Consider the following 57,671-nt stretch of genomic DNA (forward strand, 5'->3'; position numbering starts at 1 on the left):
CAACGCGCGCCCGCAGGTGGCCACCTCCGCGCATGCACCGCACAGCATGTCTGACGTGCAGCACACGGCACGGGCGTCAGCTCAGTCCTGATCGCTGGGAGGCTGCGTCGTGGTCACCGGGAAGATCGCGTCAAGCACTTCGCGTGCCCAAGCCAGGATCGCTTCGTCCACGAGGTCTTTGCCGCCGATCCGGTCCGTCTTGGGTTTGGGAATGAGCACCATGCGCCGATCGGTTCCCGGGATCGCCTTGATCTGCGCACCCTGGTACATGCGCTTGAGCCGCATCTCTCGCGACTCCGGCAGGTCAGCCGGCGCGAACCTGATCATGTTGCCCTGCGTGGCCACATCCGTCAGTCCCGAAGCGCGCGCCAAGATGCGCAGTCGCGCCACGTCCAACAAATTCTTGACCGGGGTGGGCAGTGGTCCGTAACGGTCCTGAAGCTCCTCGCCGGCTTCCACCACGGCCTCTTCCGTGGCGGCATTGGCAATGTTGCGGTATGCCTCCAGGCGCAACCGCTCCCCCGGTACGTAGTCGTGCGGCAGGTGCGCGTTGACGGGCAGTTCGATCTTCATTTCCGACGGCGCCTGGTCCTGATCACCGCGGTACTCGGCCACGGCCTCGCCCACGAGACGCAGGTACATGTCGAAACCGACACCTGCGATGTGACCGGATTGCTCGCCACCCAGCAGGTTGCCCGCACCACGGATCTCGAGGTCCTTCATGGCCAACTGCATACCCGAACCGAGTTCGTTGTGCGCCGCGACGGCCTTGAGCCGCTCCAGGGCAGTTTCGCTCAGGGGCTTCTCCGCCGGATACAGGAAGTACGCGTAGGCGCGTTCGCGGCCACGCCCCACACGGCCGCGCAGCTGATGCAGCTGGGACAGGCCGTAACGGTCCGCGCCGTCCACGATCAGGGTGTTGGCGTTGGCGATGTCCAGACCGGTTTCCACGATGGTCGTGCACACCAGCACGTCGAACTTCTTCTCCCAGAAGTCCACGATGATCTGCTCCAACCGGGACTCGGTCATCTGCCCGTGTGCCACCGCGATCCGCGCCTCAGGTACGAGTTCCGCGAGTGCCTTGGCCTGGGCGTCGATCGACGAGACCCGGTTGTGAATGAAGAACACCTGGCCCTCGCGCATCAGCTCACGCCGGATGGCCGCGGACACCTGCTTCTGGGTGTAGGGGCCCACGTAGGTGAGCACGGGGTGGCGTTCCTCGGGCGGGGTGGCCAGCGTGGACGTCTCGCGGATGCCCGTCATGGACATCTCCAGGGTGCGCGGAATGGGCGTTGCGGACATCGCCAGCACGTCCACGTCGGTGCGCATGGCCTTGAGCTTCTCCTTGTGCTCCACGCCAAAGCGCTGTTCCTCGTCGATGATGACCAGGCCCAGGTTCTTGAACTGCATTTCCTTGCTGAGCAGCCGGTGGGTACCGATCACCACGTCCACCGCGCCGGATCGCAAGCCTTCCAGCGTGGCCTTGGATTCCTTGGCGGTCTGGAACCGGGACAGCGTTGCCAGGCGTACCGGGAATCCGGAGAACCGCTCGGCGAACGTCTCGGTGTGCTGCTGGGCAAGCAGCGTGGTGGGTACCAGAACCGCTACCTGTTTGCCGTCCTGCACGGCTTTGAACGCGGCACGCACGGCCACCTCGGTCTTGCCGTAGCCCACGTCGCCGGAGATCAGGCGGTCCATGGGGATGGGGCGTTCCATGTCCGCCTTGACCTCGTCGATCGTGGTCAGCTGGTCCGGGGTTTCGATGTACGGGAACGCTTGTTCCAGCTCGCGCTGCCACGGGGTGTCCGGCCCGAAGGGATGCCCCTTGGACGCCATGCGAGCCGAGTACAACCGGATCAGCTCGTTGGCGATCTCCTTGACGGCCCTCTTGGCGCTGCGCTTGGTCTTGTTCCAGTCCGAGCCGCCCATCTTGGACAACGACGGCGCTTCCCCGCCCACGTACGTGCTCACCTGATCGAGCTGGTCGGTGGGCACGAACAAGCGGTCCCGGGGACCGTTGCGCTTGGACGGCGCGTATTCGAGCACGAGGTATTCGCGCATGGGCTTGGGCTGACCAGGGGTGATTATCGCACCGGCGATCGGGCGCTGCACGAGTTCAATGAATTGACCGATACCGTGCTGTTCGTGCACCACATAATCACCCTTCTGCAGGGTGAGTGGGTCCACCTGGTTACGCTTGCGCCGCTGCGGCAGTTTGCGCATGTCCCGGGTGGTGTACGCCGTGGAACGACCCAGAACATCGGCCTCGGTCAGCAGCGCGATCCGCGGCCCCTCGAAAACGAACCCTCGACCGGCACGCGCCGTGGTGAGTTCCACCAACCCCGACTCGGGCGCCTCGTCGATGGATTCGAAATGGGCGGCAGGAATCTGGGCACCGTGCAGCAACTCGCTCAGTCGGTCGAGCGGACCGGGTCCGTCGGTGACGAGCACGACCCGCCAACCCTCGGCCATGCGACCCGCCATGAACTGCAACATGGCGTCCACGTCGCCGGAGAATCGCGCGGGTTCCCGTGCCGCGACGTTGAGGGTGTCCGCGTCCGTGTCCGCCAGGCGAACTTCTTCCTCGGTGGAATCTGCGTCGATGTCACCCACGCTCACGGCGTTCACGTTGAGTCCGGTGATCGACCACCAGCCCACGGATCGGTCCAGGGCGAGTTGCCGGGTCTCCGCGATCTCGTGGAACGATCCGGCGGCCAGGCTGCGTTCCTGCCCGTCCTCGGACTCGACTGCGGTGTTGAGATCCAACGGAGCATCACTGCCGCCGGAGGCCGATTCCCACGCGGCCATGAGGAATTCCTGATTGGTTGCCACCAGGTCGTGGGCGCGGGCGCGCACCTTCTCGGGTTCGATCACCACGGTCATGGATCCCTCGGGCACCAAGGACAGCACAGGGACCATGTCGTCCGCGAGCAGCGGAGCAAGTGATTCCATACCCTCCACGTACTGACCACCGGCAATGCGTTCGAGGATCTCCCGGCCACCGGGCAGCTGATCCTTGAGCTTGGCCGCGCGGGACATCACCGTGGGCGTGATCAGCAGTTCGCGGCACGGCGAGGCCACGATCCTGGTGGGGTGATCCACCCCGGTCACCGTGCGCTGATCGGCCACGGCGAACCAGCGCATTTCGTCCAGTTCGTCACCGAAGAATTCCAGGCGCACCGGGTGATCCTCGGTGGGCGGGAAGACGTCGATGATGCCACCGCGCACCGCGAACTCACCGCGCTTGGTGACCATGTCCACGCGCGAATAGGCAGCGTTGGCCAGGTCCTTGATGAGTTGATCGAAGGCGTATTCCTCACCGGCCACCAGGGTCACGGGCTGCATGTCACCGAGCCCGGCCACGACCGGCTGCAGGACGGAACGCACGGGCGCAACGATCACGCGCAGCGGTGCCTCGTCGGATCCCGGGTGCGCCAGCTTACGCAACACACTGAGCCGCTGGCCCACGGTGTCCGAACGCGGGGACAGCCGTTCATGGGGCAGCGTTTCCCACGACGGGAAGTTCATGATCTGCTCTGCCGGCAGATAGGAGGCAAGTGCCGCCTCGAGGTCCTCGGCCTCACGGCCGGTCGCGGTGACCACGAAGGTCACGGGGGCGGGACCGGAAGGTGACCCAGCGGCGTCGTCGTGGAGACCCGCCACGATCTGGGCCAGGATGGGTGCGCGCAGGCCGTCCGGAGCGCTGATGATCGTCTCACTCGACCGTTCGGCCGGCGGGCGGGACGCCTGCGCAAAGATGTTGGCGAACGTGCGGTCCTCGGTGAGCGCGGTGTGCAAACCGGTCAGGGACATGTGCGGGCTACTCCTGGTGTGGACGGTAAAATCCCCTGAGAGTGTCGGGGACGCGCCCAAGCCTACTCGCCGCCGCAGACACGCTCAGCTCGTACGCTGGAGACATGAACGCTCACGCAGAGGCACCGTTGACCGGCCGCACCGTGGCCATCACCGCGCACCGGCGCGCCGATGAACAGGCGGGCGCTTTCGAACGGCAAGGCGCCCGGGTGCTGCACGCGCCGGCACTCAAGCTGGTCCCCGCCGACCAGGACGACGCCGTTCTGGCCGCCACCCGCGACATCCTCGCCTCGCGTCCGGAGACGGTCGTGATCACCACCGGCTACGGGCTCAAACGGTGGCTGGCCGTGGCCGAAACCGCCGATCTGCGTGACGACCTGGTGCACTTACTGCGCGAAACGGCGGTCTACGCGCGCGGTGCCAAGGCCAAGGGGCAGCTGCAATCGAAGCAGATCCCGTGCGAGTACACGGGCCAGTCGGGGCGCACGAGTGAGATCGTGGACGCTTTAATCGCTCGTGATTCACGCGGCACCGTGGCGGTTCAGGTACACGGCATCACCGATGAGGAACAGCTCACGCGGTTGTCCGATGCCGGTTTCCGGGTGCTCACCGTGGCCCCCTATCAGTGGGCCTCAGCAGACGAAGGCTCCAGGCTGGCCGACCTGACCCGCTCGATTGCCTCGGGAGACGTGGACTACGTGACGTTCACCGCCGCACCGGCCGCGGACGCGTTGTTCGACGCCGCCCGCGCCGCGGGCACGTACGAATCGCTGGTGAGTGCATTGAGGGGTGGTCATTGCACCGCGGTGGCCATCGGTCCCGTGTGTGTGCAGCCGTTGGAAGAGGCCGACGTGCTGGCCGTAGTGCCCGAACGGTTCCGACTGGGTGCCATGGTGCGTGCGGTGTGCGATCACGCCCGCGCGGAGGGCTCCGCAGACGGCTTGTAGGGCGTGGTGGCTACTGAGCTGACGCTCGTGCCTGTGCCTGTGCCTGTGCCTGTGCATGAGCCGGTGCCGACACAACCTTGATCCGGTTATCCGTGAACGGCCTGTTCGTAGTGCTCGATCACGAGTTCGATGAGTTCGGGCGGCGTGGGTGCATCCGGCAAGAGTAGAGGTGCAGCGGTGATGTCTGCGCCAGCTTTCAAGGTCTTGTTGTGGAAGAACCCCGGTGCCAGGAGATAGGTGGCCACCAGGACTCGGCCACTTGTGCTCACTCGGCCAGTCGCTGAGCCGCCCACTTGGCAGGACCCCGATCCACTCTCTGATCCACGCTCTTGGCCGTTTTCTAGGCCACTGGCCCGGTTGCTTGCCAAGTTGCCTGCTGATTCGCGGGCCTCCGCGACCGCGTCGCTGACGGTGGGTTCTGCCGCCGAGAGGAAGGCCACCTGAACCGGCACACCGAGCTCATGCGCGAGGTGATCAGCGGTGACTCGACAATCCCGCACGGCGTCAGGTTCGGAGGATCCAGCGGCGGCCATGAGCACGGTGTCGTTCTCGGTGATCGGCGCTGCACCTTGTTCTCGCAAGGCCTCGGTCAGACGTCGGGCCATGATGACGGACAGGCGCGGATCGGGTCCGAGGGCCGCAGCCACTCGATGTTCCGGATTCCCCTTGATGGCCCGAGCCATGTCCACGTACACGTGGTACCCGGCCGAAAGCAGCAGCGGAACGATCACGGCGGGCTCGCTCGCCAGTTCGCGGGTGCGGTCCGTCAGACTCGGTTCCTGGACGTCGACCCAGGTGTCGATCACGCGGACCGATTCGAGTTCCGCGCGGACCTCCTCGACGAGTTGCGCCACGGCGGCCTGACCCTCGGAGTTCCCGGTGCCGTGAGCGCAAGCCAGCAGAACGGGCCGCGCGTGCGCGGTTCTTTGGACAGCACCATTGGCCTGCGCGGCCGGTTCATCACGGGCCATCATGACCGCGCTTCCCGTCCCGGGTCCGGTGTGCCCGCGTCCGGTGTGTCCCCGTTCGACGCAGCTGAAACAGGGGCGTCTGAAGTAGGCATCTCCGACGCCGGCACGCCCGAGCCCGGCCGAGCGCCGTCGGCGAGCGCGTGCACCACGGGGCCGATCACGGTGACGGCGGGAGAGGCGCAGCCCGCGGCGGCGGCATCCACCACGGCAGTGGCGAGGGTCGTATAGGTGCTGCGTTCCTCGGGGCTGAAGCCCTTCTCCAGAACGGCCAAGGGTGTCTCCCCGGCCAGTCCGTGACGGGCCAGCCCGCTGACGGTCTGTGGCAGGGTGGCCATGCCCATGAGCAGCACGATGGTCGCCCCGGAGCGGGACAGCCCTGCGAGGTGCTCCAGCTCGTTCTCGTCCAGGGGGTCGTGTCCGGAGACCACGGTGAAGGACCGGCTCAGTTCACGGAAGGTCACCGGGATGCCGGCGTTCTCGGGAACGGCCACGGCGGAGGTGATCCCGGGGATCACATGGACGTCAACACCCGCCTCACGACAGGCCAGCAGTTCTTCGCCCCCGCGCCCGAACACGAAGGGGTCGCCACCCTTGAACCGGACCACGGTCTCCCCCGCCAGAGCAGCTTCGATCATCTGGGTCTGGATCTCGGACTGGGGTACGGGGTGGTGTCCGGGGCGCTTACCCACCGGAACCACCCGCACCCCGGGAGCCAGTTCGTCGGTGACGGCCGGGGCCAGGCGATCGGCGTAAATCACGTCCGCGTGCGCGAGCGCGTGGAGACCCGCGGCGGTGATCAGTCCCGGATCACCGGGGCCGCCTCCCACCAGGGTGATGCTGCCGCGGGTTCGTTCGGCAACTCGTTCCACGCTCACCGGCAAAGCGGCACCAGCGGTGGCGAGCGCGCCGCGCCAGACATCAGCGCCATCGAGGGCGTCGGCGGAATCCGTGGTCTCGGGAACAGCGATGACCGCGTAGCCCACCCCACTCAGTGATCGCGATGACACGTCCTCCGGGCGGTCGAATTCCACGACCCCGGCGGCGGCGCGCTGGTAGGTGTCGCGCAGCGTCGTCGTCAGTCGTCGAGGCCCCAGGAGGGCGACCGTGACGGAACCGAGGTCGACGTGGGCGTGCATGAACTCTCCCGGGAATCGAGGCTGAACCCCGAGCATCCGGGGCGGGTCGCAGTCGATGCTATCGGTGCGAGCTCCCAATCCCGCAGGCCACGCGTGCGTTAGCCGCGTGCATTACCTCGCGTGACTCGTGTGCCGACTCAGCGGCGCATCTGCTCGTTGTACCCCACGCTGCGGTCCACGGATCGTTGCCGGTTGACCAACCAGCGCGTGCCGCCCGGTAAATGGGCGATGGCCGACTTGACCCGCACGCGACGCTGCGTGGGCATCATCTCGGCAGCGCGCTTGAGATGCTCCTTGGCGTCGTCCCCGCGGCCGTCACGCAGTGCCTGTTCCGCTTCCGACGCCGCCGCGAGCGGAGACCCGTAGTTGAGTCGCCGCAGCAGTTTGGCACGTTCTTCGGTGCTGAATTTTCCGTCGAAACGCCGCAGGGTTTTCTGCAGGGCCAGCTCCTCACCCGCGGCCATGCGATCGCGCTGGGACTGCATGGAGCCCCCGGTCCACGAAATAATGTTCGTGACCTCGTCCACGCGGTCGAAACGCCAGCCGGAGTAGATGGCGCGCAGCCACAGTTCCCAGTCCTCCACGAAGACCTGTTCCGGGTCGAAAGTTCCCACCTCGGTGAAAAAGCAGCGCGGGAACAATCCGTAGAGGCTACCGATGTTGTATTCCAGAATCACCGAGCGCTGTTGATCGGCTTCGGGCATCTTCTCGCGGTACTGCAGACGCCCGGAGTTGATCCCGCCCGTGGTGCATTGGAAGGCGTTGGCATAGACGACGGTTCGGGACGCGCTCTCGTTGGTGTCGAGTTCCTCGTAGCGTTCCAAGAGCGTGCTGAGGTGGTTCGGAAGCAACGTGTCGTCCGCGTCGAGGAACGTGATGAAATCCCCGGTCACCATGGTCAGCGCTTGATTGCGAGCGGCCCCGCAGCCCGCGTTGTCCTGACGAAGAACACGGACCTCGCGGCCGGGCCGGCTGAGTGCCTCGAAGCCTTCGAGCACTTGCGATGTATGGTCCGTGGACCCGTCGTCCACGATGAACAGCTCGATGTTCGGATGGGTCTGCCGCAGCACGCTGCTGATGGCCTGACCCACCAGGTCCTGGCCGTTGTACACCGCAATCACCACGCTGATGAGCGGGTATTCGAGTTCGGTTTCCCTGTTGTCGTTCACGTTGATTCCCCCTGTAGTGACGAGCACGCTCTCCCCTGCGTGTCTCGCCTCCAGTCTAGGAAGTGGCCACCGCGCGGCGCCCCTGATGATTCGTCCACATATAAGGGCACGAATCCGTGAAATCAACGATCCCGCCGCGCCAGATGTTGGGGGGTGTCGTTACAGTTTTGAATGCGAACACTTTGGGGAACGGTCCGTACCGCTTTCGCGCGGGTCGTGAGCGTTTGCATTTATTCAAGGGGGAGATGAGTGAATCTCAATCAGTACATGCGCTGCTTGAAACAGCAGTGGTGGATCGTTGTTCTGACCGCGGTGCTGGGACTCATCGCGGGCGCGGGTTCTGCCCTGATCATGCCGAAGTCCTACGAGTCCCAGGCGCAGGTGTTCGTCAACGTGGCCAACCCTCAGTCGGTCACCGACCTGCAGATGGGTGAACAGTTCGCCATGGCCCGTGCCGGTTCGTACGCGCAGGTGGCCACGACCAATTCGGTCTTGCAACCGGTGGTGGATGAACTCGGTCTGGACGCCACGCCGGAATCGCTGGCCGAATCCGCCGTGACCGTGACCAATCAGCCCAACACCGCGATGATCACGATCACCGCCACGGGAGATGCACCCGAGGACACCGCGCGCCTGGCGCAGGCCACCGCCGAAAGTCTGGTGGAGGTCGGCCAGTCGCTGGAGTCCGGACCGCAGCGCGGCGAACAAGCCGGAGTCAATCTGACCGTGGTGCAACGCGCGGCGACCCCGGAGAATCCCGCCGCGCCCTCCCTGGTGCTCAACACCGCCCTGGGTTTCTTCGTGGGTCTGGTTCTCGGATTGCTGATCGTCCTGGTGCGCGGTGATAAGCCGTCCTCTCGTTTACGACGACTGCAAGCCGGAGGCTCTCATGAGCGCTGAGCACGACAATCCGTCACGACCCACACGAACCACCCCGCGCGATGCCGTGGTGGTGTGCCCCACCGAGTACGGAGGGCAGCTCGAGCACGCCGCTGACCTCGCGCTCGCGCTGCTGGAGGATCCACAGGCCGACCGGGTGTGGCTCGTGTCCCGCCCGGGTGCCCGGGAGTACCTTGGCTGGGGATCGGATCATCCGATTCAGGTCGTGGAGACGGTGCCGCCGCGGCGCCCCCAGTCCCCCGAGTCCAAGCTCGGCAAACTCGTCAAGCCCGTTCTTCAGGTCGCGGATCTGCTGCGGGAGCACGCCGCCGTCCGCTCGGTCGCCAAACAGGCCGACGGCCGTGCCGTGCTGGCCCTGGATTCCACCAAGTACCCGTTGCCGCGCGTCCTGTGCGCGTCCCGGAACCAAGCGGTATCGGTCTTCGTGCACAACGCCCAACCACACTTCGACCTCACGAACCCGTCCGTGCGCGAACGCGTGCTGCTGTGGCTCGAGCGCTCGTGCGCCCGCCGATCCGATCAGGTGATCACCCACGGTCAGGACCAGGGGGAGATCGTGCGCGGTTACACGGCCAAGCCGGTGACCGCGGTGGACCTGCCGGTGTCCTCACGTCTCGAACTGGCCGATGCACCAGCATCCAGTGCGATTCCGAGCACGCCCTACGCGCTGTGCATCGGTGAGTTGCGCGCCAACAAGGGCATCGAGCTGGCCATGGACGCCGCGGTGCGCGCGGACATCCCATTGCTCGTGCGCGGTGCCGCAGAGAGTCCCGAACTGTCCTATTCGCTCGCGCGCCGCGCGGCGGCCGGCCGCTGCGTGGACTTCGCGGACGAGTTCCTGTCCCGCGAAGACTTCAACGCGTTCATCCTCAACGCCGCGGTCATTGTGCTGCCCTACACCCACTTCGACGCGCACAGCGGCGTGCTCGCCAAGGCCGTGGGAGCCGAGGTGTCCGTGGTGTCCTCGGACCTCGCCTCCTTGCGCGCCCAAGCCGGCGACTACCCGCACTTCACCGCCGCGGACGTGCACGACACCGATGCTTTCGGTGCAGCCCTGCGCACGGCGTTCGACGCCGCCGTGTCTGGCTCACGCGACAGCTCGCGTCAGCCGGTGGGCGAGGGTTCGGGGCACGGAACGCACGCGGCGGCGGCGTCGGCCTCGAAGCACCAGGACTGGGCGCCGTCCGTGGCCGCGGTGATGAGCGCGGAGCGAGCGTGAGGCAGCGGCCGCTGTGGGCCATCTGGGCCCCCAAGCACGTGCGGCTGCCCAAGCGCGGTGCCCTGCCCGAAACCGGCACGCGTCTGGACCGCAACCTGTCGCGAGCGCTGCTGGTGTTGTCCGCTCTGCCGTTCGCCGCGCTACCCATGGGGTCGAACACCAACCTGCCCCTGACCAGTGTGGTGGCCGTGGCGTTGATTGCCCGCTGCGCCAAGTACATGCCCATCATGTGGACCGCGCTGCTCGTGGCGACCGCTCCGTTCTTTGCCGCGGCTGTGCGGATGTTCATCAGCCCGGAACCGTGGCAGGTCGCCGGGTCCGTGACGTGGGTCGTGTTCACCCTGCCCTTCGCGGGTGCTGCGGCGGCCATCGTGTTCCTGCGCTACCGGGCGATCGCGTGGTTGAGCTGGACCATTCTGCTCAGCGCCGCGTACGCACTGGTGCAGAAGTACATTTTCTTCGACATCCTCGACACCGTGCCGTTCGAGTCCTTCTACGACTTGCCCGGTTACGCCAATGTCTCCGAGTTCACCGAGACGTTCCTGACGTACGTGCGCCGACCGTTCGGGATGTTCCCGGAGACCTCGTTCATGGTGGGCTCACTGTCGCTCATGGTCATGGCACTTGTGATCCTGGTGCGCCACTACCACCGCACCATCAACCTGCGGGACGGCGTCGCCCTGACGCTGGTGCTGTGGGCCGTGGCCATTTCAGGCTCCGGAAGCGCCGTGGTCGTGCTGGGCGTGGTGCTGATCGCCGCGATTGCCCCGTACGCCGCCCGCAACGCGTGGGCCAGCATCATTCTGGTGCCCGCGGGACTCGCCGGTGCCGTGGCCATCGGTGCGCGCACGCTCCAGGACCGCAGTGAATCCTTCAATTGGTCCTGGTCCGATCGCTATTCGTCGATCGCCGCCTCCGTGCGGTATTTCTTCGCGGACCCCGCCGTGTTCCTGTGGGGCGTGGGCCGCGGCAACACCAATGAGATCTTCCTGACCCACCGCATGCCGCTGGGCGATCTGCAGCACTACAATCCGCTGCCGGACATCTACAGCGTGACGGGGCGGGTCATCCTGGAGAGTGGCATTTTCTTCGGGCTGGGTCTGGTGCTGATCATGTCCGTGCTGATCCTGCGCGCCGGTGGGCGGAATCCGCTGTGGCTCGGTGTGTGCGCGTTCATCGTGTGGGCCGTGATCTCCGGCCTGACCATCAGCTACGACTCCGCCTTCTGGATCTGGGGCATGGCGGGTATCTGCCTGGGGCTGGAGCTGACCCGTTCCTGGCCGGATCCGCCGGCGCCTTCTTCGACCGACCCGCGATCAAGCTCGAACACCCATCCCACCGAAAGGTTGCCTCATGCGCATTCTGCACATCGTCAATGACGCCGACACCGGCGGCGCCCAGACGCTGATCGAGCAGTTGCTGCGTGTGACCCGCCCCGGGGACGAGGCACACCTGCTGGTCCTGCTCTCCCCGGCGTCGCTGTCCTCCCGACTCGAGTCGGTGGCCACGAGCACCACGTACTCGGGAATGTCCCGCAAGTCCGTGGTGCCGGCCAAAGGCGTTCGCGACGTGCTCCGCTTGGTGAAGAAGCACAAGATCGACGTGGTGCACTCGCACCTGCACCAGTCCGATCTGATCAATGAGCTCACTCCACACGGTCGCCCGAGGGTGTCCACGCTGCACTCGAGTCTGGATGTCTCCTCCAACCCCGTGGCCAAGGTGGTCTGGCGGACGGTGGCGGGACTCTCCGGACGATTCGAAGCCGTGGTGGCGTGTTCGGCCTCCGCCAAGGACTTTGCCGCGAAGCTGGGCTACCGGTTCCCGGTGAATCAGATGCGGATCGTGCACAACGGCAGCGCCACGGCCAGTGCTCCCGCCCCGGAACCGTCAGGGGACCCGGTCTTCGTGCACCTGGCTCGCTTTGCAGAGCCCAAGGACCACCCCAACCTGTTCCGCGCGTTCGCGAGGGTGCGCGAACGGGTCCCCGGGGCCACCCTGGTGTGCGCTGGGCACGGGGTGGACAACGACAACCGGGAGCTCACCCGCGAACTCGACCGGCTGGGCATCCGCGACGCCGTGTCTCTGTTGGGACCGGTCGACAACGTGCGCGAGCTGATCCGTACCGCCCACGCCGTGGTGTTCTCCAGCTACCACGAGGCACTGCCCATGGCCGGCATCGAGGCCATCGGTGAAGGGGTCCCCGTGATCACCACCGACACCGGGGACGCCAAGGACCTCACCGTGGATGAGCGTGCCGTGGTTCCGGTGCGGAATTCCGAGGCATTGGCTGAGGCCATGACCTGGTACGTGCAGCAGTCGCCGGAGGGCCGCGAGCACATGCGACAGGCCAGCTGGGACAGGGCAGCCACGGAATTCGACGCGCTGGTCACGGCCGATACCTACCGCCAGCTGTACGTGCAGCTGCTCTGAGGGTGCTCAGGCCGGTGCTTGGGCGGCGTCGCGCTCGTTGAGAACGTCGTCGCGGCGTCGGATCCGCTTGAACGCGCCCAGGAACACGACGCCCAGGACGAACGCACACACGCCGATGCTCAAAACGTCTCCAAGAACCTGGGCGAGCAGCGCGAAAGCCACGGCCGCAGCAGCGGCGACCAACACCATGCCCAGCCATACAAGCACGTGCTTGGCCCACGAACCGCTGGTTTCGGTGCGCTCGCTGAAGTAGATCTGCACGGGCACGAGCAATAACAGCGGAGCCACAGCAGCCAGCATCACGTAGCCCAGGTCTCCGGTACCGGACGCGAACCACACCGCCGGCAGGGTCAGCAACAGGACAGCCAGACTGATGAGCGAGGCGATCAACGGGTTCCCGCGCAGGGTCATGATCAGGTTGGGTACCTGGCCCATGGCCTCGGCCATCACGCCCACGACCACCACAGCCAGAGCCGGAGCCGCGAACGCGAATTCGGAGCCGAGCCACACCGTCAGCAGCTCATTGGGAAGCGCCGCAAGCGGCACGCTGATCAGCAGTCCCACCAGCAGGGACACGGTGAAAGCCACCCGGATGTGCTCCCCGGCCTCCCCCAGCGCAGATTTTTTAATGGGGTACGCGAACGGCATCACGATCCAACTGATGATCAACCGGGCGCTCTGGAACACACGCATGAGCGCGCCGAACGCCGTGGCCGCCTGCAGACCCAGCGTGGGGCCCACGATGAACAGCGGCAACTGATAGACACCCAGAAGTGACAGCGAACCGATGGAGAGCACCGAAGACATCTTCAACAACGGCTTGCCCTGCAGTCGCCACGCACCGCGGATCATCCGGGGCAGCCCAAACCGCTGGTACACGGCCCAGAAACACACGAGCGGCGGAAGCAACAGCGAAACACACTCCACCATCACGATCGCGATCAGCCCACCCTCCAGCGGGATCAGCAGTGCATAACCCGCCGCTCGCCCCAGGATGGCGACCACGGCGGCCTTACGTTCGATGTCTGGGCGGTTCAGGGCCCACAGAATCGAATTGCACGCGCGCCCCAGTACGGAGAAGAACAGCGTGGCACCCGCCGCAATCACCAGCGGTAGCACGGCATTGCGGTCCTGTTCCGGGACGTCCACCGTGGTCAGGTACAGCGGGAAAGCCACGAAGTACAGGGCGGTGAGCACCACCGACAGGACCGAGAACACTGCGAGCGCCACCGCCACGAAACTGCGCCGATCCCGCCGATGTTCAGCGTTGTCCGGGATGTCGGTCAGGGTGCGGACGATGCCCGTTCCCAGGCCGAAATCGGACATCGTCAGCAGCTGAATCGCGCTGGAGGCCAACACCCACAGACCGTACGCTTCCGCCCCCACGATCGTGATTGCGAACGGGTAGAGCAGGAGTAGTCCGAAGACGCTGGTGAACCCCGAGATGTAGTTCCAGGCAATGTTGGCGCCCAGGCGGGACTCGCCGGCTTCGGTGGCCTTGTCGGTGAGGAGTGAGTGCTTAGCCATTCGCGGGCGACCGCCCTTCCCACTGCGAGAGCAGTTCAACGACTCGTGTGACCACCACGTCGCGGGCGGTGCGGGACAGGATGGAATGGTCCACGTTGGGTAGGTACTCCTCGCGGATGTCGCGGCCGCGCCCGGTCAGCCGCGCCACGGCTCGCGGGGTCAGGGTTTCGCGGTAGCGGGGCTCGTCCTGCGGTCCGACCAGCAGCACCACGCGGGCATTGCGACTAGCGCGGTCCAGGATGTAGTCGGCAATGGATGCCTCGGGGTGCCGCGCAATCAGGTTCCAGACCGGTTCGGGCGCGTAGTGGCGCAGCGCGTAGGAGCCTTTTTCCTTGACGGCACCAAGGACGCTCTGTGCCGCCGACGCCGCCCCGGCCACCTTGTCCTTCACCGCGTCCCTGCGCGGCGTGGCCGGGCGGGCGAGTTCCTCCTTGGCCTGCCGGGAGGTGAGCGCGGCGGCGTGCAGTCGGGCGTCGGCGTCGTACGTCTTACGCAGCTCGTCGAAGAACTCTTGCTTCATGCGCCATTCGTTCTGGTTGAGCAGGATCATCCCCTCCACCGGAATGCCCTCAGGCTCGCGGGCGGCGCACAGCGTGTCCCACGCGCCCGAGCACAGCACCGTGGCCACCACGGTCGAGTTGAAGTGGTTGTTCAGCCACTGAGCCTGCTCGCGCATGGCCTGGGCATTGGCGTGCCGGTACGGGTTGGGATCGCGGTCCGCCCAGAGTTCGGCGCGATCCGCGGCGCCGTCGCGATCGGCACGCAGGCTCGCTACCCCGTGTCCGGCGAGTTCCCGCGCGGTCTCGGACCACAGTGCGGAACCGTCGCGCGGTTCGGAGGCACCCGGGGCGTAGAACGTGACGGGCTTATCCGTCCACGAGGCAATCGGGCGGCCAGGCTTGTCGGTGAGCACCGGGCCCGTGAGTACGCCCATGTAGTCCTTGGGCTCGACCCGCACGATCTCCTCGGCACACTCGACCCCGGTGGGAGCGGTGAATTCATTGCGCAGTGGTCCGCGGCCGTCGCCTCCCACGGGGGTGAGTACGGGGCGCGGAAGCATGCGGATCAGCTGATCCAGGATGTCGTAGTGCACGCGGGTGTCCAGGGACTCCACGCCGTACATGACCTTGGCGCGCGGTTGATCCTTCTCACGGAAGATCGCCACGTGCTCCGGCAGGTTCGCGAGTTTGCGGGGGTCGCGCAGACTGGAGAGTTGCGCGGCCTGCTCGTTCCCCAGGCACAGCCCCATGAGGTCCACGCGGTCGCCCACGGGGATATCGGGCAGGGTCGCATTGCGCAGTCGGGACCACTGCTTCACGAAGACGGACCCCGCCACGGGTTCCCACGCGATCACGTGATCGAAGTGCTCGGCGATCCCGGCGAGCAGGGTGGCTCCCATCCGGTGACCGATGGCCCACACGGGAAGCTCCTCCGTCCCGCACACCTGACGCGCGTGGGCCGCGGTATCGAGCAGGTCCTGCCGCCAGGCTTCCACCACGTTCTGATCCGGCTCCAGCGCGTGCGAATCTCCCACTCCGCGGTAGCACGCCCGGGCCACGCAGTAGCCCTCCGAGGCCAAGAGCATGGCCAATTGCCTGTTGGAGCGATAAGCCTGAATGTGTTCGCGACCCACCGGTGGTGCGAGTAGCACGAGCCCTCGTGCCTGCCCGTCCACGGGGGTGTGGATCCACGTTTGAAGTGCGTCGGTTCCGCGACGGGTCCACATCGCCTGTCCCGGAATTCCCGCATAGTTGCCTTGTTGCATAACTCTCCCCTGTAGTTCTCGTGCCCGTAGTGCATCAGTCGTCATGGTGTCGACGGTGCGCCCAGCGCCTTCTTCTCCAGGAGGGGTACGTGCACCCCGTAGATCTCGCACAGTCGGTCTCGTTGAATCTTGCGGCAGTTCTCCCACAACGCCTGCTGGGACCAGCCGCACAGGTGGTCCCGGGTCTCCGGATCCACGATCTCGTTCCAGCGCGCGGCCACGTCCTGGGGGGTGTCCACGACCAGCGGCAGGCCGGAATCGTCGAACACTCGGATGCGGCGCACGATCACCGGGATGTGGTTCGCGGCGGCCTCGAGCACCGTGATGGGGAACCCTTCCCAGCGCGCGGTGTGCAGATAAACGTCCGCGGTCTTGAGCTGCTCCTGTACTTGTTCGTGGGAGATCCAGCCGGTGACCTTGATGCCGTAGTCGCGGAACAACTGCTCCACGTCCTCGTCACCGCCACCGACCCAGATGGGGGCCACCCGGAATCCGGCATCGCGAATGGCCTGGACCGTCTCCGCGAAGAACACCGGGTCCTTCTGGGCCGTGAGGCGACCGGCACCGGCCAGGACCAGCGGTTCGTCCGCACCCTTGGTGGGCTTGCGGACCGAGTCCGGTTCGGCCACGTTGGGCACGTAGACCGTGCGCGGGGACACCGGTCCCCAGTGGGCCACGTTGTTCTCCGCCTTGGAACAGCCCGCCAGCACGTCCGTACGTGCGGCCAGGGCACCTTCGAGGGCCCAGAAGCCCAGGCGGGTCAGTCGCGAATGGTCCAGGCGAGAGAACGACCACGCGTGCGGCGTGTACACCTGCTTGATGTGGGCCAGTGCGGGGTCGAAGTACTTCTGTACCTTGCGCCGCAGTGGGCCGCGCTCGGCCAATTTCTCGGCACGGAGACGACGCCGCCGCTGGCCTTCGCGCAACAGGTCACCGTGTCGCTCGGCGCGGGTCGTGGGGGCCCCGGGTGTGCGCAGCGGGGACAGCGTGTCCACCGGTTTACGCGGTAGGTGCCCCACGGCCAGGCGCGCATACACACCGGCGTAGCTGGAGTGGGAGTGGATGACGTCCGGGTGGATCTCGCTGATGGCCCAGCGGGTGGCTTTCAAATTGGCCAGGTGGCCGCCGGGAAGGAAACGCACGGACGCGAAATCAGTGTCCCACTCGTCCTCGAGGTTCACGGCCTCCGGTCGCAAGTGGCACAACAGATGGTGATCGCATTCCGGGGTGGCCCGGGCGTAATCGCGTACCGCCGCGGCCACTCCCCCGCCGAACGCCTCGACCACGTGCAGCACCACGGGCCCGCGCGGCGGCTCCGGATCGTGGGCTTCTCGATGCGGAGCCAGCAGGGTGCGCGTTCCATGCCGAGCACCGGGGTTCTCGCGGCGCGTCGGCTGCATCAACGTGCCCGTGGCAGGCGAACTGGAACCGGTCATCTATATCCCCCTGATGAAACGCGCACCGCTTATGGGTCAGCGGCGTGCCTGGTCAGCGTGATGAAAACACGCAGGTCACGGGATCCCCACCCGTATTTATGACCCTCGACATTCCCCCGCCGCGGGTCTTTTTCAGTCTAGGTTTGAGCACGTGATCGGCAGTGCCCTGGGGGCAAACTGACTGTCCGATCTTTAGCGGACAGCCCAACTCCAGCTTCTCTCAGGTGTCCGGTTTGGCCTTGGGCCTAGGATTGGTTGCGCTGGCCACAACGCGTTCCGCGTTCATCGATTTCAAGGAGAACCATGTCTGTTAACGCCTCCACCACCGTCAAGGCTCCGCTGGAGACCGTGCTCAAGACCTTTGTCGACGAGGCCTTCGTCCGGCACGTGAGCGACCGCGCGGGTACGCAGCTGGAATCCTTCGAGGTTTCCGGTGACACCAACACGGCGTTCACCGTGACCACCGTGCGGACCATGTCTGCGGACAAGCTGCCCGATGTCGTCCAGAAGTTCGTCAAGGGTGCCGTCAAGCTCAACCAGGTGGACACCTACGACGCTCCGGCCGCCGATGGCTCCCGTAATGCCCGCACCGAGATCAAGGCTCATGGCCTGCCCGTGGGCGCCAATGCCACCCAGACGCTGAAGCCCACCGGCGAGGAGACCGTGATCGACGTGGCCGGTGACGTGGTCGCCAACATCCCGCTGGTCGGCAAGAAGATCGCCGCCGCCGCTGAGCCCTACATCGGCAAGGCCCTGACCCTGCAGGCTCGCGCCGCGGAGTCCTGGATCGCCAAGCACTGATCGGTCAGGCACTCGGTAGTAACCGGGGGTCGCTCCTGCGGCCCCCGGTTTTTAGTTGGTGAGGCTATATGATGACCCAAGATATCCGCAGATCGAATGGAGTTTGGCGTTGAATGTGGCCGTGAACAATCCGTCACGCGCGGGCAATCCGGGGGCGTTCCTGAGGCGTGACACCACGGGCGGCCTGCTGTTGCTGATCGCGATGGTGGCCGCGCTCGTCATCGCCAACTCACCGCTGGGTGACTTCTATTTCGGTGTGCGTGACGCTCACGTGGGCATCGGTGTTCCCGGTTTTGATCACACGGTGGGCGAATGGGCCGCCGATGGTCTGCTGGCCATCTTCTTCTTCCTCACGGGCCTCGAGCTCAAAACTGAATTCGTCAACGGCGAGCTGCGCAATATTCGTAAGGCCATGCTGCCCGTGGTCGCCGCCGTGGGTGGCGTGATCATGCCCGCGTTGATTTATCTGGGCATTAATATTGCGGCCGGCGCGGAGGAAACGGCCATGCACGGCTGGGCCATCCCCACGGCCACGGACATCGCCTTCGCCGTGTCCGTCCTGGCGGTCGTGGGTTCGGCCCTGCCCACCGCCATGCGCACCTTCTTGTTGACGCTGGCCGTGGTGGACGATTTGATCGCGATCATCATCATCGCGTTCGTGTACACGGAATCCGTGCGCGGCCTCTTCCTGGGCTGTGCGGCGGTACTGCTCATCATCTTCTGGGTGCTCACTCACAAGTACGCCAACTGGTTCATGGCCAAGCACTGGGCGGCCTGGGTCATCCTGCTGCCCCTGGGCGTGGCCACGTGGTGGTGCGTCTACGAGGCCGGCGTGCACGCAACGATTGCCGGCGTGTTGCTGGGCTTCATGGTTCCCGTCATGAAGACCACGCCCCGCGTGATCCGCCACGAGGATCCCGAGATGGGACTGGCCCCCGCCCTGGAGCACCGCTTCCGTCCTCTCTCTAACGGTCTGGTCATCCCGATCTTCGCGTTCTTCTCCGCCGGCGTGGCCGTGGGTGGTATCGACGGCATCAAGTCCGCTGCCGCGGATCCCGTGGCTCTGGGCATCGTCGCGGGTCTGCTGATCGGTAAGCCCGTGGGCATCTTCGGTGCGGCTTGGCTGATGGACCGGTTCAGCCCCGCAGAGAAGGACAAGGACTACACCTGGTTCGATTTGTTCGGCATGTCGTTCGTGGCCGGTATCGGTTTCACGGTGTCCCTGCTCGTGGCCGAGTTGAGTTTCGGCATCGGCAGCCCCCACAACGATCATGCAAAGGTCGGCATCCTCTTCGGCTCCATGCTCGCCGCGATCATCGGTGGCAGCCTGCTGCTCGCCCGCAACGCCAAGTACAAGAAGGTCCGTGCGCACGGCGTGGACCCGGACGTCTACGACAACTAGGTCCCGCGCGACCGGGCCTCGACAGCACAACGAAACGGCCGGTGAGAACCTCAAGAGTTCTCGCCGGCCGTTCGTCATGTCAGGCTCGCGGGCTGCTGGCGCATTCCCGCGTCCGTCAAGCTAGTTCGCTCGAGCCTTCGACGCCGCCTGGTTCACCGCGTCCTCCACGGCCACCCAGCTGAGCATTGCGCACTTCACGCGCGCCACGAATTTGGACACCCCCGCGAAGGCCGCCGCATCACCCAGGATCTCCTCGTCCGGAGCCACCTGGCCGCGCGATCTGAGCATCTCGCGGAAGTGCTCGATCATTTTCCCCAGCTCGGACAGACTCATCCCGGGTGCCATGTCCGACAACACCGACGCCGCCGCCATGGAGATCGAGCAGCCCTCGCCGTTCCATTCCACGGCCTCCACGGTCGGGTTCTCCCCCTCCGTCACCGCCACGCGCACGGTGATCTCGTCGCCGCACGTGGGGTTGTACTGGTGGGAAACACCGCTGCGTTCCCCGGCCGAGGACACGTCCTGGTCGGTTTCGCCGCTGCGCTTGTGGGAGTGCTCGAGGATGATCGTTTGGTACAGCTGGTCCAACTCTGCGCTCATGCGCCCTCCGCCCGGAAGTAGCCGCGAACGCGCGAGAGCTCGTCAAGGAAGCGATCGACGTCGTCGGTGGTGTTGTACAAATAGGTGCTCGCGCGCGTGCTGGCCGTGAGGCCCAACTCGCGGTGCAGCGGCTGCGCGCAGTGGTGGCCCACGCGCACGGCGATACCGGCGACGTCCAGCAGCTGGCCCACGTCGTGTGCGTGCACCCCGGCAACATCGATGCTGGCCAGGCCCACGCGCTCAACGCCCGGTTCGGGACCGAGGAGGCGAACGCCGTCGATCTCCGTGATCCCGCGGGCCAACCGACCCCCGAGCTCGGCTTCCCACGCTTCGATGCGGTTCATGCCGATCTGCTCGAGATAACGAACGGCCTCGGCCCACGCGACGGCCTGGCTGATGCGCTGCGTGCCCGCCTCGAAGCGGACGGGCGAGTCGAGGTAGCGGGCGTGCTCCGTGGTGACCTTGGTGATCATTGAGCCGCCGGTGAGGAACGTGGGCAGTGCGTTGAGCAACTCGCGGCGTCCGTAGAGCGCGCCGATGCCCGTGGGGCCCAGCATCTTGTGGGCGGAAAACACCGCGAAGTCCACGCCGAGGGCCGGGAAGTCGATGGGCATGTGTGGCACGGACTGGCACGCGTCCAGCACCGTGAGTGCGCCGACTTTTTGGGCCTCGGCCACGACGGCGGGCACGTCCGTGATCGCGCCGGTCACGTTGGAGACGTGCGTGAAGGCCACGAGCTTGGTGCGGTCGCTGAGTGTGTTCGCGACCGCCTGCGGCGTGATCAGACCGCGTTCGTCCACGGGGACCACGCGCAGGGTTGCGCCGGTCCGTGCGGCGAGTTCCTGCCACGGGATCAAGTTGGCGTGGTGCTCGGCCTGGGTCGTGACGATCTCGTCACCCGGGCCCATCCGGAAACGCTCCGCGTTCTCCGACCCGTTGGAACCCGCGGCCGCGTTGGACATCGCGTAGCTCAGCAGATTGAGGCCCTCGGTGGCGTTGGACGTCCACACGAGGGAATATGGATCCGCGCCCACGAAACGCGAGACCGTGGCGCGAGCATCCTCGAAGAAGTCCGTGGCCTCCACGGCCAGGGTGTGGGCACCGCGGTGAACGGCGGCGCGGTGGCGCAGTGTGAAATCCCGTTCCGCGTCGGCAACCGGGAGCGGGACCTGGGAGGTCGCGCCGGTGTCGAGGTAGACCAGCGGATGACCCGCCACCTGTGTTTCGGTGAGCAGCGGGAAATCCTGCTTCAGCTGCAGGACTTGCTCATTGTCCAGGGGGGTAGTGGTCATGACTCCTTCTCACGAGCTGTCGCTCATCGGCTAATGGACCGGCCGTCTCCACCGTAGCCCCGCGCGTGGACGGTGACTAATGGTGGTTACGCCAGATTGAGCGCCCGAACTCAGTTGGGTTACGCGGCTCCGATTCCGAGCGCCGCACGCGGGCCGTGACCAGCCTGGCGTCACGACAATTTGGCATGGAAATGCTGCTGCGTGTCGACCAGACCCTTTTCGGTCAGCATCTCCACGGCGTCGGCGGCATCGCTGATCAGCAGGGGCAGTTCCTTTGACTCCGCGCCGGAGAAACGCTTGAGCACGTAGTCAGCGGCGTCCATTCGGCCGGGAGGTCGGCCCACGCCCACCCGCACCCGCACGTAGTCCTTGGTGCCCAGCGCCTTGGTAATGTCACGCAGCCCGTTATGGCCGCCTTCTCCCCCACCGCGCTTGAGCTTGACGGCACCGTACGGCAGGTCGATTTCGTCGTGCACGACCACCAGGTTGTCCAGATCCAGGTCGTAGTACTTGAGCAAGGAGGACACCGGTCCGCCGGACGTGTTCATGTAGGTCAGGGGCTGAGCCAGGACGAGCCTCGGCGCTCCGGGACTCATCCGCGTTTCCGCTACCGCGGCGCGAGTCCTATGGGCGGACAGCTTGGCCCCGGCACGGCCGGCCAGTTCGGCCAGCACCATGGCACCCGCATTGTGTCGAGTCCCCGCGTAACGGTCGCCGGGATTTCCCAACCCCACCACCAATGTGCGATCAGCCACGAAGGGCCTCCTTCGGTTCGTTCTTCAAGTCGTTACAGCGCCGTCACGCTGTCTCTGGATATGACGCCTATCGCGCGCGTCACCGGTGCCCACCCCTCGCCCACTCAATGCCTCCGGGGGCTCGCGTACACGGAACCCGCGTTCACGAAAACACGGCGGCAGGCACCCGTGGGTACCTGCCGCCGCGTTCGATCACTTCACTGCGCCGCCCGTGCAAGGCCGCGCGGGTGAAGAAATACTTACTCTGCGTCCTCGGCGGGGGCCTCTTCGTCAGCGGCTTCCTCGCCCTCAGCAGCCTCTTCGCCTTCTTCCGGCTCCTCGCCCAGGTCCTGCTGGACCGGCTCGGAGACGTTGATGACGAGCAGTTCCTCGTCCGAGATCAGTGCCACGCCACTGGGCAGGGTGATGTCCTTGGCGTAGACGTGCTCGCCCGGCTCGAGAGCGTCGATGTTGACCACGACGTACTCGGGGACCTTGAGCGCGTCGGCCTCGATGACCAGAACGTTCTCTTCCACGTTGTGCACGGCGGTCGGTGCGACCTCACCCTCGACGTGAACCGGGATCTCGACCTCCACGCGCTCGCCGCGGCGCACGGTGAGCAGGTCAATGTGCAGGATCTCGGGACGCACAGCGTGACGCTGAACTTCCTTGATCATGGCCAGGTGGCCGTCACCGTCAACGTTGATTTCGAGCACAGCGTTGGGGTTACGGGAAGCCAGCATCATTTCGTGGCCGGGCAGGACCACGTGCAGGGGCTCGGCACCGTGACCGTAGATCACTGCGGGGATCTGGTTGTTCTGACGCACGCGGCGGGCGTAGCCCTTGCCGAACTCGGTGCGCAGCGTACCGGGAATGTTGATGATATCCACCATGGTGGGACTCCTTAGATTGTGGGTTATCGGCTCGTCACCACACTGACCGCCGAATGGCACTCGCACCAATCGTTGAACCGGTCAGCAAACCGACGTGGTGCGGTACCGCATGGCGCTCCCGTTCCGTGAGGTCACGGGAGTTCACGATCCCACCAGCCGTCGTCGATAACGGGGCAGCAAAATACGCCACCCCCTCGCCTTGGCAACTTTCCCAGAATACCACGGGTCCTTATCTCCCGAACCGCTCACAGGCTCGTCCCCCGTTATGTACCCATATGTCCTGGACAGGGGCCGTTCGCGGGTGAATCACGCTATCGTGGGAAGCGTGAATCTCGGGGGAGATTCCACGGTGCGGCCGCCTCACTCATCACAGCCGTACCGACGCGGTGCAAGTTTTTATGCACTCTCGTCGACCGTTTTCAGGGGGAGGGACCGACGATCATGTTCAAGGAGCCAACAGTGCGCCACACGCAAGCGTTGTGGCGTGAGAAATACCAGCAGACTCTGCGGATATCCGATGCCCTGGCGTTAGCAGTGGCGTTGGCGTTGAGCCAATTGATCCGTTTCGGCTTGGGCGACGGGTTCCTCCCGCTCGAATCAATTCCCGTTCCGTATTGGTTGGTCGGTGTCATTCTCGGACTGGGTTGGTGGGCCTGGTTGGAGTTGCGCGGCACGCGCGGAGTCCGTTTGATCGGTAATGGTGTCGAAGAAACCAAACAAGTGGTCACCTCCACCCTGGTCCTTTTCGGCGCGATCGCTATCGTGTCCTACGCCTTCGACATTCCGACGGCGCGCGGTTACGTCCTCATCGCCCTCCCGCTCGGTCTTCTCACGTTGATCAGCGGCCGCTTCGTGGCACGGCACAACCTGATGCAACGGCGCTTCAAGGGCCAGGCTATGTCCCGCACCATGATCATCGGCCGTTTCCCCGGCGCCGTGGAGATGGTGGATGAGCTCCAGCGCCGCCCGGATGCCGGTTTCAAACCGGTGGCCGTGTACATGCCGCGCTCACGACGGGACGTTCCCGAAGAACTGGCTCACGTCGAAATGCCGGTCAATACGTTGGAACACGGTGTTCGTCCCAGCGTGGCCGGAATCGTGCAGGCGTGCTGCGAGAACCGCATCGAGACCCTGGTCATGACCGCATCGGTACCCCTGAGTACGCGCGAGATCCGCCACCTGGGGTGGGCGCTGGCTGATGAGCACATCCGATTGGTCATGAACACGGGCCTGACCGACATTGCAGGCCCCCGCATCCACACGCAACAACTGGCCGGGCTACCGCTCATCCACGTGGCCACCCCGCGTTTCACTCGGTCCAAGAAGATGATCAAGCGCGGCACCGACATCGTGGGGGCGTCTTGTGCGCTGCTCATTCTGTCGCCCGTGTTGCTCGTACTCGGCCTGATCGTCAAGATGCACGACGGCGGTCCTGCCTTCTTCGCACAGGAGCGAGTGGGCATTGACGGCAGCCGGTTCAGGATGCTCAAGTTCCGTTCCATGTATGTGGATGCCGAGGAGCGAAAGGCCGCGCTGCTGGCGGCCAACGAGTCGCAGGGTGGTGTGCTGTTCAAGATGAAGGACGACCCGCGCGTCACCCGCCCCGGAAAGTGGATGCGGCGCTACAGCCTGGACGAACTCCCCCAGTTCTTCAACGTTTTGGGCGGCTCCATGTCCCTGGTAGGTCCCCGGCCTCCTCTGGCCTCCGAAGTGGACCGGTACGAGAAGCACGTCTACCGCAGACTCCGGGTGCGTCCTGGTATCACCGGCTTGTGGCAGGTCTCCGGTCGCTCCGATCTGGATTGGGAACAGTCCGTCCGGTTGGACCTGTACTACGTGGAGAACTGGTCCCCGGTTCAGGACATGATCATTTTGTTACGGACCTTCAAGGCGGTTTTCGCCTCCGACGGCGCCTACTGACCGTCTTCTCGACGGACCGTCACCGTGCCGTCGACACTTCCTCGTGGCCCTTCACTGCCTTGCGCGGTGAAGGGCAACCTCGGTTAAGTCCCGGCGAACCGGTCGTGTACGAAACCGAAAATTTGCAGCCTTGAAATGCTTTCGTGATCGATTCTCGAAAATTAATCCATTAATTCCCTGAAAGTTGTTTAGAATCTTGATGCCCCCAATGCCCAAGCGCCCCCGCGCACCATCCCCCAGTTAGGCAATTCGTGTGATCTCCCCCCGAAAGACAGCCCTGCCCGCTGCCGTTACCGCGGCTATTCTGGCATTCACCACATTCGCTCCGGCCATTGCTGCCGAAACCCCCACTGAGAACCTCGATCCCGACCGCGGCAACGTGGTGTCCGTGGAAACCGAAGAACTCGACACCGTGGTCAAAGATCCCAAGCTTCCGAGCGCACCGCCCAAGACCGGGGATAAGAACCCCGGCGCCACCATGGGTCAGCGCATGAAGTCAATGGATGAAACCACCAACCTGTCCCCCGAGTCCGAAGCGGAACTCGAGCAGGTCGAAAAGGAACTCGACACGAAAACCGCCCCGGCGGCGTCGGCGTCGGTCGGTGCCGTGACCCCGGAAACCCGGGAGAGCCCGGAATCCGATCCGTCCAGCACCCAGACAGTGGGCCCGGCTGGTTCGATGTCCCTGATGATCCAGGCCAACACGTGGCGCCCCGCGGGCATCATGGGAATGGACGTGTCCGGTTGGCAGCCCACCGTGAACTGGAGTGCCGAGTACTCCAAGGGCGCGCGCTTCGCGTACGTGAAGGCCACCGAGGGAACCGGTTACAAGTCCCCCTCGTTCGCGTCGCAGTACAGCGGCTCCTACAACGTGGGCATGATCCGCGGTGCGTACCACTTCGCCCTGCCGAGCGTGTCCTCCGGTGCGGCCCAGGCCGACTACTTCGTGAACAACGGCGGAGGTTGGTCCGCGGACGGCAAGACCCTGCCCGGTCTGCTGGACATCGAGTACAACCCGTACTCGAGCTTGGGCAACACGTGCTACAACATGTCCCAGCCGCAGATGAACTCGTGGATCAAGTCCTTCTCGGACCGCTACAAGCAGCGCACCGGCCGCCTGCCCGCGATCTACACGACCACCGACTGGTGGCGCACCTGCACGGGTAACACCGCGCAGTTCAACACCCACCCGCTGCACATCGCCGCGTACAACACCACCGGTGCCGGGGCCATGCCCAACGGTTGGTCCACGTACGACATTTGGCAGTTCTCGGCCTCGGGCCCCTTCTCCGGTGACTCCAACCAGTACCGCGGATCCTGGGCCCAGTTGCAGTCCATGGCCAGCTCTCGCAACTACAAGCCGCTGGGCGGTCGCGCGCCGAGCACCAATGCGGTGAACCAGTCTTACTCGGTGAGCGGCGGTATCGGTTCCATTTACCGCGCCACCGGCGGTGCCGCCAAGTGGGGCCAGGCCGTGACCCCGGAGCGCGCTGCCGCTTCGGGTGGTCGCTACCAGGAGTTCGTGCGCAACGGCGTGAAGGCCACCGCGTACTGGCACCCGCGTACCGGTGCCCACATGGTGCGCAACACCTCGAGCATCGGCAACAAGTTCGTGCAGACCGGTCGCGAGCGCGGACTGGGCTTCCCGTCCACGGAAGAGCGCTCCATCTCCGGCGGTGCCTACCAGAGCTTCACCACGGCCTCCGGCCGCACCCACAAGGTCATGTGGACACCGTCCACCGGTTCCAACACCATCAAGGAGTATGGGGCCATCGGTAAGTTCTGGAGCAAGCGCGGTCATGAGCGCGGCTACGGGTTCCCCGTGACCGACGAGTACCGCGTGGGCAACCAAGTGCACCAGCGCTTCTCCAAGGGCTACACCGTGCGCTGGTCCTCCGCGACCAACCACGTGTGGGTCACCCGCTAAGGGTTCCACCCGCCAGACATGAAAAAGCCACCCGCCGGATTCCGGCGGGTGGCTTTTTCATGTCACGGTTCAGGGGAACCGGACGCGGATCATGCGGGTCAGGACCGGCCGTTGAACAGGCTGGTCACCGAGCCGTCCTCGAAGACTTCCTGGATGGCACGCGCGATCAACGGTGCGATCGAGATGACCTCGAGGTTCTCGAACTGGTGCTCCTTCGGAACCGGCAGGGTGTCGGTGACGACAACCTTCATGGCACCACAGTTGGCCAGGCGCTCCACCGCGGGGTCCGAGAACACCGCATGAGTGGCGGCAATGATGACATCCTTGGCGCCGTTGTCCCGCAGCACGCGGACAGCGCCGGTGATGGTTCCACCGGTGTCGATCATGTCGTCGATAAGCACGCAGGTACGGCCCTCGATGTCGCCCACGACCTGCTTGGACTCGGCCTGGTTGGGAACGTTGATGTCACGCGTCTTGTGGACGAAGGCCAGCGGTGCACCGCCCAGACGTTCGGCCCACTGCTCGGCCACGCGCACACGGCCGGTGTCCGGGGACACCACGGTCACGTTGGACTCGTCCACCACGGAACGCACGTAGTCGCTCAACAGCGGGATGGCCATGAGGTGATCCACGGGGCCGTCGAAGAAGCCCTGGATCTGCGCGGTGTGCAGGTCCACGGACATCAGACGGTCAGCGCCGGCGGTCTTGTACAGATCAGAAATCAGACGAGCGGAAATGGGCTCACGACCGCGGTGTTTCTTGTCCTGGCGGGCGTACGGGTAGAACGGGCTGACCACGGTGATGGACTTGGCCGATGCGCGCTTGAGCGAGTCGATCATGATCAGCTGTTCCATCACCCACTGGTTGATGGGTGCCGGGTGGGACTGGATGAGGAACGCATCCGCGCCACGCACCGACTCACCGAATCGCACGTAGGTCTCACCGTTGGCAAAGTCGTACGCGTCGGTGGGGACCAGTTCGGTGCCCAGTTCGCGCGCGATGTCCTGCGCCAGCTGCGGATGTGCACGACCCGAGAGCAGAACCATGCGGTTCGACCCCGCATTCGTAATTCCGGTCATGTGAACTCGCTTTCCTCGAAATGCTTGATGGAGCGCTGGTCGCGTGTCTCGTGCCCGGTTCAGGCCTGGGATGCGCGGTCAGAGTTTTAGGAGCCGTTGGACGCTTCCGCAGCCTTAGCGGCATCGGTTCCGGGACGGTGCTTCTGCACCCATCCTTCCACGATGACTTGATTCCCCTCGGTGAGGGCCAGTGCGCCGGCGGGCACGTCCTTGCGGACGGTGGTGCCGGCACCGGAGTAGGCGCCGTCGCCAATGGTCACGGGCGCAACGTACATGTTGTCCGAGCCCATGCGCACGTGGTTGCCCACCACGGTGCGGTGCTTGTTGACGCCGTCGTAATTAACGAACACGGAGGCCGCACCGATGTTCGAGTGCTCGCCGATCGTCGCGTCGCCCACGTAGGACAGGTGCGGGATCTTGGAGCCTTCGCCAATGGTCGAGTTCTTGGTCTCCACGAAGGTGCCGATCTTGCCCTTGGCGCCCAGCACGGTGCCCGGACGCAGATACGCGAACGGACCCACGGACGCGCCCGCACCCAATTCGGCGTCGCTGCCGTGGGTGCGGATCACGGTTGCGCCGTTGCCCACGGTCACGTTGGTGAGGGAGGTGTCCGGGCCGACGACGGCGTCCTCGGCAATTCGCGTGGCACCGTGCAGTTGAGTACCGGGCAGGATGGTGACGTCCTGCTCGATCTGCACGGTGTCATCGATCCACGTGGTACCCGGATCAACGACCGTCACGCCGTTGGCCATGTGCATCTTGAGGGTGCGCTTATTGAGGTATGCGCCGAGTTCCGAGAGCTGCTCTCGGTCGTTGGCACCCTCGAGCTCCATGTAGTCCGTCATCTTCAGGGCGTCCACGCGGTGGCCCGCGGCCCGAGCGAGCTTGGGAACATCCGTGAGGTACTTCTCGGCCTGAGCGTTGTTGGTGTCCACCTGGGCCAGGGAATCGCGCAACACGGCAGCGTCGAAGGCGAAGATGCCGGAGTTGACCTCCACGACCGCGCGCTCTTCCTCGGTGGCGTCCTTGAATTCCTTGATCTCCGCGAGCTGGCCGTTCTCGTCCCGCAGGATGCGGCCGTACTTGCCCGGAGCGGGGTGATCCGCGGTCAGCACCGTCACGGCGTTGCCGTGGTCGCGGTGGTAGGTCACGAAGTCCTGCAGGGTCTGTGCGGTGAGTAGCGGAACGTCGCCGTACGTCACGACCACGGTGCCGGACACCGGAGCTTCACGGTCCAGAACTTCCAGACCCGCATCCACTGCACTGCCGGTGCCGGGAACGTCCGACTGGTCGGCAATCAACACACCGGAATCCAGCTCATTGATGTGCGCTTCCACGAGGTCCCGCTGGTGACGAATGACCGCCACGAGCTGCTCCGGGTTCAGTTCCCGCGCGACTTTGAGGGCGTGCCCCACCATGGAACGACCCCCGATCTCATGCAAGATCTTGGGGGTCTTGGACTTCATGCGGGTGCCCTTGCCTGCGGCCAGGACGATGATTGCTGCGGGGTTGGACCCGCCGGTCGCGGCGCTCTGATCGGCCGCGGTATCGACGATGCTCACTGAGCTAACTCCTCGTGGTTGCTCGTCAGGTGGTGGAACCCATCTGCACCTGGGTGGTTCGTACGTTCCGCCACTAGGACTCGAACCTAGACTCACGGCTCCAAAGGCCGGTGTGCTGCCAATTACACCATGGCGGAAAGGTCGTCACTGCCGTGACAACACAACCGTGCACCACACGGGATGCACGGAAAATTACCATAACATTTCCCGAACTTCGGTCAGTGCGATCCCGAGCAGTGTTCCACCGTGACCACGCGGCCGTTGGCCATGGCCTCCTCGAAACCCGGTAACGCCTGGGCGAGGTGGCGGGTCTCCCCCGGCTCCAGTCCGCGCACGAGCACGGGAGCGCGTTTGGCTGCACGCTGCACGAATCCCCACGCATCTGCGTCGGACTGGCCTGCTCCTCGAGAGCGGGACATGTCCCAAGCGAGTGAGGTGACCTCGGGTTCGGTAACGTCCAGGGTGTCCTGATCGAATTCTCGGTCCAGGAGTACCAGGAGCATGACCACTTCGTCCACGGTGGTGTGGTTCTGCATGAGCAGTCGCACGTCCTGAGCCGAAGCCGCTTCTGCGAGCGCGGCCACCATGGAGTACAGCCGTTGCCGCTGTCGACCGCGGTGGGTGACGCCGCCCAACGCGAGCACGAGCGCCTGGGCGCCCACGCCGTGGGCCAGGACCAGAGCGGCGTCGGCCTCGGCGATCACGCCCTCGTCAGGCATGTCCTCGTCCACGGACACCGGTGCGCGCAGGATCAGCGGATCGGCGCCGGCCTTGCGCAACTGATCGCCTGCCTGTCGACGCACCATACTTCCCATGTGGAGACCCACTGGACGGTCCGCGCCCAGCGTGATTTCCACGGGCCCCGGGTGCTCGCGAACATGTTCGACGGCGCTCGCCAAGTCCTGGGGAATATCCAAAACCGTCCCGGCCACGGGGGCGGTCACGTAAGTCTCTTGCATGGGTCAAGTCTCCCACGCCAATCTGGCACTTCTCCCGGATGACCCTGACGCTTGTATCCTGGCCTGCGTGGCACATCTGATTGGCGGAGAGAATCTGCACCTCGAGTATCCGACCAAGACCGTTTTCGACGCGGTCTCCATAGGCATCGATCAGGGTGACCGGATTGGCATTGTCGGGCGCAATGGCGACGGCAAGTCAACGCTGATGCGCCTGCTCGCCGGCCGCATCGATCCCGACGGCGGGCGGGTCACCGTACGCTCGGGAACCACCGTGGGCATGCTGGACCAGGCGGACACGCTGGACCCGAATCAGACGGTGGGGCACGCCGTCGTCGGCGATGTTCCCGACCATGTCTGGGCCTCGAATGCCAAGGTGCGTGACGTGATTTCCGGCCTGGTCTCGGACGTGGATTGGGACACGGACGTCAGCGAGCTCTCCGGCGGGCAACGGCGCCGCGTGGCCCTGGCCAGCCTGCTGGCCCAGGATTGGGACGTCATCTTCCTGGACGAGCCCACCAACCACCTGGACGTGGACGGCATCACGTGGCTGGCCAAGCACTTGAACAACCGTTGGTCCAAGAACTCGGGCGCACTGGTGGTCGTCACTCACGACCGCTGGTTCCTGGACGCCGTGTGCACGGACACATGGGAGGTCCACGACCGCATGGTCGAGCCATTCGAAGGTGGCTACGCAGCCTACGTACTGCAGCGCGTGGAGCGCGACCGGCAGAACGCCGTGGTCGAGCAGAAGCGGCAGAACCTCATGCGCAAGGAACTCGCGTGGTTGCGCCGCGGCGCACCCGCTCGCACCTCCAAGCCCAAGTTCCGCATCGACGCCGCCAACCAATTGATTTCCGATGTTCCCCCGCCCCGCGATTCGGTCTCGCTCTCGCGCATGGCCGTGTCCCGGCTGGGCAAGGACGTGGTGGACATCGAGGACGTCTCGGTGTCCTTCGAGGGCGCCAACGGCACCACCAACGTGCTCAAGGACGTCACGTGGCTGATCGCCCCTGGCGAGCGCACAGGCATCCTGGGTGTCAATGGCGCGGGCAAGTCCACGCTGTTGGGCCTGGTCACGGGCGCGGTCTCCCCCACCACCGGGCGGGTCAAGCGCGGCAAGACCGTGAAGATCTCCACGCTCACGCAGCAGCTGGCGGAACTCGACGACGTCGCCAACGACCGCGTCTCGGACGTGGTCGCCAGCAAGAAGACCAGCTACGTGACCGAGGGTAAGGAGATGAGCCCCACCCAGCTTCTCGAGCGACTCGGATTCACGTCCGCGCAGCTCAAGACCCCGGTCAAGGATCTGTCCGGTGGGCAGAAACGCCGCCTGCAGTTGCTGATGATCCTGCTGGACGAGCCCAACGTGCTGATCCTCGACGAGCCCTCCAACGACCTGGACACGGACATGCTCGCCGCCATGGAAGACCTCCTGGACACCTGGCCCGGCACGCTCCTGGTGGTCTCCCACGACCGGTACCTACTGGAGCGCGTGACCGATCAGCAGTACGCGGTGATCAACGGCCAATTCCGCCACCTGCCCGGCGGGGTCGAGGAATACCTGAAGCTCTCGGCCTCCTCCGATTCGGGGTCGGCCGCTGGCTCGGCCGGTGCCTCCAATCCGATGGCGGCTTCTTCTTCGGGTTCCGGTGCCGACGCCGCCGCGGGCTCAGCTTTGGAGCCCAAACTCTCCGGCTCCGAAGCGCGCGCCGCGCAGAAGGAACTGGGCGCCGTCGAACGCAAGCTGCAGAAACTCAACAAGGAAGCCGAGGCCCTGGACGAGACCATGGCCGCAGCGGATCCCTCCGATTTCGAGGGGCTGGGCAAGCTGTCCGCCAAGAAGTCCGAGCTGCAAGAGCAGATGGACGAGCTGGAGATGCGGTGGCTGGAGTTGGGCGAGGCGCTGGAGTAAGCCTCGGGCCAACGCTCGTCGGCCGGATATGGTGAGGGCATGTTGACCCCGGCAGCGACCCAGGAACGGTACGTCGAAACCTCCGTGGGCTCCTTGGGGGTGCTCCGTGCGGGGCCGGCGGTCTCCGGCAGATTGCCGCTTCTCCTGATCCATGGCGGTGGAACCGATTGCTCGGCCATCTCCTGGTACCGGTTATTCGAACCGCTAAGCACCGACCGTCAGGCGTGGGCAGTGGATCTGCCGGGGTTCGGACGCAGCATGTTCGTGGACCCGGTGGGCAGTCCCGCCGATATGGCAGATCTGCTGGCGGAGGTGCTGAGGGTTCTGGGCATCGATTCCGCAATCGTGTGCGGGGTGTCCATGGGCGGGGACGCCGCTCTCAACCTGGCGCTGTCACACGCTCCACTGGTTGCCGGGATGATCCTGGTTGCGCCGGGTGGTTTGACTCCGGCTTTGAAGTCCCCGTGGGCGCAGCGAGCGGCCTGGTACGCATCGCGGCTACCGGACGCGATGCTCCTCCCCCTGGGCCGTTTCGCCAACCGATTCGTGCGGGCCAGCTTGAACTCCATGGTCAAAGATCCGGCTACCCTGCCGGAGCCGGTGGTCGAGGAGTTCGTTCGGTTGGCCCGAGAACCCCGGGGCACCCTGGGGTACACCCGCTACAACCAGGCCACGATTGGTCGAGATCGGATGCTCAACGACCTCTCGGATCGTGTGGCCGAGATCGATGCCCCGGCCCTCTTCTTCCACGGTGCGGAAGATCCGCTGGTCGATCCGGAGGGATCTCGCCGAGCGACAGCCGCGATGCCTGATGCTCGACTCGTCATGGTTCCGAACTGCGGGCACTGGGCGCAGGTGGAGCAGCACGACCGATTCATGGCAGAGGCCGTCCACTTCCTCATGGAAGTGGACGGCCTCAACTAGATCGCATCAATGGCGATGCCCTCGCGGGATTACTCGCTCCAGTCGTTGCTCTTGATGATCTCCACGAAGTTGTCGCGCTTGAAGTCCGGGTTGAAGTGCTCCAGGACATCCGCGTTCATGTTGCCGAACGTGGAGTGCGGGCGGTGCACGTTGCCGTCGTTGAAGGCGTTGAGGATCCGATTCTTGAAGTCCGGACGGGGGTGGGCTTCCACCACGGCGTTGCGCTGTTCGTCGGAGAGGTCGTCCAGGTGCATACCGAGCACATCGGTTTCCACGCCCGCACTGACCAGTGCGATCTCCGGGGACAAGAATTCGGGAACGCCCGGGGTGGTGTGCAGGGCGATGGCCAGCCAAGCATCATGCGCACGCTGAGCGGAGGTGCCGTGGTCCAGCAGGAACTCCTTGACCGCGTTGGCACCATCCACCTCGAAACGGAGCTTGGAATCCATGTAACCCTGGGTCAGCCCCATGTCGTGGAACATGGCGCCCGCGTAGAGCAGCTCGTGATCCACGGACAGATTGCGCACCTGGCCCTGGAAGGCACCGAAGAAGAAAACTCGACGAGAGTGGTGGTAGAGCAGATCGTTCTCGGTATCACGGATGTACTCGGTGACCTCGCGGGTCAGCTTGGTATCGGGAACGGAAATGCCTGCAATGGTGTCAGTCATGTGTGTTGCTCCTTTTCGATTGGTTCACTGATCAGTCTGGTGACTATTGCTCCGTGAAGCCATGGACATGACGCCAGCAATCCCTGAAATTCGGACATACTGGTCCCATGGCCCACTCCCACAACGTTGTCTTCCTGACATTCCCCGGCGTGAAAATGCTGGATGTCACCGGCCCCGCAGAGGTCTTCTCGGACGCGAATCTGCACGGCGCGCAGTACTCCCTGAGCTACGTTTCACCGAGTGGTGGCAACGTGCTGACCACGGTGGGCACGCCGTTGGTGACCGAGGCGGCGTCGTCGGCCTTGAAAAGCGGCCCGATCGACACGCTGGTGGTGGCCGGCGGCGAATGCCTGGTGGACGAACCGATTCCCGAAAATCTGATCGCCACGGCACGCGAGTTGGCCGACCGGTCCCATCGTGTGGCGAGCGTGTGTACTGGTGCGTTTCTACTGGCCAAAGCCGGTCTGCTCGACGGTAGGCGCGCCACCACTCATTGGCTGCACACGGATCGGTTGTCGCGCGAGCATCCGGAGATCAATGTGCTTCCGGATGCCCTTTACACCCAGGACGGCCCGGTGTTCACGAGCGCCGGGGTATCCTCCGGCATCGATCTGGCGCTGGCCCTGGTGAACGCCGACCACGGTGAGGCACTGGCGCGAAATGTCTCCCGCGGGCTGGTGGTCTACATGCAGCGTGCGGGAGGACAATCGCAATTCTCGGCCGCCTTACGTTGGCCGAGCCCGGCCACCCCGGGGTTACAGAGAGCCGTCGACGCCGTGACATCGGACCCGGGTGCCGAGCACTCCGTGGGGTCGCTGGCTGCGTTGGTCAATGTCAGTGAGCGCCACCTGACCCGGCTGTTCAGGGCGGAACTGAACCTCACGCCGTCGAAATTCATTGAACACGTGCGGCTGGACTCGGCCAAGGCGCTGTTGGACGCTGGGCACACGGTGACGGAAACCGCTCGACTCGCCGGGTTCGGCAGCGATGAGAACCTACGACGGTCGTTCACCCTGCGCTACGGCCTGGCGCCCAGCTATTACCGCGGCCGATTCAATACCGCCCGCTGACCGGTATGTGGGTCAACGGGCGGTGGAATCATTTGAAGGGCCGTTAGAGCTCGACGACCTCGAACTCGAGCAGGCTGGCTCCGGTGGCCACGGGCTTCTTGGCTTCACCCGCGTGAGCCTGGCGGGCGTTGCCGTCGCGCCACGCCACGAAGTCTTCCTCGGTGGCCCACGTGGTCACTACGAAGTACCGGTTCTCCCCCGCGACCGGGCGCAACAGCTGGAAACCTTCGAAGCCCGGCTCGGAATCCACGGAGTGCTTGCGGGCAGCAAAGCGCTTTTCGATCTCGGGGCCGGCACCTTCGGGAACCTCGATGGCATTGATCTTGACGACGGACATTGACGCCTACCTTTCAGTTGTGGATGTGCTTCCGACACTAGCTGCGGCGGATGAAGCCGCGCTGTACGACGCCGCACCATCAATGGCTTCCACGAGCTCGAATCGCGATTGGGCGTTTGCCGTGTCCGCCTCGACCAGCCGCACACGAATCTCCTGCCCCAGCGGCAAATCCGTGCCCTTGATGCTGGCCTCCACCGCCGGATTCCTGATGATGAACCGGCCCTTCTCGCCGGTTTCGTCGACCTCGACAACGGTCCCCGTGAACTCCTGACCCACGTGCGGGGAGAGCATGAGCGTCTCCACCATGTTCACGATGCCGCGCTCATACGCGGATGCCTTGCGGTTGGACGACTCCATCTCCTTGGGCAATTGCGGCAAAGCATCCGTGACCCATTCGGGAACCAGTTCTCCGGCGCACAGCGCCAGGCACACCTCACTTGCGTAACGATCAACCAGCCGACGCAGCGGAGCGGTCACGTGCGCATAATGGGTGGCCAGAGCCGCGTGTTGGGAGTTCTCCGGTGTCTGACCGTTGAAGGCCAGATATCCTGCGCCGCGGAACAACAGCGTGCACGAGTACAGCATGGCCGCGTGATCGGGGCGTTCCGGGTCCAGTGTGCGGACGAACTCGGGGTAGTCCATTTCGGGCGGCCACTCAATCCGCAGGGCCTTGGCGGTCTCGCGCAACTTGCGCAAGGACGCGGCGTCGGCGGGCGGCAACGTGCGGAGCAAGCCGACGGCGGCTTCGAGCATGATCTCCGCGGCGGCCATGCCCGTGAGCAGCGAGATCTGCGCGTTCCAGCCCTCGACCGGCAAAGCGGAGCGGTGCACGATGTGCCATTCTCCGTTGGAGGTTTCCACCTCCTGCTCTGGGATCTGCAGGCTCACGCCGCCGCGCTCGTGTTCGATATGCTCGCGGAGTTGACCCACGGTCTTGAGGAGTTGCAGGGATTCGGAGGCGGTGCCATGATCCAGGGCGTCCTGCACCTCGCGATAGGTGAGCTGTGCGCGACTGCGGATCAAGGCTCGCTGCACGGTGCGCGCCGTCTGATGTCCTGTCGCATCCAAGGTGAGCCGCCACAGCACCGCGGGACGAGTCTCGTTCTCCAGCAGACTCGCGGCATCCTCCGAAAGCTCCGGCGGATGCAGGGGCGTGCGCTGATGAGGTCCGTACAAGGTCTGCCCGCGGGCATGGGCTTCCAGGTCAATGGGATCCCCTGGGCTCACGAACGCGGCAACATCCGCAATGGCGTACCAGACGGTGAAGCCCGGCTCCGTCGCCTCGATGAACACCGCCTGGTCCAGATCCCGGGACCCCTCGGGGTCAACCGTCACGAAGTCCAGATCGGTCCGATCCAGTCGGGGAAGGCGAGGATGTCGCGCGGCGTGCAGAGCGGCGTCGTGAACCTCGGGCGAAAAGTCCTCGGGAATGTCGAGGTCCTGGCGAAGTTTCTCCAAACCTTCGACCAGTGGCTTGGGCACGGCTTGAACCTGGTGGGGACGAATAGGCATGCTGTCTCCTCACATCAAGGTCCGCGTCCGCGGGCGCATTGTTCTAGATTGTGCCCCACTCGGGGATCAGTTGGGCACCCACCACGGGCCCGGTGGTCGAAAAAGCGTGGCGATGCTCGCGGCGTAGGCCATTGACCAGGTTCTCCGCGGCCTCCGCAGATTCCGCGAGGAAACACACCGTGGGGCCCGAGCCGGAGACCCAACCCGCAAGGGCACCGAGGTCCACGCCGTGGTTGAGCAGTGTAGCCAACTCCGGCAGCAACTCCAGGGCGGGCGATTGAAGATCGTTGCGGACCCAAGTGGCCACACCTGGAGCATCGCCGATGGCGGCAGCACGTACGAGAGCGGGGTTCAGCGGGTCCGGTGCGCGTTGTGATCTGTGCGCCGTATGAACGCGGTGCGCGTGGTCCCACTGCCGGAACACCGCCGGAGTGGCCAGCCCTTGATCCTGGGGAACGAACACCAGATGCAGCTGATCATCGGTCTCGACGGTGCGGAGGTCATCGCCCTTGCCTCGGCCCTCGGCCAGGCCGCCCAGGATCATGAAAGGAACATCTGCGCCGAGAGTCGACCCGATGTTCATGAGCCTATGACGCCCGAGCCGCGGCTGATCGAGGTGCTTGGCGAGCAATGCATCCACGGCCACGAGTGCCGCCGCGGCATCAGCGGAACCGCCGCCCATGCCGCCGGCCACGGGTACCGCCTTGTCGATGCGTAACTCGATGCCCGGATTGTCGCCATGGGCCTCACTCACCGCGAGCGCGGCACGCACCGCAAGGTTCGAATCGTCCAGCGGGATGTCAGAAAGCCGCGCCGTACCGGACTGGATCATCTCCGCGTACTCACTGCCGGGTGCCGGGGACACCGTGACCATCACGCCGCTCCCCCGCCGGGCCACGTGCGTGTTGACGGAGGCCGTCACGGTTTCGCGCACGTCCACGGCGATGAACAGGGTTTCCAGCGGGTGGTACCCGTCCGGTGTGGGGTCGCCAACGTGGAGCGCCAAGTTCGTTTTCGCGGGGGCCGATGCCGATGCCCGCAGTCCGGCGGGGCTCATACGGGGTTCTCCGTGGTCGGTTCGGGCTGCGACTCAGGCGTGGCGGGAGCTTTCCGTTCGTGATCCGGTTGCGGCGCTGCCTGTGTTTGTGCCTGTGCCTGTGCCTGTGCCTGTGCGATCGTCGCCGCGGCCTGGGCGATGCGTGCGAAAGCCTTGACGTCCAGTTTCTCGCCGCGCTCACTCGGGTCGATTCCGGCGTTACGCAGGATCTCTTCCGCCCTCGCACCGGATCCGGCCCAGCCGCTCAGCGCCGCACGCAGAGTTTTGCGCCGCTGCGCGAAAGCGGCATCGATCACGGCGAACACTTCCTTGCGCAGCGACTCGTCCGCCGGCGGGTCACGTCGTTCGAAGCGCACCAGCCCCGACGCGATCTTGGGCGCCGGCCAGAACACGTTCTTACCGATCACACCGGCCTTGGACACCGCCGCGTACCAATTCGCTTTCACCGAAGGCACTCCGTAAACCCGCGATCCCGGTCCAGCGGCCAGTCGATCCGCGACCTCGTCCTGCACCATGACCAGTCCGTGGCGCACGGTGGGGAACATTTCCAAGATGTGCAGCAGGACCGGCACGGCCACGTTGTACGGCAGGTTGGCCACGAGCGCCGTGGGCGGGGTCTCGCCGGGCAGGTCGGTGACGCGGGCGGCGTCGTCGAGCACAACGTTGAGGAGCGAGGCGGCCTCGGGATAGAAACGCTCGACCGTTTCCGGGAGCTGGGCCGCGAGCGGCGGGTCGATTTCCACCGCCGTCACCGCCGACGACGCCGCCAGCAGACCCAGCGTCAACGACCCCAGTCCCGGCCCCACCTCCAGGACATGATCGTCCGAGGTGAGGTGCGCCGTAGCCACGATCCGCCGAATGGTATTGGGGTCAATCACGAAGTTCTGACCGAGCGTCTTGGTGGGGCGAATCCCCGCACGCTCGGCCAGTTCTCGAATTTCTGCGGGGCCCAGGAGCGGGCCGTCAAGGCTCTGGTCGGTCACCGGTTCATCCTACGTTGAATGGGTGGTCGGGTTGTGGGTGGTGGGGTGCCCCGGCGGGCAACGACGTGTAGAGAGTGACATCTCGGGGAGCGACATTTGAGGCACAAGTTCGCGGGATGTTCCGCAGCCGTGAACATCTGGGGAAGAGGTTCGTAGCGATTCTGGGGCCGATACACCCATGGCAGAGGATCGTCGTAAAACCGCGGGTATCTTCGTGATCTTCGACCTCAGATGTTCGTGTCCTCCGCGCGCTGCGCAACTTTTCCGGAGATGTCAGCAGCACTCACGGATGAATATCGTTGCTTGGTCATTGGAGCTGGGGAGCTGAGGCTTGCCCCTCGGGGTTTGGTCGTTGGGGCTGCGGAGCTGGGGATTGGCCCTTGAGACTTGGTCATTGGGGCTGTTGAGCTGGGGCTTGGCCCTTGGGACTTGGTTGTTGGGGCTGTTGAGCTGGACGTGTCGAGTCCGGTCCGTTCAGGCCCCACTCGGGCGGTCGGAACCTGTGGAAAACACCTATCGTCGTGGCTCACTCCGTAGATTCTGGTCATGCCCGATTCCACTCCCTCAAACCGCTCTGATGTAACCACCTTGTATCGCGGACCTCGGCCGCTCGTGGCGGAAACGGCCCGGTGGTCTAATCGCACGGAACGATTACACCGAGATCCGGAGATGCACCAACTCGCCTACGGTCACTGGTTCCGAGCAGACGCGCCGGTCAGTCACCTACAGCGGACCGTGCTGTTACAAAGGCATTTGGGTACGCCGAGTTCTACCGTCCGAATCACCGGTACAACCGCACTCAAGTTGTTGAAACTGCCCGACGGGGACCATTACCCCTGGGCCAACCGGATCTTTGCTCATCCCGAACCACTTCGCGGTGGTGAACTTCGCCGCCATCAGAAACACCTTCACCAATTGTAGTGGAACGGTGGTCGGAGGCGCACTTCCCTGCCTGACGTGAAGTTGACCAAGTCTTACAGTCTTGGTTCGTATCAGGGCCCGTGGGATTCGGTCATTGTTCATCCGGTCGAGGCGCTGGTGGTCGCGGCGCCCATGATGGATCGATGGTCCATCACGGCTGCTCTCGATGCGATGCTCTGCATCGACCGACTGAAGCCCCTTGGAACTTCTGAGCCGGATGTTTTCACGGTCGAATCCATCCGAGAGGCTTTGGAGTTACTACCGCCTGCATCTCGTGCCGTCAGAGAGGTTCATCGAGCTCTGGCTGATATCCAGTTCCCCACGTGGTCTGCCATGGAAACACTGACACGAATGCTGGTACTGGCCTGCGGAATGCCGCGGCCGATCATGAACTTCCGGGTGGAGACGCCCAGGGGTCATAGCATCCTGGATTCCGCCTGGCCCGAGCACATGACCGCGGTTGAGTTCAACGGCCGCGATCACAGCCAGGATCATGCGAGCTATAAAGACGAGATGTACCGGAACGAGGTGCTTCGGGGTCTGGGATGGAAGCTAAGAATCGTGTCCTTCGACGACCTGCGCAAAATGGATCGACTGGCGGAGTGGCTGACGTGGCTCGGCGGACATCTCGGCGTCGAGCCCGATCTGAGTCGAGTGACCGATACACGACTTGAACACTCTGAGCCCTGGTGATCGCAGCTAACCCAGTATTCACCTGATTCCTGTACTCGGGGTGGCCGGCTCCCGGTATTCAGAAGGCCGCCTATACGGAATTGACCGGAAGACGTGAACATTTCTGGCAGAGGTTCGTCGATCGGAGGGGGCCAGATACATCTAGGGCAGAGGGTCGCAGCAAAAGGCCTAGTATCTCCACGATCCTCAACCACGCATGTCAGAGACCCCGATATCACTACGAACCTCTGCCCAGAATGTCCTCCGCCGGCGGCCCCAGGGCGAACCGCTCCCCCAGATGTCGTCGGACCGCGACCCCGGCGTGAACCGCTACCCCAGATGTCACGTGGCGACCCACACCACGCAAGTAAGCGCGAACCGCTCCCCGAGATGTCACGAGGCAACTCACACAACGCGAGTCAGCGCGAACAGTAACCCCAGATGTCATGAGGCGACCCGCACCACGCGAGTAAGCGCAAACCGCTCCCCGAGATGTCACGAGGCAAGTCACACAACGCGAGTCAGTGCGAACAGTAACCTCAGATGTCATTCGCCCCGCCCCTGCGGAATCAGGATGCCCAGACGTGAACATTTCTGACAGAGGTTCGTCGATCGGAGGGGGCCAGACACATCTAGGGCAGAGGGTCGTAGCAAAAGGCCTAGTATCACCACGATCCTCGACCACAGATGTCATCGACCCCGGAATCACTACGAACCTCTGCCCAGAATGTCCTCCGCCCACGTCCCCAGCGCGAACCGCTCCCCAAAATGTCCGCAGCCCACGATCTCAGCGCGAACCGCTGCCTCAGATGTCAGCCGCCACCGAAATCCAGGACGGGGCCCTTAAAACTGCCCGTACACCTTCTCGGAGTTGGCCCAGATCTGCTGGCACAGCTCCTCGAGGTCAGCGGAAAGGATCTCGGCCATGCCGCGCACCGTGTAGTTCACCATGTAGGGGGCGTTGGGTCGGCCGCGGAACGGGTGCGGGGTGAGGAACGGAGCATCCGTCTCGGTCAGAATCAGCGAACGGTCGGCTTCGAGCAGGGCAGCTTTCAAGGACTTCGCGTTCTTGAACGTCACCGTCCCCGCGAAGGACATGTACCAGCCGTTCTCATTGCAGATCCGCGCCAACTCGGGATCGCCGGAGAAGCAGTGGAACACAGTGCGCTCCGGGGCCCCGACCTCGCGGAGAACGCGCACCACATCGTCGTGAGCCTCGCGGTCGTGGATCTGCATAGCCAGGTCGTGCTTCTTGGCGAACTCGATGTGCGCTTTGAAGGACTCCTCCTGCGCCGCGTAACCGTCTTCGGAAGTATGCACGTGGTCCAAGCCGGTCTCACCTATGCATCGCACGCGGTCCTCCGAAGCCAGCGCCTCGATCTCCGCCAACGCATCAGCCAAAGAACCGGCGGCAGCCAGTGACGGCGCCTCGTTCGGATGCAGTGCAACCGCTGCCAGCACCCCCGGCACGGACTGCGCTGCGGAGACGGCGAACCGTGAGGACTCCACGTCGCACCCAGCCTGCACGACACCACGCACGGAGGCAGCCTGAGCGACATCCATCGCGTCCATCACCGACACCCGAACCAACCCGTCCTGCATGTCCAGGTGGGTGTGGTTGTCCACGACCGGGTGCGGCAGTGGCTCGGGAAGCGCGGGGAATTCGACGTTGCGGCGTCGGCCCTCTCGGTCGGTGAGCGCGCGGCGTTCGGTTCCTTCGCCGCTCTCCACCGAATCCGACAATTGATACCACTCGGGCGAATAGGCCGCGGGAGTGGTTCCGGGTTCGGGCTGGGGGCGCTGGTGGGTGTCCCACAACGTGGTGGCAATAGGCGTTTCGATCACCCGCCCACGATACGCCGGGCGCACGGGTCGAGGCACGCCCGTGGAGGCACGCCCAGGGAGGCTCGCCCGCTCAACATGGCCCATAGCGCGTTTCTATGCGAGAGAATAAGAACCAAACCACACAGCGATTTCTCACGAGACGAGGAACCATGGAGCAGTTCTCCACGTACACCCAAGCCATCCTGGACCGCATGAATTCGGTGATCGACGGCAAGCCGACCGAGACCCGCACCGCACTCACGGTTCTGTTGGCGGGAGGTCACTTGCTCGTGGAGGACGTTCCCGGCGTGGGCAAGACCATGTTGGCCCGCACACTGGCCGGCGCGATCGGTGGCACGGTGAGCCGTATCCAGTTCACCCCGGACCTGCTGCCCACCGACATCACCGGTGTATCCGTCTACGATCAGGTGCGCCGCGAATTCGAGTTCAAGCCGGGCCCGGTGTTCGCCAACCTGGTGATCGGTGACGAGATCAACCGCGCCTCCGCCAAGACCCAGTCGGCGCTACTGGAGGCCATGGCCGAATCGCAGGTCACCGCGGACGGCACCACCTACCAACTGTCCACCCCGTTCATGGTGGTGGCCACGCAGAACCCGGTCGAGATGGACGGCACGTTCCCGCTCCCCGAGGCCCAGCGCGACCGCTTCACCGCCCGCATTTCCATGGGATACCCGGATGCGGATGCGGAGGTGCACATGCTCGCCGGTCACGGCTCGGGCTCCCCGCTCAAGGATCTGCAGCCGGTCGTGGACATCAATCAGGCCACCCAGCTGGTCGAGTACGTCCGCTCGCTGCACGTGTCCACCGCGGTTCGCCGCTACATCGTGTCCCTGTGTCAGGCCACGCGTAACCACCCGCACCTTCGCCTGGGCGCCAGTCCCCGCGCCGCACTCCAGATGCAAGCGGCCGCTCGCGCCGAGGCCGCCCTGGCCGGCCGCAATCACGTGCTTCCGGACGACGTCAAAGCCATTGCCGTCCCCGTGCTCGCCCACCGCCTCCTGCTCGAGCGCCGCTCCGGCACCGACAGCGCCCAGGACGTGGTGCGCACCATTCTCGACGACGTTCGTGTGCCCACCGAAGACGGCTCCGGATCTCGATGACTAAGACCGCCCCGACTGCCGAGGCGCGGGTCGATTCCCGCGCCAAGTTCACGGTGCGCGGCTGGTGTTTCCTGGTCGCGGCCGTCGTGTGCCTGGCCGCCGCCACGTGGCTGGGCCGCAAGGACGTGCTCGCGCTGTCCTTGTTCCTGGGCATGCTCCCGTTGTTCTCCTCGCTCGCAATGTGGCTGATCAAACCTCGCGTGTTACTCAAACGGTCCGTGGATCCGGCGCTGGTCACGGTTGGCGACGCCGCCTCGGTCGCCTTGCGTGTGCGGCGTCGTTCGCAGTTCGGTTCCCGACGCCGCTCGGAGACTTCCGGCTCGACCACTCATGATCGCGCTGCGGTCGAAGTCCACGAGAGGGTGGACCCGCAGCTGGGCAAGAACCAGGATTTCTCGGTGCCTGTCTCCGGCGTGCCCGTGGAGTACACGGTGCGCCCGCGGCGTCGTGGAATGTATGAACTGGGCCCGGCGACCGTGCGCGTTCAGGACCCGTTCGGCGTGGTGACCGAGCTGTTGGACGTGGCCGAGCGCACCACCCTGCAGGTCGCCCCGGATGCCGAAGACCTCACCGAGCTGGGTGCGTCCCGGGTCCGTGAAACCGGCGGTGATCCGTCGCGGAGGGCCATGCCGCAGCCCGGTCCCGACAACGTGACCACTCGTGAGTACCGCCACGGTGACCCGATGCGACGGGTGCACTGGGCGGCGTCGGCGAAGCACGGCGAACTCATGGTGCGCCAGGAAGATCCGCGCAGCACTCGGAAGGCCGTGCTCGTGCTGGACATGGCCCAGGAGCACTGGCCCGGCGAGCGTGTGTGGGCGGGCATTCTGCCGTCCACCGAGGAGTTCGAGTGGGGTGCGCGCGCCACAGCGTCCGCTCTGGACCACCTGACGCGCCGCGAGACCGTGGTCTTCGCCCTGGACGACCAGGGACGCGCGCTGCCGCACGGCGACTTGGAGAGCACTGATCAGCGGGACACGTCCGTCACGGACAACACGGCCCTTGAGGTGGTGCACGGTTTGGCGCAGGCCGCGTTGGTGTCCCGCCCCGAACCGGACGCCGCAACTGATCCGCTGACCGCCCGCTTCGACCGTGAAGCGTTGACCCACCCGCTGCTGCTCATCACCGGCAAACTGTCCGCGGAGGCCGCGCGCCGCTACGTGACCGCCGCGAAGGGCAATGTCGCGGGTTCGGTGATCATGGTGCTTGACCCTCCCCTGGCCCGCCCCGAGAGCGCGGACATTCTGGAGACCTCCGGCTGGTCCGTGGTGCTCGTGACGCGCTGGACGGACATCGACGCCGCCTGGACCTCCATCTTGGACGGCGCCACCCTCCTGGATCCGCCGCCCGCACCGCCCGGGGTCGAACAGTTGAACATGGATCACGTGATGGGGCACTTCCGATCGAGGACTACCGCATGAGCCACACCGCCGCACCGGCCACCCCGTGGGGCAGTCCGGAACCCGCCGGAGACACCCGAGGTACGGACGCACCGTCGGGAGCTTCAGGAAATTCTCGGACACCCGAAGCACCCCAGAACCAGCGTGCACCGCGCATGGCGATCATCCCACTGCACGTGCTGCTGCTGGCAAGCATCGCCCTGGGCTGCGTGGGTATGGCCGGCGCGCTCGCCGGTTTCTGGTGGGTGCTGCCCGTGGCGGTCACCGTGGTGATCGTCCAACTGGTGACCGCAGCCGCACGGTGGCTCCGTTTACCCTCTGCGGCGGTGACCGTTCTGGGGCTCGCCGCCCTGCTCTTGGCGCTGACCGTCCTACACCTGAGTGATCACGCGCTGCTGGGGTTCATTCCGACCCCTGAAACCTTTGCGGCAGCGGGGCAACTGTGGAGCGATTCCGGGTCCTTCGTGGCCCGACAATCCGCGCCGTACGGAAACAACGCCGGTCTGGCCCTGGTGTTGAGCGCCCTGGTGGGTCTCGTGACCGTGTTCATGGAAACCGCTCTGCTGGGCCTACGCATGGCGGGTTTGGCCTGCGTGGGAATCCTGTCATTGCTCGTGGTTCCCGCCCTGACCCTTCCGGGCAGTGTGTCCATGTGGGGTCTGGGTGCTGCGATCCTCGCCGCGCTCGCCCTGCTCGCCGGATCCAGGTTGTGGGGTGCTACCCGTCAACAACGCATCGCGCCGACTCCCGGCGGGCTGCCGCGTGCCTTGTTGGTGATTGCCGGTGTCCTGGGTGTGACACTGCTCGTTCCCACGGTGATGCCCGGATTCTTCAGCGGTGCGTTCCCCCAGGGAAGCTCCTTTAACTCCGAGCGCGCCGCGGGCGTGGGTCCGCTGCGCGCGGTCGGTCAAGACCTGCGGGAAAGCGACCGTGTTCAGCGTTTCAGCTACACCACCTCTGACGGGCAGCCCAAGCACATGCGGCTCATGACCCTCTCGGACTTCTCCCAATCCGAGTTCTTCCCGCAGACGGACAACCTGGAGGAAGGGTTGGACAGCATCGCCGATCCCGATACCAACCCGGTGTCCCGCGAGGATCCCGTCACGACCAAGGTCACGTTCGAGAATTACAGCGAACACTGGCTCCCGGCCCCGTACGCGCCCACGGAGTTCACCGGGATCGGCAACGAGGGTTGGTCCTGGAACCCCCGCGACCTCTCGGTTTTCAGTGCGGCCTCGGACATGTCCGGCGGCACGTTCACCGTGACGTCCTCGGCACCGCAGGCAACGCCGGAAGCGATGCGTTCGGCGGCGTCGTCGGGCGCGAACGATGAGCTGGCCGACTACATGCGGCTCCCCAACGAAATGCCCGAGTCGATCAGCAGCGCGGCCCAGCAGCTCACGGAGGGTGCCGGCAACGACTACGACCGTGCCCTGGCGCTGCAGAACGGGCTGCGCCACAACTTCCAGTACGACGTGAATGCCCCGCTCGCCCAGGGTTATGACGCCGGTGGCCTGGACAGCATGGAACAGTTCATGGAGACCCGCACCGGTTACGCCGGCCACTTTGCCCCCGCGATGGCCCTGATGGCCCGCGAGGTGGGTATCCCTGCCCGCGTGGCTGTGGGTTATCTGCCCACGGCCCCGGTTGGGGACCCGCAGGGCGGCGAGCGCTTCGAGGTGGGCACCGGTGACGCTCACGCGTGGCCCGAACTCTACTTCCAGGGTGTCGGGTGGGTGCGATTCGAGCCCACCCCCGGCATTCCCACCACCCCGGAGTACGCCCCCGAGTCCGGCAACGAGCCCGGTCAGGACGCCTCCGGCCAGCCCGATGAGACGCCCAGCCAGGAGCCTTCGCAGCCGGAGGAACCGACCTCGGAATCCACGGACGAGCAGAGCCAGCCGCCCGCCCCCGAGACCCCTGAGCCGGACGAAGCGCAGCAGGAAACCAGCACCGCCCTGATGATTCCGGTCTGGGCATTGGTACTCGGCGGTGTCCTGCTGCTTCTCCTGCTCCTGGCCGCCCTGCCGCGATTCTTGCGCGGACGACGCCGCCGGGCTCGGTTGGCGGACATGGTCAACTCCTCGCTCTCGCCCCAGGATCGGGCGAACGCGGCGTGGGACGAGCTGGAGGACCTGTCCGTGGACCATGGCGGTTCCCCGAAAGAATCGGACACTCCACGCGTGCGGGCTCGACGCATGGCAGCGGGGATCCCGGCGGCGTCGGAGGCCGTGGATCGAATCGTTGCGGATGTGGAGCACGCGAGCTACGCCGCCCCGGATGCGTCGTGGAAGCCGTCTGCGTCCGCCGCGGACCTTGGCAAAGTGCACGACGAGCTCATGCACCGGGCCAACGGCGGCCAAAAGTTCCGTGCCACGTGGTGGCCGGCGTCGATCTTCCGGCGCTGACATATCGGGTAGAGGTTCACAGTCAGGAACATTTGAGGAAGATGTCCGCAGCGAAACCAGCCGGTTTCTTGCGGACCTCTGCCGAAAATGTCAGCGGCCGAGAAAAACTGCGCATCTCGGCCTCACATGTCAGCGTTGACCGCGGGCGGCGATCACGGCGTCGTAGAGCTGGCGGGTACTCACGCCCGCGTCCGTGGCGATCTGGCGGGCGGCGGCCTTGAGTTTGATGTCGCTGGTGGCCACGAGTTTTTCGACGTCGCCCACGAGGTCCTCGGGTTGCGGAGCCTCTGCCGCTGCTGCACCGTGGACGACCACCGCGATCTCTCCGCGCACCTGGTTGTTCTGCGCCCACTCGGTGAGGCCCGCCAAGTCATCGCGGAGGACTTCCTCGTGGAGTTTGGTCAGTTCACGGCACACCACGGCCTGACGATCGCCTCCGAGCCCGTCCCGCAATGCTTCCAGCATCGCTGCCAGACGATGCGGTGATTCGTAGAAGACCATGGTCCGGCGTTCTTCGGCCAGCGTCTTGAGGTGGGTGGCCCGCTCCCCCGCCTTCCGCGGCAGGAACCCCTCGAACGTGAAGCGGTCGGTCGGCAATCCAGACACCGCGAGCGCAGCCAGCACGGCAGAGGGTCCCGGGATCACCGTCACCCGCAGGCCGGCCTCTGCAGCAGCACGGGTGAGCGGAAACCCCGGGTCGGAAACGGTGGGCATCCCGGCGTCGGACAGCACGGCCACGACCTTCCCGGCACGGACCAAATCGAGGATCTCAGCAACCCGCTCGTTTTCGTTGTGCTCATGGTGAGTCATGACGCGGCCGGTGAAGTGGACATTCAGTCCAGCAGCAAGGCGATGCAGCGTGCGGGTGTCCTCAACGGCCAGCACATCCGCGGTCCGGAGGATCTCCAACAAGCGGGGGGACGCGTCCGACAGGTTGCCGATGGGCGTGCCCACGACCACCACCGCGCCTCGATCGGCGTGCTCCGGAGAAGACTGGGGGGGTTCCTGAGGCGTAGATTCTTGCGAGCTCACACCCAGTACTCTACGAACCCTGTCCAATCGTCAGCTGAGAACCGCCATAAACTCCCCGTGAACAGGGCCTATTCAGAGCCAGCGCCTACGATGAGTGAGTGCATCTGACTGCTTCCCAGCCGGTGACCCGCGGCCCCTCCACAGACCTTCGTGGTCTTTTGCTACCCGCCGTGACTCGATTGCCCAGGTTGTGGTGGGTTCCGCTGCTGATCGTGACCGTGCTGGGCGGCGTGATGCGGTTCGTCAATCTCTCCTGGCCGCACGCCGTGGTGTTCGACGAGACGTACTACCTCAAGGATTCCTATTCGCTCCTGCTCAACGGCACGGAGCAACAATGGCCCGCCAACGCCGACGAATCATTTGCCGCTGGCAAGCCCCCCGCCAATCTGGACGAGCCGTCCTTTGTGGTGCACCCGCCGATGGGCAAGTGGCTGATCGCCGGTGGTCTCTGGCTGTTCGGCGCGGATGATCCCTTTGGCTGGCGTTTTTCGGCCGCTCTCTTCGGCACGCTGTCCATCGCGTTGATCTTCGCCGCGGCATGGCTGTTGTTCCGCTCCGTCACTCTCGCGACCGCCGCCGGCTTGCTCATGAGCCTGGACGGCCTCCACCTCGTGGAATCCCGCTTGGCGCTGCTGGACATCTTCCTGATGTTCTTCGTGCTCCTGGCCTTCGTGTTCCTCCTGCTCGACAGGGACGACGGACGACGCCGCCTGGTCACCCGTTTCTCGCCCCACGGCTTGGGTCCGTGGCTGGGGATCCGGTGGTGGCGAATCGCCGCCGGTGTGGCCTGCGGACTCGCCGTGGGGGTGAAGTGGAATGCCCTGTTTCTGGTGGCTGCACTGGGCATTCTCACGGTCCTGTGGGACATGAATGCCCGCCGGATTGCCGGGGTGAAGCACTGGTTCTGGGGCGCGGTGGTCAAGGATGGGCTGCCCGCCTTCGTCGCCATGATCGGCACCGGCTTGATCGTCTACGTCATCACGTGGGCCGGCTGGCTCACCACTGCCAACGGTTATCACCGCCAGTGGGCCGAGCAGAACCCGGGCGAAGGCCTGCTGTGGTTGCCGCCCGCGCTGCGCTCCCTCTGGGAGTACCACGTGGCCGCGTACTCGTTCCACTCGGGTCTGGATAGCGAACACACCTATATGGCCGGCCCTGCACTGTGGCCCATCCTGGCTCGGCCCACCTCCTACTTCTATGAATCCCCCGAGCGCGGTGTGGACGGATGCACCGTGGACTCGTGTTCCCAGGCGATCCTGAATCAGGGCAACCCCGTGATCTGGTGGGTGGGCATCGCCGCGGTTATATTCGCGCTGGTGCTGTGGGCTGTGAAGCGGGACTGGCGCTTCGGAGGTCTACTGGGGATGTACGCCGCCGCGTACCTTCCGTGGTTCCTCTACCCGGAGCGCACCATGTTCTACTTCTACGCGCTCGCGTACTTCCCGTTCATGGTGCTGATCATCGTGGGAGTACTAGGTGTCCTGACCGGACGAGTGGGAGTCGCCCCGTTCGGACACACTGCAGGGACGCCCGCAGCCCGCAACCGCTTCATCTCCGCCGTGTGGGGTCACCGCTGGACCACCGTTGCCCTCGTGTTCATGAGTCTGGTGGTCGTGTGCGCCGTCTTCTTCTGGCCCGTCTGGACCGGGCAGACCATCCCCTACGACCACTGGCGCGGGCGCATGTGGTTCGATTCCTGGATCTAGGCGCGCAACTACAACACGGCCCCCTGCAACCCTTGAAGTTTAAGGGTTGCGCAAGGGTCGCCAATATCCAATGGCGGGTCCGCATGGACGAAGCAGTCTGCGCCCTTCGCCACTGACCTGTAAGACACCATTGTCATTCCAAGCGCCGCAAGGACCCCCTCCCGCACCGGGTGTGCCGTTAGAACCCCTCAGTGCTCCTACAGAGGCTCTGACAAAACATGAGACGTCTCCAACGGTTCGAACGGGCCCCAGAACGGACGCGGGCCACTAAGACACGAATACTGGACAAGGCCCGCGGGCCGGAACCGGGCGGCGTCGGGATCAGGACCGGGCGGCGTCGGCGGTTGAGTGCGCATGCTGGGTGCCGCTAGAACCCTGGGGTGCGTCTGGTGCAACATTAGGACCCGCCGGATGGTCCGAAGGGGTTCTTATGGCCCCTGAGGTGTCACGCGCGGTCCTTGCGACACCTCAGAAGCGAGGGTGACGCCGCCCAGTGTCAGCGGGCGGTGGCGTTATGAGAAACGAGCGACTAGGCCCAGGGCGCGGAACGAGCGTCGGAATCGCGGTTAGGCCTGTCCTTTGCGGACGGTGCACCTTGGTTCTCGCTAGCCGAGTGGTCGGACGCGGATTCCCGGTTCCCAAGAGTTTGATCGCGTTCAGAGTCGGCATCCTGGCGCTCCGTGTTGGAGTCCTCAACGTCAGCCCTCTCGTGCTCAGTTTCTTCGCGGCCATCATGACCGGAACCCTCATCAACGGCAGCACGTTCACCGCGGGCGGCGGAACGCATCCGCGGACGCGTGATCAACATGGTCACGAACGCACCGATGACGGCAATCAAGGCGACCGCGATCGCCGCGTCCATCCAGAACTGGGTGGGGTACAGCCGGATCAGGGTGTCGGTGATGCGGAAGGTCCAACTACCGGCGTCGAAGAACAATGAGTGGAACAGCGCGAAGAACGTCTCCCAGGCCAATACCGCCACGACCAGGAGAATCACCAGCAGTGCAACGGTCAGCCACGCTCCGAAGAACAGTGCACCGGACGCGGCGCCGGGTGCGCGGCGGTGCAGATAGAGGCAGCTGATCGCACTGAGCACCAGCAGAATCAACGCGACCAGGAAGCCCCACTGGATGACGTGTTGCACGTCGGTCATGTGGGACACCTCTTGGTCCTGGAACAACATGCCGGCTTCTTCGCTGATCAACCCGCTCAGGTACTCGGGCGGCGCGAAGTTCATGATGTAGTCCAGCCCGTAGGACCCGTAGGTCATGCGCTGTTCGGTGGTCATCCCCCAGTGATCAGCGGGGAACCCTGGGCGGTGGTACTCGATCCACAGGAACAGCGGGGTGGCCACGAGCCGCACCCCCAGGGCGATCAGGAGAATCGGGAACGTCAGCGCCAGAAAGACTTGTTGAAGGCGACGAAATTTCGCCTCGCGGGGACGCTTGACCGCCGTGGTGGGAGAACTCACCGGGGATATCACCAGTTTCCGTGCCAGTTTTCGTCTGAGTACTTGTCAAAGGGAATGTTCCAGTCACCAAAGCCGTCGTCGGGATCAGCCTGCGGGTAACCGGTATTGACCACTTCCACCATGTCACCGGGGCGGAAGGTGTCAAAAATGTACTTGGCGCCCTCCACGGGCATACCCACACAACCGTGGGACACATTTTGGTAGCCCAACACCGGCATGGCAGAGGGCAGGGCCTGGTGGATGAACTCGCCGCTCCACGTGAGTCGAGCCACGTTGGAGGCGTTGAAGGGCTCGTAGTAGTGCGGGTCCCCGGGTGAGAGGTTCAGCGACGACGGCTTGAATTCATACGATTCCGCCTGCTCGATGATGACCTTCTTACCCGTGGTCGACGGCCATTCCGGGTTGCCCAAGGTCACGGGCCATTCGCCGGTCTTCTTGCCGTTCTCGTAGGCCACCAGGGTCTTGGTGTTGTTGTCCACGTACGCGCGGTGTTCGGGACCGGTCGTGAAGTTCACGGTCTGGTTCTCGTTGCCGATCATCCCGTTGCCCACGTCCTTGCCGAGCAACTTGATGGCCACCTTCACCTTGGAATCCGGGGCCCACGGTTCGGCGGGGCGATAGCGCAGCTTGGTGTCCGAGTACCAGCGGAAGGCGCCGTCCTGGTCACCGCCGCCGGTGACCAGGACGGCCTTCTCGATCTCTTCCTTGTTCAGGATCGGTTCGGAGAAATCGAATTCGACGACCTGCCACAACCCGTAGGTGCCGCCGTCCCGCACGTTCATGCGAACGTCCATTTCATGGGCGGCGTCCACGGTGGAGAACGCGGACGTGCCTTCCGCGGTGCGGCCGTTGTTATCCGCCGTGTACGTCACGGTGTAGGCGGAGTCGAATTCGAGTGGCTTGGTGGAAGTCCACGTGGTTCCGTCCTCGGACAGTTCCCCGGCGGCTTCTTGGCCGTCATCCGAAACGACCGAGACATCCGTGAGCTTGCCCTGGTCCGCCGTCACGGTGACCGGGTCCACGGGATTGACCATGGTGGTGTTCGCGGCAGGGGCCACGGTCACGGTGGGTTCGCCAGCTGCCTCGGTGGCTGTAGCATTCGAGGCACCGTCGCTCGGTGAACCGGACGCAGCGCCGTCGCCCCCGGAACCTGTACCGCACGCGGCCAGGGCCAGCACACTGAAACCCGCCAAACCGGTGACGGCGCGCGAACGCCAGGTGCTCTTGCGGGGGGAATGGGGGGCCATGGTGAACCTCACTTCGCGTGGCTGGATCTCCCCCAGACTGCCCGGTTACCCGCTGAACAACAAGTTGACTTCGGATGGATTACGGGCGACGCAGGTGGGCGCGCCGCATACTTTGCGGCATGGGCGCGGACCGGAATTCCGGTGCGGCTTGCGGCTTCACTTCGCGCTCGCTCCCGGGCTGATCGTCCCCAATGGTTTCGGCCGGCGCGCGATTGAATGAAACGTCCCGCAATACTCGCCCGGGGGCCCGCATTCCGGGCCGCTGCGGTGACTGCGGACGACGCCGCGCGGCCGGCTCGTCATCGCGCACGGCCTCGACCATGGCGCCCAGGTCATCGCGGTTCCAGCCGTCCGGTGATTCCAGACGCACCACACGCCACCCGCGCGGGGCGGTCATGCGGTCCGCATGGAAAGCGCACAGGTCGTAGGCATGCGGTTCGGAACGGGCGGACAGCGCACCGATCACCGCGGTGGAGTCCGAGTACACGTAGGTCAGGGTGCAGACGGCGGCCCTGGAGCAGGTCTGGCGGCTGCAGCTGCGCTGAGGAAGTTCTTCGCTCATGCGCTTACTCAGCGTCCCCGGCGGCGCAGCCTGCGGCGTTCGCGTTCGGAGAGCCCGCCCCAAATGCCGAACTTCTCATCGTTGGACATCGCGTAGTCCAAGCACTCGCCGCTCACGGGGCACGCCTCGCACACGCGCTTGGCGTCGCGAGTCGAGCCGCCCTTTTCGGGGAAGAAAGCTTCGGGGTCTGTCTGTGCGCACAGTGCGTCGGTCTGCCAGGCGAGTTCGCCTTCGGCGTCGCCCTCGCTCACGGAGTACAGGCCGGCAACGGCCTGCCACACGGAAGCGTCCACGCTCTGCGGGTCGTGGACGTCCACGTCGGTGAGATTCTGCGGAACCGGCGGCTGCGCGGGGGTCTGCGCCACGGGTTCGGAATCGGTGGTCTTGCGGCGATCGGATCGCAACATCACATCGCCTGCGGATTCGGGATGCGCAGCCAGGAAGGCGCTTGCGAGATCGTCCAGGGTGGTGACTTCCATGGTGGATCCACCACGAGCCTGATCCACGGGATCGACGAACCAATCTGCGGGGATCACCTCGTGCGCGTTCGGACGGCCCTGCTCGGCGGTGTCCTCTTGATCGTTGAAGTGGCGGCGTGCGGCCTCTCCCATGTCAGTCCTTCCGTCCGACGCAAAAGCTATGTGGTGCCCGTGACCCGCCCATTTGGGCCGCGGGAAATCAACCGCTCCAGGCGAAGGGTTGGTCCGCTTGGCCCGAAGCGGACCCCCTAATTACACGCGTGTAAGTCCTGCTGAGTCAAGCTGGGTTCGGCGGACTTGCAGATTTGACCGGCGTGCCGTCAGTGTGGACGAGGGACCGTCACTTACCCTAAGGAGTTTCTGCGTGAGACGCACACCGGCCACTTTCGCACAGGCCTTGGCCCAGCTTTCCGAACGCCCCACACCCGCGCTCATCTGGCGCAACGGGGACGAACGTGTTGAGCTTTCCGGCCGCGTGCTCGTCAACTGGGTCGAAAAATCCGCAAGCCTCCTGGTCGACGAATTGGACGTGGAGTCCGGCCAACTCATCACCGTTTCCCCGCGCCAACACTGGCGACTCGTAGTTCTCACCCTCGCCGCCCTACGGGTTGGTGCCTCGGTACGGTTCGGTGAGAATTCCGCCGACGACGCCGCCGTCCACGCCGCGCTCGAAGGTCACCTCAACGACGGCGTTCCGGCCGAACACGTCCTGGCCGTCGCCTCCCCGGCCTTGGCCTTCGCGTGTGAGGAAGATGTTTCGGATCCGGTCATCGACTTCTGCGCCGAAGTCCGATCATTTCCGGACGCGTACATGGGAATGGAAGCACCTCAGGACGGCGATGATGCCTTGCCAGAGGCCGGAATCACGCACGGTGAGTTGCTGGGGGAAGCCGAGCGAGCGGCGTCGGCGGTCGAGGACCACACCGTGTATGTGCCGTTGAAAAACGGCTGGAAAGAACGTGCCCTGTTGATCACTTTGGGACTGCTCTTGCGCGACGGCGCTGTGTTGCTGACCGCAAACGAGTCGGATGTTACGCCGGATGTCCTGGCGCAGGAGAAGGCGGTCCCGTTGTCGGGCGAGTGAGGGACCAGACCGACAGACTCGATTCGGACGGTCAGTTCCGGCTCAGATCTGGCTGGGCGGGGCGTCCGAATCGGTGCGAGAGCGGGATGAGGCGTCCGAGTCCTGGTGGGCCGTCTCGTCCTTGCGCTGCACCACGGGGATCTGACCGGTGATGAACGCGAACTCTTCTTCGCGGCTGCCCGCGAAATCCGGGTCCTCATCGAGCTCCTGGCGGAAGACCCAGAACCGGTAGGCGAAGTACCGGAAGATGGTGCCCAGGATGGTGCCGATAATCGTGCCCGAGATGAAGGACGCCGTGGCCGACTGCAGGCCCAGCACGTAGTAGCTGAAGAACAAGCAGCCCATTTCAATGCCCAGGCCAATGCCATTGGCCACCAAGAACTGGACCAACTCACGCCGCTTGTCCGCTTGACGCTTCTCGCGGAAGGTCCACAAGCGGTTGGCAACCCACGAGAACAGGATGGCCACCACCGTGGCCACGAATTTGGCCTTGATGTGGCTGTCCTCGAACCACGGGGTGTGCATCAGGATCCACGTGAGCGTCGCGTTAATGACGAACGCCAGCGCACCCACCACGCCGAACTTCATGAGTTCTTTGACGAACAGGTGCCACAGCGCGTCAGCGCGTTCCATGATGCTATTCACGAATGGTTCTCGGTTTCCGTCGCTCGGGGAAGTCATGCGCGCTGGTACTTGCACGCTCATGGGTGATCCGCAGAAGTGCGTGATCTACCCGCATATTGAGCTGCATCCTACTCCTAAATAGCTGGTGGCCCGCTGTGGCGATACCCTGGGGAACGTGAGTTTCCCCATTACAGGTCCTGTCATTGGTGTTGTCGGAGGCGGCCAGCTGGCCCGCATGATGGCACCCGCCGCTACCGAGCTGGGCGTGGAATTGCGCGTCCTGGCGGAAGGCCCGGACGTTTCGGCCGTGGCCGCCGTCCGCACCACCCCCGTTGGGGACTACAAAGATTTGGACACCTTGCGGCAGTTCGCCTCAGAGGTGGACGTGGTCACCTTCGATCACGAGCACGTACCCACCGAGCACCTGCGCGCCCTCCAGGAAGCCGGGGTGTCGGTGCAGCCGGGCCCGGAGGCGCTGGTGCACGCGCAGGACAAGCTGGTCATGCGCAAGGCCGTGGAGAAGCTCGGTCTGCCCAATCCCCAGTGGGCCCAGGTGCGCACCGCGGACGAGCTGTTGGCCTTCGGCGAGACGGCCGGATGGCCGCTGATTCTCAAGACGCCACGCGGCGGCTACGACGGCAAGGGCGTGTTGAAGCTCGACGACGCTCAGGCAGTCCACCAGGATCCGGTCCCGGCGTGGTTCGCTCAGGCTTCCGAGGATGGCTTGCTCGCGGAGGAAGCCGTCCCGTTCACACGTGAGCTGTCCGCTCTGGTGGCGCGCACACCGTCCGGCGAGACCAAGGCGTGGCCCGTGGTCGAGTCCGTGCAGGTCAACGGCGTGTGCGATGAGGTGATCGCCCCGGCACCCGGCCTGGACCCGGAAGTGGCCGCGGCGGCGTCGGGAGCGGCCATCATGCTCGCCCAGGAACTGGGCGTCACCGGCGTGATGGCCGCCGAACTGTTCGAGACCCCCGGCCACGGCGCCGGTTTTGCCGTGAACGAGCTGGCCATGCGCCCGCACAACTCCGGGCACTGGACCATGGACGGCTCCGTGACCAGTCAGTTCGAGCAGCACCTGCGTGCCGTTCTGGACTGGCCGCTGGGTGCCACGGAGGTCAACGCGGATGTTGCCGTGATGAAGAACTTCTTGGGCGGCGACAATCAGGACCTCTTCGCGGCATACCCGGCCGCGATGGCCGCCGAGCCGCGCGCCAAGATTCACAACTACGGCAAGTCGGTGCGTCCCGGCCGCAAGATCGGGCACGTGAACGTGGTTGGATCCGCGGATGAGACGGCCGAACTGCGCCGCATTGCGACCCGTGCGGCGGGCATCATTCGCGACGGTGAGGACCGATCGGAAGAGCCCACTCATATCCAGTCCGAAGGCAAGGCGCACCCCACGTGGGGCGCGACCCCCCTGTCGCAGCTGCGGGCGCCCGTGGTCGGACTGGTCATGGGCTCGGATTCGGACTGGTCCACCATGCGCTTGGCCGCGGAGGTCCTGGAAGAACTGGGCATTCCGTACGAGGCGGATGTCGTGTCCGCTCATCGCATGCCGCACGAAATGCTCGAATACGGCCAGACCGCTCACGAACGTGGTCTGCGGGTGATCATTGCCGGTGCCGGCGGCGCGGCGCACCTGCCGGGCATGCTGGCCTCGGTCACACCCCTGCCGGTGATTGGTGTACCGGTCCAGCTCAAGACCCTGGACGGCATGGACTCGCTGCTGTCGATCGTTCAGATGCCCGCGGGTGTTCCCGTGGCCACCGTGTCCATCGGGGGTGCCCGAAACGCCGGTCTGCTGGCCGCTCGTGTGTTGGCCTCGGCCACCGACACGTCCGCCGAGCACCTGCGCGACAACCTGCAGAACTTCGCGCGGGAGCTGTCCGAGACCGCTCACCGTAAGGGTCAGGCGCTGCGGGACACGGTGTTGCGAGGCGCCACGACTCAGGAGTAGCAGTGCTTTGCCCGGTCGATTTTCGGCCAGGATTCAGCCAGTAGCGGCACAATAACCGCAGTGCGTCGTGACTCGCGAGAGGGTGATTCCCACAATCACCCGCGTGAGCCGGCCGCAACACCGCCTTCCCCATCAGCACGGAGTTGCACGTGAACGGATCATCCTCGAGCGAGGTAGGGGGTATCCCCTACCCGCCCACGGCCGGAGCCCCTCACCCG

General features: G+C 65.1%; 47 protein-coding genes, 1 tRNA gene and 1 pseudogene (2 of these 49 running past the window's edge). 22 read left to right on the forward strand and 27 right to left on the reverse strand.

Features of this window, described 5'->3' with window-relative positions; translation table 11 throughout:
- Nucleotides 1-91 carry the final stretch of a hypothetical protein gene (locus CKW39_RS03570; protein WP_095796793.1) on the forward strand. It extends 152 nt beyond the left edge of the window, so the window shows 91 of its 243 coding nt (coding positions 153-243); its start codon lies off the left edge, out of view; it ends in the stop codon at nucleotides 89-91.
- Here CKW39_RS03570 and mfd read toward each other — a convergent pair.
- Nucleotides 82-3,813 (reverse strand): transcription-repair coupling factor, encoded by a 3,732-nt coding sequence (mfd, locus tag CKW39_RS03575; RefSeq protein ID WP_095796794.1) that lies wholly within the window; start codon nucleotides 3,811-3,813, stop codon nucleotides 82-84. The genes CKW39_RS03570 and mfd overlap by 10 nt on opposite strands.
- A 104-nt stretch (nucleotides 3,814-3,917) precedes the next feature.
- Here mfd and CKW39_RS03580 point away from each other — a divergent pair, with 104 nt between their 5' ends.
- The gene (locus tag CKW39_RS03580; protein ID WP_095796795.1) at nucleotides 3,918-4,760 is read left to right on the forward strand and encodes a uroporphyrinogen-III synthase; all 843 of its coding nucleotides are present in this window, start codon (nucleotides 3,918-3,920) and stop codon (nucleotides 4,758-4,760) included.
- 86 nt (nucleotides 4,761-4,846) lie between these two features.
- Here CKW39_RS03580 and CKW39_RS03585 read toward each other — a convergent pair whose 3' ends face one another.
- The 3 genes from CKW39_RS03585 to CKW39_RS03595 all read right to left on the reverse strand — a co-directional run bounded on the left by CKW39_RS03585 (nucleotide 4,847) and on the right by CKW39_RS03595 (nucleotide 8,036).
- Nucleotides 4,847-5,734: a sirohydrochlorin chelatase gene (locus CKW39_RS03585; protein ID WP_254049257.1), complete on the reverse strand. Its 888-nt coding sequence runs from the start codon at nucleotides 5,732-5,734 to the stop codon at nucleotides 4,847-4,849.
- Nucleotides 5,731-6,867 (reverse strand): uroporphyrinogen-III C-methyltransferase, encoded by a 1,137-nt coding sequence (gene cobA, locus CKW39_RS03590; protein WP_095796796.1) that lies wholly within the window; start codon nucleotides 6,865-6,867, stop codon nucleotides 5,731-5,733. Before cobA ends, CKW39_RS03585 begins: the two co-directional genes overlap by 4 nt.
- Nucleotides 6,868-7,004: 137 nt before the next feature.
- Nucleotides 7,005-8,036: a glycosyltransferase family 2 protein gene (locus tag CKW39_RS03595; RefSeq protein ID WP_095796797.1), complete on the reverse strand. Its 1,032-nt coding sequence runs from the start codon at nucleotides 8,034-8,036 to the stop codon at nucleotides 7,005-7,007.
- Nucleotides 8,037-8,285: 249 nt separating this feature from the next.
- Between CKW39_RS03595 and CKW39_RS03600 the strand changes: the two genes are divergently transcribed.
- From CKW39_RS03600 to CKW39_RS03615, 4 genes are read left to right on the forward strand one after another with little or no spacing between them, the layout of a single operon-like run.
- On the forward strand, nucleotides 8,286-8,936 hold the full coding sequence (locus CKW39_RS03600) for a YveK family protein (RefSeq protein WP_238663283.1): 651 nt from the start codon (nucleotides 8,286-8,288) through the stop codon (nucleotides 8,934-8,936).
- Nucleotides 8,926-10,155, forward strand: coding sequence for a hypothetical protein (locus CKW39_RS03605; RefSeq protein WP_095796798.1), 1,230 nt, complete (start codon nucleotides 8,926-8,928; stop codon nucleotides 10,153-10,155). The genes CKW39_RS03600 and CKW39_RS03605 overlap by 11 nt, the downstream gene beginning before the upstream one ends.
- Entirely contained in the window at nucleotides 10,152-11,534 is a 1,383-nt protein-coding gene (locus CKW39_RS03610; protein WP_254049258.1) for a hypothetical protein, read from the forward strand. Before CKW39_RS03605 ends, CKW39_RS03610 begins: the two co-directional genes overlap by 4 nt.
- Nucleotides 11,509-12,585 (forward strand): glycosyltransferase, encoded by a 1,077-nt coding sequence (locus tag CKW39_RS03615; RefSeq protein ID WP_095796799.1) that lies wholly within the window; start codon nucleotides 11,509-11,511, stop codon nucleotides 12,583-12,585. The genes CKW39_RS03610 and CKW39_RS03615 overlap by 26 nt, the downstream gene beginning before the upstream one ends.
- A 6-nt stretch (nucleotides 12,586-12,591) precedes the next feature.
- On the opposite strand, the gene CKW39_RS03620 is transcribed toward CKW39_RS03615, so the two are convergent.
- From CKW39_RS03620 to CKW39_RS03630, 3 genes are read right to left on the reverse strand one after another with little or no spacing between them, the layout of a single operon-like run.
- The gene (locus CKW39_RS03620) at nucleotides 12,592-14,112 is read right to left on the reverse strand and encodes a lipopolysaccharide biosynthesis protein (protein ID WP_254049259.1); all 1,521 of its coding nucleotides are present in this window, start codon (nucleotides 14,110-14,112) and stop codon (nucleotides 12,592-12,594) included.
- Nucleotides 14,105-15,877: a hypothetical protein gene (locus CKW39_RS03625; protein ID WP_238663286.1), complete on the reverse strand. Its 1,773-nt coding sequence runs from the start codon at nucleotides 15,875-15,877 to the stop codon at nucleotides 14,105-14,107. The genes CKW39_RS03620 and CKW39_RS03625 overlap by 8 nt, the downstream gene beginning before the upstream one ends.
- A 41-nt stretch (nucleotides 15,878-15,918) precedes the next feature.
- Nucleotides 15,919-17,313, reverse strand: coding sequence for a glycosyltransferase family 4 protein (locus CKW39_RS03630; protein WP_238663287.1), 1,395 nt, complete (start codon nucleotides 17,311-17,313; stop codon nucleotides 15,919-15,921).
- A gap of 303 nt (nucleotides 17,314-17,616) precedes the next feature.
- Here CKW39_RS03630 and CKW39_RS03635 point away from each other — a divergent pair, with 303 nt between their 5' ends.
- Together CKW39_RS03635 and nhaA are read left to right on the forward strand one after the other, a co-directional pair.
- Complete coding sequence (locus CKW39_RS03635; protein WP_095796800.1) at nucleotides 17,617-18,114, forward strand: DUF2505 domain-containing protein; 498 nt, start codon at nucleotides 17,617-17,619, stop codon at nucleotides 18,112-18,114.
- A 121-nt stretch (nucleotides 18,115-18,235) separates the two neighbouring features.
- Nucleotides 18,236-19,516, forward strand: coding sequence for a Na+/H+ antiporter NhaA (gene nhaA / locus CKW39_RS03640; protein ID WP_254049260.1), 1,281 nt, complete (start codon nucleotides 18,236-18,238; stop codon nucleotides 19,514-19,516).
- A gap of 120 nt (nucleotides 19,517-19,636) precedes the next feature.
- Here nhaA and sufU read toward each other — a convergent pair whose 3' ends face one another.
- The 4 genes from sufU to CKW39_RS03660 all read right to left on the reverse strand — a co-directional run bounded on the left by sufU (nucleotide 19,637) and on the right by CKW39_RS03660 (nucleotide 23,035).
- Complete coding sequence (gene sufU / locus CKW39_RS03645) at nucleotides 19,637-20,116, reverse strand: Fe-S cluster assembly sulfur transfer protein SufU (RefSeq protein ID WP_095796802.1); 480 nt, start codon at nucleotides 20,114-20,116, stop codon at nucleotides 19,637-19,639.
- Nucleotides 20,113-21,408 carry an aminotransferase class V-fold PLP-dependent enzyme gene (locus CKW39_RS03650; protein ID WP_095796803.1) on the reverse strand — a complete coding sequence of 432 codons (1,296 nt, stop codon included), beginning with the start codon at nucleotides 21,406-21,408 and terminating at the stop codon, nucleotides 20,113-20,115. The genes sufU and CKW39_RS03650 overlap by 4 nt, the downstream gene beginning before the upstream one ends.
- Before the next feature lie 170 nt (nucleotides 21,409-21,578).
- Entirely contained in the window at nucleotides 21,579-22,163 is a 585-nt protein-coding gene (pth, locus tag CKW39_RS03655; protein WP_095796804.1) for an aminoacyl-tRNA hydrolase, read from the reverse strand.
- 239 nt (nucleotides 22,164-22,402) lie between these two features.
- Nucleotides 22,403-23,035 (reverse strand): 50S ribosomal protein L25/general stress protein Ctc, encoded by a 633-nt coding sequence (locus CKW39_RS03660; RefSeq protein WP_095796805.1) that lies wholly within the window; start codon nucleotides 23,033-23,035, stop codon nucleotides 22,403-22,405.
- Nucleotides 23,036-23,476: 441 nt separating this feature from the next.
- Here CKW39_RS03660 and CKW39_RS03665 point away from each other — a divergent pair, with 441 nt between their 5' ends.
- Both CKW39_RS03665 and CKW39_RS03670 read left to right on the forward strand, forming a co-directional pair.
- The gene (locus CKW39_RS03665; protein WP_095796806.1) at nucleotides 23,477-24,955 is read left to right on the forward strand and encodes a sugar transferase; all 1,479 of its coding nucleotides are present in this window, start codon (nucleotides 23,477-23,479) and stop codon (nucleotides 24,953-24,955) included.
- A 253-nt stretch (nucleotides 24,956-25,208) separates the two neighbouring features.
- Nucleotides 25,209-26,882, forward strand: coding sequence for a GH25 family lysozyme (locus CKW39_RS03670; RefSeq protein WP_095796807.1), 1,674 nt, complete (start codon nucleotides 25,209-25,211; stop codon nucleotides 26,880-26,882).
- A 98-nt stretch (nucleotides 26,883-26,980) separates the two neighbouring features.
- Here CKW39_RS03670 and CKW39_RS03675 read toward each other — a convergent pair whose 3' ends face one another.
- The 4 genes from CKW39_RS03675 to CKW39_RS03690 all read right to left on the reverse strand — a co-directional run bounded on the left by CKW39_RS03675 (nucleotide 26,981) and on the right by CKW39_RS03690 (nucleotide 30,482).
- Nucleotides 26,981-27,961 (reverse strand): ribose-phosphate diphosphokinase, encoded by a 981-nt coding sequence (locus CKW39_RS03675; RefSeq protein ID WP_095796808.1) that lies wholly within the window; start codon nucleotides 27,959-27,961, stop codon nucleotides 26,981-26,983.
- Nucleotides 27,962-28,047: 86 nt separating this feature from the next.
- Complete coding sequence (gene glmU / locus CKW39_RS03680) at nucleotides 28,048-29,523, reverse strand: bifunctional UDP-N-acetylglucosamine diphosphorylase/glucosamine-1-phosphate N-acetyltransferase GlmU (RefSeq protein WP_095796809.1); 1,476 nt, start codon at nucleotides 29,521-29,523, stop codon at nucleotides 28,048-28,050.
- A 65-nt stretch (nucleotides 29,524-29,588) separates the two neighbouring features.
- A tRNA-Gln gene (locus tag CKW39_RS03685) sits at nucleotides 29,589-29,660 on the reverse strand.
- Between the two features lie 81 nt (nucleotides 29,661-29,741).
- The gene (locus CKW39_RS03690) at nucleotides 29,742-30,482 is read right to left on the reverse strand and encodes a hypothetical protein (RefSeq protein ID WP_095796810.1); all 741 of its coding nucleotides are present in this window, start codon (nucleotides 30,480-30,482) and stop codon (nucleotides 29,742-29,744) included.
- A gap of 67 nt (nucleotides 30,483-30,549) precedes the next feature.
- Between CKW39_RS03690 and CKW39_RS03695 the strand changes: the two genes are divergently transcribed.
- Nucleotides 30,550-32,394 carry an ABC-F family ATP-binding cassette domain-containing protein gene (locus tag CKW39_RS03695; protein WP_095796985.1) on the forward strand — a complete coding sequence of 615 codons (1,845 nt, stop codon included), beginning with the start codon at nucleotides 30,550-30,552 and terminating at the stop codon, nucleotides 32,392-32,394.
- 39 nt (nucleotides 32,395-32,433) lie between these two features.
- Nucleotides 32,434-33,318 (forward strand): alpha/beta fold hydrolase, encoded by an 885-nt coding sequence (locus tag CKW39_RS03700; protein WP_095796811.1) that lies wholly within the window; start codon nucleotides 32,434-32,436, stop codon nucleotides 33,316-33,318.
- A 29-nt stretch (nucleotides 33,319-33,347) separates the two neighbouring features.
- Here the strand turns inward: CKW39_RS03700 and CKW39_RS03705 are convergent, their stop codons facing one another.
- A complete protein-coding gene (locus CKW39_RS03705) occupies nucleotides 33,348-33,986 on the reverse strand; it encodes an HD domain-containing protein (protein ID WP_095796812.1) in 639 nt (212 codons plus the stop codon).
- Between the two features lie 107 nt (nucleotides 33,987-34,093).
- On the opposite strand from CKW39_RS03705, the gene CKW39_RS03710 reads away from it, so the two are divergent.
- Entirely contained in the window at nucleotides 34,094-35,056 is a 963-nt protein-coding gene (locus tag CKW39_RS03710) for a GlxA family transcriptional regulator (RefSeq protein ID WP_095796813.1), read from the forward strand.
- Between the two features lie 43 nt (nucleotides 35,057-35,099).
- Here CKW39_RS03710 and CKW39_RS03715 read toward each other — a convergent pair whose 3' ends face one another.
- Genes CKW39_RS03715 through rsmA form a run of 4 tightly spaced genes read right to left on the reverse strand, consistent with a single transcriptional unit; the run spans nucleotide 35,100 to nucleotide 38,945 of the window.
- Entirely contained in the window at nucleotides 35,100-35,393 is a 294-nt protein-coding gene (locus CKW39_RS03715) for an antibiotic biosynthesis monooxygenase (RefSeq protein WP_095796814.1), read from the reverse strand.
- A 6-nt stretch (nucleotides 35,394-35,399) separates the two neighbouring features.
- A complete protein-coding gene (locus CKW39_RS03720; RefSeq protein WP_095796815.1) occupies nucleotides 35,400-36,905 on the reverse strand; it encodes an RNB domain-containing ribonuclease in 1,506 nt (501 codons plus the stop codon).
- Between the two features lie 43 nt (nucleotides 36,906-36,948).
- Nucleotides 36,949-37,962 (reverse strand): 4-(cytidine 5'-diphospho)-2-C-methyl-D-erythritol kinase, encoded by a 1,014-nt coding sequence (locus CKW39_RS03725; RefSeq protein ID WP_095796816.1) that lies wholly within the window; start codon nucleotides 37,960-37,962, stop codon nucleotides 36,949-36,951.
- Nucleotides 37,959-38,945, reverse strand: a complete 987-nt coding sequence (rsmA, locus tag CKW39_RS03730) for a 16S rRNA (adenine(1518)-N(6)/adenine(1519)-N(6))-dimethyltransferase RsmA (RefSeq protein ID WP_095796817.1) — start codon at nucleotides 38,943-38,945, stop codon at nucleotides 37,959-37,961. The genes CKW39_RS03725 and rsmA overlap by 4 nt, the downstream gene beginning before the upstream one ends.
- Nucleotides 38,946-39,902: 957 nt before the next feature.
- Here rsmA and CKW39_RS03735 point away from each other — a divergent pair.
- Entirely contained in the window at nucleotides 39,903-40,559 is a 657-nt protein-coding gene (locus tag CKW39_RS03735; RefSeq protein WP_095796818.1) for a hypothetical protein, read from the forward strand.
- Between the two features lie 822 nt (nucleotides 40,560-41,381).
- Here the strand turns inward: CKW39_RS03735 and CKW39_RS03740 are convergent.
- Nucleotides 41,382-42,383 carry a TatD family hydrolase gene (locus CKW39_RS03740; RefSeq protein ID WP_095796819.1) on the reverse strand — a complete coding sequence of 334 codons (1,002 nt, stop codon included), beginning with the start codon at nucleotides 42,381-42,383 and terminating at the stop codon, nucleotides 41,382-41,384.
- A 149-nt stretch (nucleotides 42,384-42,532) separates the two neighbouring features.
- Between CKW39_RS03740 and CKW39_RS03745 the strand changes: the two genes are divergently transcribed.
- Genes CKW39_RS03745 through CKW39_RS03755 form a run of 3 tightly spaced genes read left to right on the forward strand, consistent with a single transcriptional unit; the run spans nucleotide 42,533 to nucleotide 47,291 of the window.
- On the forward strand, nucleotides 42,533-43,483 hold the full coding sequence (locus CKW39_RS03745; protein WP_095796820.1) for a MoxR family ATPase: 951 nt from the start codon (nucleotides 42,533-42,535) through the stop codon (nucleotides 43,481-43,483).
- Complete coding sequence (locus CKW39_RS03750) at nucleotides 43,480-44,904, forward strand: DUF58 domain-containing protein (protein WP_095796821.1); 1,425 nt, start codon at nucleotides 43,480-43,482, stop codon at nucleotides 44,902-44,904. Before CKW39_RS03745 ends, CKW39_RS03750 begins: the two co-directional genes overlap by 4 nt.
- Complete coding sequence (locus CKW39_RS03755) at nucleotides 44,901-47,291, forward strand: transglutaminaseTgpA domain-containing protein (protein WP_254049261.1); 2,391 nt, start codon at nucleotides 44,901-44,903, stop codon at nucleotides 47,289-47,291. The genes CKW39_RS03750 and CKW39_RS03755 overlap by 4 nt, the downstream gene beginning before the upstream one ends.
- Before the next feature lie 129 nt (nucleotides 47,292-47,420).
- On the opposite strand, the gene rsmI is transcribed toward CKW39_RS03755, so the two are convergent.
- The gene (rsmI, locus tag CKW39_RS03760) at nucleotides 47,421-48,323 is read right to left on the reverse strand and encodes a 16S rRNA (cytidine(1402)-2'-O)-methyltransferase (RefSeq protein ID WP_371514544.1); all 903 of its coding nucleotides are present in this window, start codon (nucleotides 48,321-48,323) and stop codon (nucleotides 47,421-47,423) included.
- 170 nt (nucleotides 48,324-48,493) lie between these two features.
- Between rsmI and CKW39_RS03765 the strand changes: the two genes are divergently transcribed.
- On the forward strand, nucleotides 48,494-50,029 hold the full coding sequence (locus CKW39_RS03765; protein ID WP_254049262.1) for a dolichyl-phosphate-mannose--protein mannosyltransferase: 1,536 nt from the start codon (nucleotides 48,494-48,496) through the stop codon (nucleotides 50,027-50,029).
- A 529-nt stretch (nucleotides 50,030-50,558) separates the two neighbouring features.
- Here the strand turns inward: CKW39_RS03765 and CKW39_RS03770 are convergent.
- From CKW39_RS03770 to CKW39_RS03785, 4 genes are all read right to left on the reverse strand, one after another.
- Nucleotides 50,559-51,500: a TIGR01906 family membrane protein gene (locus CKW39_RS03770; protein WP_095796988.1), complete on the reverse strand. Its 942-nt coding sequence runs from the start codon at nucleotides 51,498-51,500 to the stop codon at nucleotides 50,559-50,561.
- 8 nt (nucleotides 51,501-51,508) lie between these two features.
- Nucleotides 51,509-52,747, reverse strand: coding sequence for an Ig-like domain-containing protein (locus tag CKW39_RS03775; RefSeq protein ID WP_095796823.1), 1,239 nt, complete (start codon nucleotides 52,745-52,747; stop codon nucleotides 51,509-51,511).
- A 79-nt stretch (nucleotides 52,748-52,826) separates the two neighbouring features.
- Nucleotides 52,827-53,309 carry a DUF3499 domain-containing protein gene (locus tag CKW39_RS03780; protein ID WP_095796824.1) on the reverse strand — a complete coding sequence of 161 codons (483 nt, stop codon included), beginning with the start codon at nucleotides 53,307-53,309 and terminating at the stop codon, nucleotides 52,827-52,829.
- An 8-nt stretch (nucleotides 53,310-53,317) separates the two neighbouring features.
- Nucleotides 53,318-53,920 (reverse strand): WhiB family transcriptional regulator, encoded by a 603-nt coding sequence (locus CKW39_RS03785; RefSeq protein WP_095796825.1) that lies wholly within the window; start codon nucleotides 53,918-53,920, stop codon nucleotides 53,318-53,320.
- A gap of 232 nt (nucleotides 53,921-54,152) precedes the next feature.
- On the opposite strand from CKW39_RS03785, the gene CKW39_RS03790 reads away from it, so the two are divergent.
- Nucleotides 54,153-54,872, forward strand: a complete 720-nt coding sequence (locus CKW39_RS03790; protein ID WP_095796826.1) for a TIGR03089 family protein — start codon at nucleotides 54,153-54,155, stop codon at nucleotides 54,870-54,872.
- 42 nt (nucleotides 54,873-54,914) lie between these two features.
- Here CKW39_RS03790 and CKW39_RS03795 read toward each other — a convergent pair whose 3' ends face one another.
- Nucleotides 54,915-55,505, reverse strand: coding sequence for a GtrA family protein (locus tag CKW39_RS03795; RefSeq protein ID WP_095796989.1), 591 nt, complete (start codon nucleotides 55,503-55,505; stop codon nucleotides 54,915-54,917).
- Nucleotides 55,506-55,731: 226 nt separating this feature from the next.
- Here CKW39_RS03795 and CKW39_RS15905 point away from each other — a divergent pair.
- The 3 genes and pseudogenes from CKW39_RS15905 to CKW39_RS03805 all read left to right on the forward strand — a co-directional run.
- Nucleotides 55,732-56,862, forward strand: a pseudogene (locus CKW39_RS15905) (5-(carboxyamino)imidazole ribonucleotide synthase); the annotation flags it as partial.
- Between the two features lie 87 nt (nucleotides 56,863-56,949).
- On the forward strand, nucleotides 56,950-57,453 hold the full coding sequence (gene purE, locus CKW39_RS15910) for a 5-(carboxyamino)imidazole ribonucleotide mutase (protein ID WP_311198973.1): 504 nt from the start codon (nucleotides 56,950-56,952) through the stop codon (nucleotides 57,451-57,453).
- Between the two features lie 149 nt (nucleotides 57,454-57,602).
- A protein-coding gene (locus CKW39_RS03805) for an LCP family protein (protein WP_254049264.1) crosses the window boundary here: on the forward strand, nucleotides 57,603-57,671 show its start. 1,578 nt of this gene lie beyond the right edge of the window; only the first 69 of its 1,647 coding nucleotides appear in the window; its start codon is at nucleotides 57,603-57,605; its stop codon lies beyond the right edge, outside the window.

The sequence above is a fragment of the Kocuria sp. WRN011 genome, from assembly GCF_002295155.1.
GTDB classification, from domain to species: domain Bacteria; phylum Actinomycetota; class Actinomycetes; order Actinomycetales; family Micrococcaceae; genus Kocuria; species Kocuria carniphila.

Excerpts from the sequence above, each read along its gene's own strand:
- CKW39_RS03745 (WP_095796820.1), top strand. The coding sequence starts at position 42,533 with ATGGAGCAGTTCTCCACGTACACCCAAGCCATCCTGGACCGCATGAAT.
- CKW39_RS03750 (WP_095796821.1), top strand. The coding sequence starts at position 43,480 with ATGACTAAGACCGCCCCGACTGCCGAGGCGCGGGTCGATTCCCGCGCC.
- mfd (WP_095796794.1), bottom strand. The coding sequence starts at position 3,813 with ATGTCCCTGACCGGTTTGCACACCGCGCTCACCGAGGACCGCACGTTC.
- CKW39_RS03660 (WP_095796805.1), bottom strand. The coding sequence starts at position 23,035 with ATGGTGGATATCATCAACATTCCCGGTACGCTGCGCACCGAGTTCGGC.
- CKW39_RS03625 (WP_238663286.1), bottom strand. The coding sequence starts at position 15,877 with ATGCAACAAGGCAACTATGCGGGAATTCCGGGACAGGCGATGTGGACC.
- cobA (WP_095796796.1), bottom strand. The coding sequence starts at position 6,867 with ATGCACGCCCACGTCGACCTCGGTTCCGTCACGGTCGCCCTCCTGGGG.
- CKW39_RS03635 (WP_095796800.1), top strand. The coding sequence starts at position 17,617 with ATGTCTGTTAACGCCTCCACCACCGTCAAGGCTCCGCTGGAGACCGTG.
- CKW39_RS03620 (WP_254049259.1), bottom strand. The coding sequence starts at position 14,112 with ATGGCTAAGCACTCACTCCTCACCGACAAGGCCACCGAAGCCGGCGAG.
- sufU (WP_095796802.1), bottom strand. The coding sequence starts at position 20,116 with ATGAGCGCAGAGTTGGACCAGCTGTACCAAACGATCATCCTCGAGCAC.
- CKW39_RS03630 (WP_238663287.1), bottom strand. The coding sequence starts at position 17,313 with ATGACCGGTTCCAGTTCGCCTGCCACGGGCACGTTGATGCAGCCGACG.
- CKW39_RS03775 (WP_095796823.1), bottom strand. The coding sequence starts at position 52,747 with ATGGCCCCCCATTCCCCCCGCAAGAGCACCTGGCGTTCGCGCGCCGTC.
- CKW39_RS03755 (WP_254049261.1), top strand. The coding sequence starts at position 44,901 with ATGAGCCACACCGCCGCACCGGCCACCCCGTGGGGCAGTCCGGAACCC.
- CKW39_RS03690 (WP_095796810.1), bottom strand. The coding sequence starts at position 30,482 with ATGCAAGAGACTTACGTGACCGCCCCCGTGGCCGGGACGGTTTTGGAT.
- CKW39_RS03710 (WP_095796813.1), top strand. The coding sequence starts at position 34,094 with ATGGCCCACTCCCACAACGTTGTCTTCCTGACATTCCCCGGCGTGAAA.
- CKW39_RS03665 (WP_095796806.1), top strand. The coding sequence starts at position 23,477 with ATGTTCAAGGAGCCAACAGTGCGCCACACGCAAGCGTTGTGGCGTGAG.
- CKW39_RS03580 (WP_095796795.1), top strand. The coding sequence starts at position 3,918 with ATGAACGCTCACGCAGAGGCACCGTTGACCGGCCGCACCGTGGCCATC.
- CKW39_RS03705 (WP_095796812.1), bottom strand. The coding sequence starts at position 33,986 with ATGACTGACACCATTGCAGGCATTTCCGTTCCCGATACCAAGCTGACC.
- CKW39_RS03715 (WP_095796814.1), bottom strand. The coding sequence starts at position 35,393 with ATGTCCGTCGTCAAGATCAATGCCATCGAGGTTCCCGAAGGTGCCGGC.
- CKW39_RS03585 (WP_254049257.1), bottom strand. The coding sequence starts at position 5,734 with ATGATGGCCCGTGATGAACCGGCCGCGCAGGCCAATGGTGCTGTCCAA.
- CKW39_RS03650 (WP_095796803.1), bottom strand. The coding sequence starts at position 21,408 with ATGACCACTACCCCCCTGGACAATGAGCAAGTCCTGCAGCTGAAGCAG.
- CKW39_RS03700 (WP_095796811.1), top strand. The coding sequence starts at position 32,434 with ATGTTGACCCCGGCAGCGACCCAGGAACGGTACGTCGAAACCTCCGTG.
- CKW39_RS03675 (WP_095796808.1), bottom strand. The coding sequence starts at position 27,961 with ATGACCGGAATTACGAATGCGGGGTCGAACCGCATGGTTCTGCTCTCG.
- CKW39_RS03615 (WP_095796799.1), top strand. The coding sequence starts at position 11,509 with ATGCGCATTCTGCACATCGTCAATGACGCCGACACCGGCGGCGCCCAG.
- CKW39_RS03780 (WP_095796824.1), bottom strand. The coding sequence starts at position 53,309 with ATGAGCGAAGAACTTCCTCAGCGCAGCTGCAGCCGCCAGACCTGCTCC.
- CKW39_RS03795 (WP_095796989.1), bottom strand. The coding sequence starts at position 55,505 with ATGGAACGCGCTGACGCGCTGTGGCACCTGTTCGTCAAAGAACTCATG.
- purE (WP_311198973.1), top strand. The coding sequence starts at position 56,950 with ATGGGCTCGGATTCGGACTGGTCCACCATGCGCTTGGCCGCGGAGGTC.
- CKW39_RS03785 (WP_095796825.1), bottom strand. The coding sequence starts at position 53,920 with ATGGGAGAGGCCGCACGCCGCCACTTCAACGATCAAGAGGACACCGCC.
- CKW39_RS03725 (WP_095796816.1), bottom strand. The coding sequence starts at position 37,962 with ATGAGCCCCGCCGGACTGCGGGCATCGGCATCGGCCCCCGCGAAAACG.
- CKW39_RS03605 (WP_095796798.1), top strand. The coding sequence starts at position 8,926 with ATGAGCGCTGAGCACGACAATCCGTCACGACCCACACGAACCACCCCG.
- CKW39_RS03720 (WP_095796815.1), bottom strand. The coding sequence starts at position 36,905 with ATGCCTATTCGTCCCCACCAGGTTCAAGCCGTGCCCAAGCCACTGGTC.